This is a genomic window from Vibrio sp. 1F255 (genome assembly GCF_041439145.1).
Taxonomy (GTDB): Bacteria; Pseudomonadota; Gammaproteobacteria; order Enterobacterales; family Vibrionaceae; genus Vibrio; species Vibrio crassostreae_C.
In genome coordinates this window covers 1-57,671 of record NZ_JBGONQ010000004.1, presented here as the reverse complement: position 1 = coordinate 57,671, position 57,671 = coordinate 1, and the positions used below count along the sequence as shown (strand labels likewise).

At 45.5% G+C, this 57,671-nt stretch carries 57 protein-coding genes (1 of these 57 running past the window's edge); 22 read left to right on the top strand and 35 right to left on the bottom strand.

All coding sequences use genetic code 11. The features are described 5' to 3' along the window. The 30 genes from ACED41_RS04260 to ACED41_RS04115 form a co-directional block, all read right to left on the bottom strand. Window positions 1–2,018 carry the 5' portion of a flagellar hook-length control protein FliK gene (locus ACED41_RS04260; protein ID WP_371724533.1) on the bottom strand. 100 nt of this gene lie to the left of the window's left edge, so 2,018 of the gene's 2,118 nt are visible here — the first part of the coding sequence; its start codon is at window positions 2,016–2,018; the stop codon falls past the left edge of the window. 182 nt (window positions 2,019–2,200) lie between these two features. Beyond that, the gene (fliJ, locus tag ACED41_RS04255) at window positions 2,201–2,638 is read right to left on the bottom strand and encodes a flagellar export protein FliJ (RefSeq protein ID WP_017060679.1); all 438 of its coding nucleotides are present in this window, start codon (window positions 2,636–2,638) and stop codon (window positions 2,201–2,203) included. 19 nt (window positions 2,639–2,657) lie between these two features. Continuing rightward, complete coding sequence (fliI, locus tag ACED41_RS04250) at window positions 2,658–3,977, bottom strand: flagellar protein export ATPase FliI (RefSeq protein ID WP_017060680.1); 1,320 nt, start codon at window positions 3,975–3,977, stop codon at window positions 2,658–2,660. Next, window positions 3,977–4,777, bottom strand: coding sequence for a flagellar assembly protein FliH (gene fliH / locus ACED41_RS04245; protein WP_017060681.1), 801 nt, complete (start codon window positions 4,775–4,777; stop codon window positions 3,977–3,979). The genes fliI and fliH overlap by 1 nt, the downstream gene beginning before the upstream one ends. Window positions 4,778–4,901: 124 nt before the next feature. Continuing rightward, a complete protein-coding gene (fliG, locus tag ACED41_RS04240; RefSeq protein WP_017060682.1) occupies window positions 4,902–5,963 on the bottom strand; it encodes a flagellar motor switch protein FliG in 1,062 nt (353 codons plus the stop codon). Continuing rightward, window positions 5,956–7,698 carry a flagellar basal-body MS-ring/collar protein FliF gene (fliF, locus tag ACED41_RS04235; protein WP_371724532.1) on the bottom strand — a complete coding sequence of 581 codons (1,743 nt, stop codon included), beginning with the start codon at window positions 7,696–7,698 and terminating at the stop codon, window positions 5,956–5,958. Before fliF ends, fliG begins: the two co-directional genes overlap by 8 nt. Before the next feature lie 16 nt (window positions 7,699–7,714). Further along, window positions 7,715–8,026 (bottom strand): flagellar hook-basal body complex protein FliE, encoded by a 312-nt coding sequence (gene fliE / locus ACED41_RS04230; protein ID WP_017060684.1) that lies wholly within the window; start codon window positions 8,024–8,026, stop codon window positions 7,715–7,717. Between the two features lie 132 nt (window positions 8,027–8,158). Continuing rightward, the gene (locus tag ACED41_RS04225) at window positions 8,159–9,568 is read right to left on the bottom strand and encodes a sigma-54 dependent transcriptional regulator (protein ID WP_017060685.1); all 1,410 of its coding nucleotides are present in this window, start codon (window positions 9,566–9,568) and stop codon (window positions 8,159–8,161) included. A 33-nt stretch (window positions 9,569–9,601) separates the two neighbouring features. Continuing rightward, on the bottom strand, window positions 9,602–10,642 hold the full coding sequence (locus tag ACED41_RS04220; RefSeq protein WP_017060686.1) for a PAS domain-containing sensor histidine kinase: 1,041 nt from the start codon (window positions 10,640–10,642) through the stop codon (window positions 9,602–9,604). A gap of 184 nt (window positions 10,643–10,826) precedes the next feature. Continuing rightward, entirely contained in the window at window positions 10,827–12,293 is a 1,467-nt protein-coding gene (locus ACED41_RS04215; protein WP_371724531.1) for a sigma-54 dependent transcriptional regulator, read from the bottom strand. Window positions 12,294–12,521: 228 nt separating this feature from the next. Then, window positions 12,522–12,932: a flagellar export chaperone FliS gene (gene fliS, locus ACED41_RS04210; protein WP_004736194.1), complete on the bottom strand. Its 411-nt coding sequence runs from the start codon at window positions 12,930–12,932 to the stop codon at window positions 12,522–12,524. 12 nt (window positions 12,933–12,944) lie between these two features. Continuing rightward, the gene (locus ACED41_RS04205; protein ID WP_017060688.1) at window positions 12,945–13,250 is read right to left on the bottom strand and encodes a flagellar protein FliT; all 306 of its coding nucleotides are present in this window, start codon (window positions 13,248–13,250) and stop codon (window positions 12,945–12,947) included. 3 nt (window positions 13,251–13,253) lie between these two features. Beyond that, the gene (fliD, locus tag ACED41_RS04200; protein WP_371724530.1) at window positions 13,254–15,281 is read right to left on the bottom strand and encodes a flagellar filament capping protein FliD; all 2,028 of its coding nucleotides are present in this window, start codon (window positions 15,279–15,281) and stop codon (window positions 13,254–13,256) included. Between the two features lie 22 nt (window positions 15,282–15,303). Continuing rightward, window positions 15,304–15,729, bottom strand: a complete 426-nt coding sequence (gene flaG / locus ACED41_RS04195; RefSeq protein WP_017066380.1) for a flagellar protein FlaG — start codon at window positions 15,727–15,729, stop codon at window positions 15,304–15,306. A gap of 81 nt (window positions 15,730–15,810) precedes the next feature. Beyond that, window positions 15,811–16,941 (bottom strand): flagellin, encoded by a 1,131-nt coding sequence (locus tag ACED41_RS04190; protein WP_017066381.1) that lies wholly within the window; start codon window positions 16,939–16,941, stop codon window positions 15,811–15,813. Window positions 16,942–17,529: 588 nt separating this feature from the next. Next, window positions 17,530–18,663 (bottom strand): flagellin, encoded by a 1,134-nt coding sequence (locus ACED41_RS04185; RefSeq protein WP_048616124.1) that lies wholly within the window; start codon window positions 18,661–18,663, stop codon window positions 17,530–17,532. 648 nt (window positions 18,664–19,311) lie between these two features. Then, window positions 19,312–20,448, bottom strand: a complete 1,137-nt coding sequence (locus tag ACED41_RS04180) for a flagellin (protein ID WP_017064128.1) — start codon at window positions 20,446–20,448, stop codon at window positions 19,312–19,314. A gap of 418 nt (window positions 20,449–20,866) precedes the next feature. Further along, the gene (flgL, locus tag ACED41_RS04175; RefSeq protein WP_017064129.1) at window positions 20,867–22,057 is read right to left on the bottom strand and encodes a flagellar hook-associated protein FlgL; all 1,191 of its coding nucleotides are present in this window, start codon (window positions 22,055–22,057) and stop codon (window positions 20,867–20,869) included. Between the two features lie 10 nt (window positions 22,058–22,067). Continuing rightward, on the bottom strand, window positions 22,068–23,948 hold the full coding sequence (gene flgK / locus ACED41_RS04170) for a flagellar hook-associated protein FlgK (protein WP_017067655.1): 1,881 nt from the start codon (window positions 23,946–23,948) through the stop codon (window positions 22,068–22,070). Between the two features lie 220 nt (window positions 23,949–24,168). Further along, window positions 24,169–25,086, bottom strand: coding sequence for a flagellar assembly peptidoglycan hydrolase FlgJ (gene flgJ, locus ACED41_RS04165; RefSeq protein WP_017064131.1), 918 nt, complete (start codon window positions 25,084–25,086; stop codon window positions 24,169–24,171). Window positions 25,087–25,096: 10 nt separating this feature from the next. Next, window positions 25,097–26,188 (bottom strand): flagellar basal body P-ring protein FlgI, encoded by a 1,092-nt coding sequence (locus ACED41_RS04160; protein ID WP_017076828.1) that lies wholly within the window; start codon window positions 26,186–26,188, stop codon window positions 25,097–25,099. A 94-nt stretch (window positions 26,189–26,282) separates the two neighbouring features. After that, window positions 26,283–27,059 (bottom strand): flagellar basal body L-ring protein FlgH, encoded by a 777-nt coding sequence (gene flgH, locus ACED41_RS04155; protein ID WP_004736181.1) that lies wholly within the window; start codon window positions 27,057–27,059, stop codon window positions 26,283–26,285. A gap of 88 nt (window positions 27,060–27,147) precedes the next feature. Beyond that, window positions 27,148–27,936, bottom strand: coding sequence for a flagellar basal-body rod protein FlgG (flgG, locus tag ACED41_RS04150; RefSeq protein WP_017062259.1), 789 nt, complete (start codon window positions 27,934–27,936; stop codon window positions 27,148–27,150). A gap of 21 nt (window positions 27,937–27,957) precedes the next feature. Next, window positions 27,958–28,707, bottom strand: coding sequence for a flagellar basal-body rod protein FlgF (flgF, locus tag ACED41_RS04145; RefSeq protein ID WP_017056855.1), 750 nt, complete (start codon window positions 28,705–28,707; stop codon window positions 27,958–27,960). A gap of 251 nt (window positions 28,708–28,958) precedes the next feature. Next, window positions 28,959–30,263: a flagellar hook protein FlgE gene (gene flgE, locus ACED41_RS04140; RefSeq protein WP_017062260.1), complete on the bottom strand. Its 1,305-nt coding sequence runs from the start codon at window positions 30,261–30,263 to the stop codon at window positions 28,959–28,961. A gap of 49 nt (window positions 30,264–30,312) precedes the next feature. Continuing rightward, window positions 30,313–31,026 (bottom strand): flagellar hook assembly protein FlgD, encoded by a 714-nt coding sequence (flgD, locus tag ACED41_RS04135; protein WP_010439286.1) that lies wholly within the window; start codon window positions 31,024–31,026, stop codon window positions 30,313–30,315. 17 nt (window positions 31,027–31,043) lie between these two features. Beyond that, entirely contained in the window at window positions 31,044–31,457 is a 414-nt protein-coding gene (flgC, locus tag ACED41_RS04130) for a flagellar basal body rod protein FlgC (protein WP_004736176.1), read from the bottom strand. Window positions 31,458–31,461: 4 nt separating this feature from the next. Continuing rightward, window positions 31,462–31,857 (bottom strand): flagellar basal body rod protein FlgB, encoded by a 396-nt coding sequence (gene flgB, locus ACED41_RS04125; RefSeq protein ID WP_004736175.1) that lies wholly within the window; start codon window positions 31,855–31,857, stop codon window positions 31,462–31,464. Window positions 31,858–32,112: 255 nt separating this feature from the next. Then, entirely contained in the window at window positions 32,113–32,940 is an 828-nt protein-coding gene (locus ACED41_RS04120; RefSeq protein WP_004736174.1) for a protein-glutamate O-methyltransferase, read from the bottom strand. An 11-nt stretch (window positions 32,941–32,951) separates the two neighbouring features. Beyond that, window positions 32,952–33,878, bottom strand: coding sequence for a chemotaxis protein CheV (locus ACED41_RS04115; RefSeq protein WP_017066180.1), 927 nt, complete (start codon window positions 33,876–33,878; stop codon window positions 32,952–32,954). Between the two features lie 77 nt (window positions 33,879–33,955). On the opposite strand from ACED41_RS04115, the gene flgA reads away from it, so the two are divergent. The 3 genes from flgA to ACED41_RS04100 all read left to right on the top strand — a co-directional run bounded on the left by flgA (window position 33,956) and on the right by ACED41_RS04100 (window position 35,690). Next, window positions 33,956–34,702: a flagellar basal body P-ring formation chaperone FlgA gene (gene flgA, locus ACED41_RS04110; protein ID WP_017064135.1), complete on the top strand. Its 747-nt coding sequence runs from the start codon at window positions 33,956–33,958 to the stop codon at window positions 34,700–34,702. Between the two features lie 178 nt (window positions 34,703–34,880). Beyond that, complete coding sequence (gene flgM, locus ACED41_RS04105; protein ID WP_017062263.1) at window positions 34,881–35,198, top strand: flagellar biosynthesis anti-sigma factor FlgM; 318 nt, start codon at window positions 34,881–34,883, stop codon at window positions 35,196–35,198. 66 nt (window positions 35,199–35,264) lie between these two features. After that, window positions 35,265–35,690, top strand: a complete 426-nt coding sequence (locus tag ACED41_RS04100) for a flagella synthesis protein FlgN (RefSeq protein ID WP_017062264.1) — start codon at window positions 35,265–35,267, stop codon at window positions 35,688–35,690. A 240-nt stretch (window positions 35,691–35,930) separates the two neighbouring features. Here the strand turns inward: ACED41_RS04100 and flgP are convergent, their stop codons facing one another. Together flgP and ACED41_RS04090 are read right to left on the bottom strand one after the other, a co-directional pair. Beyond that, on the bottom strand, window positions 35,931–36,362 hold the full coding sequence (gene flgP / locus ACED41_RS04095) for a flagellar assembly lipoprotein FlgP (RefSeq protein ID WP_016791311.1): 432 nt from the start codon (window positions 36,360–36,362) through the stop codon (window positions 35,931–35,933). Between the two features lie 9 nt (window positions 36,363–36,371). Next, complete coding sequence (locus tag ACED41_RS04090) at window positions 36,372–37,007, bottom strand: FlgO family outer membrane protein (protein ID WP_017064137.1); 636 nt, start codon at window positions 37,005–37,007, stop codon at window positions 36,372–36,374. 192 nt (window positions 37,008–37,199) lie between these two features. On the opposite strand from ACED41_RS04090, the gene ACED41_RS04085 reads away from it, so the two are divergent. Next, window positions 37,200–38,333 carry a flagellar assembly protein FlgT gene (locus tag ACED41_RS04085; protein WP_017064138.1) on the top strand — a complete coding sequence of 378 codons (1,134 nt, stop codon included), beginning with the start codon at window positions 37,200–37,202 and terminating at the stop codon, window positions 38,331–38,333. Between the two features lie 139 nt (window positions 38,334–38,472). Then, window positions 38,473–38,979, top strand: a complete 507-nt coding sequence (locus tag ACED41_RS04080; protein ID WP_017062268.1) for a hypothetical protein — start codon at window positions 38,473–38,475, stop codon at window positions 38,977–38,979. 128 nt (window positions 38,980–39,107) lie between these two features. On the opposite strand, the gene ACED41_RS04075 is transcribed toward ACED41_RS04080, so the two are convergent. The 3 genes from ACED41_RS04075 to ACED41_RS04065 are packed head-to-tail and all read right to left on the bottom strand — an operon-like array spanning window position 39,108 to window position 41,864. Then, complete coding sequence (locus ACED41_RS04075) at window positions 39,108–40,349, bottom strand: NAD(P)/FAD-dependent oxidoreductase (protein WP_017062269.1); 1,242 nt, start codon at window positions 40,347–40,349, stop codon at window positions 39,108–39,110. A 23-nt stretch (window positions 40,350–40,372) separates the two neighbouring features. Further along, the gene (locus ACED41_RS04070) at window positions 40,373–41,446 is read right to left on the bottom strand and encodes a methyltransferase (protein WP_017062270.1); all 1,074 of its coding nucleotides are present in this window, start codon (window positions 41,444–41,446) and stop codon (window positions 40,373–40,375) included. Between the two features lie 28 nt (window positions 41,447–41,474). Then, window positions 41,475–41,864, bottom strand: a complete 390-nt coding sequence (locus tag ACED41_RS04065; RefSeq protein WP_017062271.1) for a hypothetical protein — start codon at window positions 41,862–41,864, stop codon at window positions 41,475–41,477. Window positions 41,865–41,936: 72 nt separating this feature from the next. Here ACED41_RS04065 and ACED41_RS04060 point away from each other — a divergent pair, with 72 nt between their 5' ends. The 17 genes from ACED41_RS04060 (at window position 41,937) to ACED41_RS03980 (ending at window position 57,585) form a co-directional block, all read left to right on the top strand. Next, window positions 41,937–42,686 (top strand): beta-ketoacyl synthase chain length factor, encoded by a 750-nt coding sequence (locus ACED41_RS04060; protein WP_170962821.1) that lies wholly within the window; start codon window positions 41,937–41,939, stop codon window positions 42,684–42,686. Next, window positions 42,683–43,453: a 1-acyl-sn-glycerol-3-phosphate acyltransferase gene (locus ACED41_RS04055; RefSeq protein ID WP_017064140.1), complete on the top strand. Its 771-nt coding sequence runs from the start codon at window positions 42,683–42,685 to the stop codon at window positions 43,451–43,453. The genes ACED41_RS04060 and ACED41_RS04055 overlap by 4 nt, the downstream gene beginning before the upstream one ends. Window positions 43,454–43,558: 105 nt before the next feature. After that, window positions 43,559–43,819, top strand: a complete 261-nt coding sequence (locus ACED41_RS04050) for a phosphopantetheine-binding protein (protein WP_004736154.1) — start codon at window positions 43,559–43,561, stop codon at window positions 43,817–43,819. A 10-nt stretch (window positions 43,820–43,829) separates the two neighbouring features. Beyond that, entirely contained in the window at window positions 43,830–44,087 is a 258-nt protein-coding gene (locus tag ACED41_RS04045) for an acyl carrier protein (protein WP_004739745.1), read from the top strand. Further along, window positions 44,087–44,644, top strand: coding sequence for a septation protein IspZ (locus ACED41_RS04040; RefSeq protein ID WP_017062274.1), 558 nt, complete (start codon window positions 44,087–44,089; stop codon window positions 44,642–44,644). The genes ACED41_RS04045 and ACED41_RS04040 overlap by 1 nt, the downstream gene beginning before the upstream one ends. Before the next feature lie 6 nt (window positions 44,645–44,650). Continuing rightward, window positions 44,651–46,039: an AMP-binding protein gene (locus tag ACED41_RS04035; protein ID WP_017064141.1), complete on the top strand. Its 1,389-nt coding sequence runs from the start codon at window positions 44,651–44,653 to the stop codon at window positions 46,037–46,039. 88 nt (window positions 46,040–46,127) lie between these two features. Further along, the gene (locus tag ACED41_RS04030) at window positions 46,128–46,490 is read left to right on the top strand and encodes a 3-hydroxyacyl-ACP dehydratase (protein ID WP_017062276.1); all 363 of its coding nucleotides are present in this window, start codon (window positions 46,128–46,130) and stop codon (window positions 46,488–46,490) included. Next, window positions 46,483–48,282: a glycosyltransferase gene (locus tag ACED41_RS04025; protein ID WP_017062277.1), complete on the top strand. Its 1,800-nt coding sequence runs from the start codon at window positions 46,483–46,485 to the stop codon at window positions 48,280–48,282. The genes ACED41_RS04030 and ACED41_RS04025 overlap by 8 nt, the downstream gene beginning before the upstream one ends. Then, the gene (gene hutH, locus ACED41_RS04020) at window positions 48,260–49,807 is read left to right on the top strand and encodes a histidine ammonia-lyase (RefSeq protein WP_017062278.1); all 1,548 of its coding nucleotides are present in this window, start codon (window positions 48,260–48,262) and stop codon (window positions 49,805–49,807) included. Before ACED41_RS04025 ends, hutH begins: the two co-directional genes overlap by 23 nt. Window positions 49,808–49,846: 39 nt before the next feature. Continuing rightward, window positions 49,847–50,350 carry a thioesterase family protein gene (locus ACED41_RS04015; RefSeq protein WP_017062279.1) on the top strand — a complete coding sequence of 168 codons (504 nt, stop codon included), beginning with the start codon at window positions 49,847–49,849 and terminating at the stop codon, window positions 50,348–50,350. Then, a complete protein-coding gene (locus tag ACED41_RS04010; RefSeq protein ID WP_017064143.1) occupies window positions 50,337–51,017 on the top strand; it encodes an outer membrane lipoprotein carrier protein LolA in 681 nt (226 codons plus the stop codon). The genes ACED41_RS04015 and ACED41_RS04010 overlap by 14 nt, the downstream gene beginning before the upstream one ends. Further along, a complete protein-coding gene (locus ACED41_RS04005) occupies window positions 50,989–53,361 on the top strand; it encodes an MMPL family transporter (protein WP_371724529.1) in 2,373 nt (790 codons plus the stop codon). The genes ACED41_RS04010 and ACED41_RS04005 overlap by 29 nt, the downstream gene beginning before the upstream one ends. After that, complete coding sequence (locus ACED41_RS04000) at window positions 53,358–53,981, top strand: DUF3261 domain-containing protein (RefSeq protein WP_029235193.1); 624 nt, start codon at window positions 53,358–53,360, stop codon at window positions 53,979–53,981. The genes ACED41_RS04005 and ACED41_RS04000 overlap by 4 nt, the downstream gene beginning before the upstream one ends. 5 nt (window positions 53,982–53,986) lie before the next feature. Continuing rightward, on the top strand, window positions 53,987–55,186 hold the full coding sequence (locus ACED41_RS03995; protein WP_017062283.1) for a beta-ketoacyl-[acyl-carrier-protein] synthase family protein: 1,200 nt from the start codon (window positions 53,987–53,989) through the stop codon (window positions 55,184–55,186). Then, on the top strand, window positions 55,179–55,643 hold the full coding sequence (locus tag ACED41_RS03990) for a hotdog family protein (RefSeq protein ID WP_017062284.1): 465 nt from the start codon (window positions 55,179–55,181) through the stop codon (window positions 55,641–55,643). Before ACED41_RS03995 ends, ACED41_RS03990 begins: the two co-directional genes overlap by 8 nt. Further along, window positions 55,640–56,365: a 3-ketoacyl-ACP reductase FabG2 gene (locus tag ACED41_RS03985; RefSeq protein WP_017062285.1), complete on the top strand. Its 726-nt coding sequence runs from the start codon at window positions 55,640–55,642 to the stop codon at window positions 56,363–56,365. Before ACED41_RS03990 ends, ACED41_RS03985 begins: the two co-directional genes overlap by 4 nt. Further along, entirely contained in the window at window positions 56,362–57,585 is a 1,224-nt protein-coding gene (locus ACED41_RS03980; RefSeq protein ID WP_017062286.1) for a beta-ketoacyl-ACP synthase, read from the top strand. The genes ACED41_RS03985 and ACED41_RS03980 overlap by 4 nt, the downstream gene beginning before the upstream one ends. Window positions 57,586–57,671 lie beyond the last annotated feature (86 nt).

Sequence of the window (57,671 nt, the reverse complement as noted above, 5' to 3'; positions counted from 1 at the left end):
TTAGCGCCGGATTGTTGCTCACCATTGTTGTATCTATCTTGTCCCTGACCGGAGTTCTGTTGTTGAACAGACGAATCGGCAAGCTGCAGACCTTGCTGAGCAAGCATCTCTCTCAAGCGAGGTAAGGTTTGTTCAATCACATCTCTCGCTTGCTGATTACTCACCGTAAAGTGCACGTTTGCCACGTCATTATTCATGGTCATGCGGATTTTCATTTGGCCCAATTCTGGTGGGTCGAGACGAATGTCCAAGTTCTTAAGGTTCTTAGACATCATCATTTGTACTTTTTCAGCCACTTGCTCATTGGCTAGCTCTTTGGTGAGCTGTAAGGGCGCTTGTTGAGCAGCTTGAATTTCAGCTCGCGTAGGTGCTGAACCCACCGTTGCCGTACCTTGTGCACCAGCCGCAGAAGCGATCTGCTGAGCAAAGGTCGAATCTTTAGAATCTTCTTTAGCACCCGCTTTACCCAAACCAGACAGTGCTGCTGCACCGGCGCCCGCTTTAAGAAGCGTATCAGTCGAGCCTGCTTTTGTGGCAGCTGGCGTTGCATTCATCGCCATTCCTTGCGCGGTTAAAGCTGGATCCAACGTTGCTTGCTGCTGAGGTGAAGCCACATTAGCTTGTTGAGCTGCGGCCTGTTGGGCTGCATGTGCATTATTGGCGTGCAGCATTGCCGCCTTGTCCGTAAGAGCATTGTTTGCTGATTGAGAAGCGGCCTGCGCTGACACTTGTTGTGTAGCCGTCGCTACAGCTGCTGTTGATGCTGCCGCAGCTAAGGCTTTAGTTTCGCTTGAATCCGTATTATCCCAATCGATAGCAGTGGGTTCACCAGACGCACTGTTCGCAGCCGGAGCTTGACTTAGCAAAGCTGTTACTTGTTGTTGAACGTTAGCGAGCTGTTGATTCAACAGGTCTAGGTTAGAGGTCGCTTTAGCCAAAGCGGCTTGCTCATCAACCGTCAACTTAGCGCCACTTTGTTGCTTATCAAGCAAGCTATCGACAACAGACTGCTCTGATTCGATTTGTCCATTCAATTGGTTTAGCGCTTTGGTATGGGCATCTACTTGCTTTGCCAGTTTAATATCCACGGCTGACAATGCTTGGCTCTGCTCGGCAGCAACCGCACTAGCTGCATTCTTTTGGCTCAGCTCTCGGCTCATACTGGCTTCAATTTGTTCTGGAGTGACGCCTTTATCCATCAACTGTCGAATTTCAGTATCAGTTAGCTGAGAAACACCCTTACCTCCGGTAAGTACAGCGATTTCAGAATCGACTTCAAGGCTCTTCTCCTGATTTGCAGCCTTAGCTTGTTGTGTCGCCTTATCCGTAACGGAAACTCCTGCAACAGAAGCACCGGTGATATTACCTTGGGCTTGTTCTACCTGACCTTGCTGAGGCAAGCCTTTGCCGTTTGGCGCTTGATTTAGGGTTTTGTTTGCCTCATCCAATTGACCAAGCAATTTATTGCCTTCGCTCATCGCTGCATTGGCTTGCGATGCCTGCGTAGCACCATCTACCGCTGATGGACCCTGAGTTTGGGATTGAGCAATATGTTCTTTAGATTCGTTAGTCGTATCCTGCGCATCTTTACCATCTGCCTTATCTGCAACAGTCTTATCAGCGACAGTGCTATCAGTGCCCGAATTGGCTTTGAGCTGAGCCTCAGATCCAGACGCAGCCTCTGCTGATGTTTTATCAGCAGCTTTCTCGCCTTCTACTTCTGAGCTTTGCGCTTCGCTCACTTCGTCAGTAGCCTTTGATTCAGCGGAATCACCTTTGTTCGCTTCGGCTGACGCTTCACCTTCGGTAGATGTCTGTTTAGTATCAGGTTTCGCAGTGCTTTCTGTGTCTTTTGCTGCGACTTTACTGTCACTTTCTTCAAAGCCGAGCGCTTCTTTAAAGGACTCAAAGAAACCTTTAGAGTCGCCGGTTTCTTCTACCTTGGAAGAGGCAGAACCGGTGTCCAACAACGATGACATTTTGTTGGTCGCTGAATTTGAGGAAAGACTAACATTCATATATACAAGCTCTATCTACTAGCTTTGCTGCCATGAATCAGGCAACAAAAAGAAAGTCGGATGCTTTTCATGCCTTTGGTGGGCATAACGCGCAATTTTATATAAAACGGAGCAAGAAACATGCCTATAAGTTCGGTTTTCACAATATAGAGAACAGCACTGACGTCATTCGTGGCTTAGGATCACATCTTCTTTCGGCTGTATAACAGAGTCGAAAATTCATCCATTTGCTTTTGTTCTCTTCGATCTTGCAGCTTTGCTTTCTCTTTCTGCTTTTTCTCCATCAACCACTCGTAGGATTTACGTTTTTTGCGTAACTCCATCCAGTAGCTTTGGCAGTTGTCGACTTGATTTTTAAAGTGGTGCTCGGCTTCTCTCTGTTTGGATAATGTTTCATCCAACTGAGTTAAGAAGCGGTTCAAGTGACCATATTGGCTCGCCGTTAAGCCTGCCTTGCCGCGGTCAACGAGCTGCTGACAGTAATCCAGTCGATACTTTTCAATCTGCGCAACCTGCTCATAGTAGCCTTGCAGCTCAGAGTTCGCTTTGTTGAGCGCAAGTACCGCTTGGTTCTCTTGATCTTTGGCTTGATCGAGCAAAAATTCTAATGCGTTATCCATGACTAACCTTATTCACCCGTTAGCCACCCAATACATGTTTCAACATGTTGACGCACATGTCGTATGGGACGGTCTCTTTCATCTTCTGCTGCAAGTACTCATCCAGTTTTGGTTTCAACGTGAAGGCACTATCGATTGCTGGATCCGTTCCTGGCTTGTAAGCACCAATCGACACCAAATCTTGGTTTTTACGGCAGATAGACAGCACTTGCCTTACCGCTTTCGACATCAAGACATGTTCTTCAGTGGTGATTTGCGGCATAACACGACTGACGGATTTCTCAACGTCAATCGCTGGGTAGTGACCGGCATCGGCCATCTCACGAGATAACACAACGTGACCATCGAGAATTGCTCGCGACGCATCCGCAATCGGATCTTGTAAGTCATCGCCTTCGGTTAACACGGTAAAGAAAGCCGTGATAGAACCTTGTTCATCATTGCCGTTACCTGCTCGTTCCACCAGCGCAGGAAGCTTAGCGAAGACTGATGGCGGATAGCCCTTGGTTGCTGGCGGCTCACCCACAGACAGAGCAATTTCACGCTGAGCTTGAGCAAAACGGGTCAATGAATCCATGAGTAGCAGAACATCTAAGCCTTGGTCGCGGAAGTACTCGGCGACAGCCAACGCGGTTTGACAGCCTTTTAAGCGCATCAATGGTGATGAGTCGGCAGGAGCGGCAACAACAACCGAACGCTTACGGCCATCTTCACCAAGAATCTCTTCAATAAATTCTTTAACTTCTCGTCCACGCTCACCGATTAGGCCTACGACCACTACTTGCGCAGTTGTGCCTCGAGTCATCATGCCCAGAGTTACGGATTTACCGACACCAGAGCCAGCAAACAGACCGATACGTTGCCCTTTACCCACGGTTAGCAAACCATTAATGGCTTTCAAGCCGACATCGAGTGGTTCAGAAATCGGTTTACGAGCTAACGGGTTGATTGGCTCCGCATTAAATGAAGCGCGTTGCTCTGTATAGATTGGACCTAAACCGTCGAGTGGATTACCTACGCCGTCGATCACTCGACCGAGCAGTTCCATTCCAACAGGGATACCACTTTCGGTAGTCATTGGCGTGACGCGAGCGCCAGGTAAGATCCCGGTGATTTGCTCACTCGGCATCAAAAATAGGTTATCGCCAGAGAAACCGACGACTTCGGCTTCCATCTGACCAGACATGGTTTCGACTAAACACAAACTGCCGATTGGCGCTTTACAGCCGGTCGCTTCAAGCGTTAAGCCAACAACGCGTACTAATTTACCAGAGGCAATTGGTCGCGATTTTAGCCCCTCGACTTTGTACTGACTGAGACGATTCGCTAACTCAAGCATTACTCATGACCTTGGTGACGATTTGCGCCGCAGAAATTTTGAATAACGTTCTTTACACGATCTTCCATGCGGTAGTTAACGCTCGACTCACCCGCTTCAATTTGTACATCACCACGGTTGAGTGCAGGCTCTGCGACCAGCGTCCAATTACGGCAGTCCAATTCAGTCTCGCCATACGCAGAGCGAATGATCGCCACATCTTCCGGATTGAGTTTCAATGTGATTGCGTGACCAGAAATCGGCAACGACTCTACCGATTCTTTAACGGTATCTAATATGATTTGTGGGTTGGTTTGCACTTCAACATGAACCACTTCTTTGACCATGGTAAGCACCATGTCGACCAATTGCTTCTCCACCTGAGCGTTCATCAACTCTAATGGTTGAGCGAACTGGTTTGCCAGCCCCATGAAGACGGCCACCTGCTGTTGAATGTACTCTTGACCCGCGGTTACGCCTTCAAGCTTGCCGGCTTCGTTGCCTTCTTCGTGACCGGCAGCAAAACCTTCTTCTTTGCCTTTTTCATAGCCTTGCTTAAAGCCCGCCTCTTGGCCTTGATGCAGCCCTTCCTGATAAGCGCCTTGTTTAATCAGCTCGATTTGCTCTTCAGTCAGAACCAGCTCTTCATCTTCAATGGCTTCTTCAACCGTTGGCATCCAACTAGGGTCGTAGTTAAAAGCGGTTTCTTTGGCTTGTTTGCTCACGTCAGAGGTGTAGTCAGGCAGCCCCCATTTCTGAGGTTGGGCAACCGTATTATCTTCTTCAGGGCGAAGGAAGCCGCGTTTTCTATCACCTGACATATCAGTACCTATCTATGAGTGGCTTAACTGTATTGTGAATTCAAGCAGTTAAACTGAGTTAATCTGTGGTTCGAGATTGGATAAAGAAAAGCCCCAACAGTGTGGGGCTTTTGAGATTTCTGTATTAAAGGAACTCGTCGGCGCCACCAGACAGCATAATTTCGCCACTGTCTGCCATCTTCCTCGCGATACCCAAAATCTCTTTCTGAGCCGCTTCAACATCAGAGACTTTGACTGGCGGCATCGCCTCAATATCGTCTCTCATCATATCGGCAGCACGTTTAGACATGTTCTTGAAGATCTTCTCACGTAGACCTTCATCTGCACCTTTAAGTGCTTTCTGTAGAATATCTTGTGGAACATCACGTAGTAGTCGTTGAACACCTTGGTCATCAACTTCAATAAGGTTTTCAAAGACAAACATCAGATCTTGAATCTGTGTTGCCATGTCTTCGTCTTGGTCACGGATTTGATCCATCAAGACGCCTTCCACGTTGTTATCCATGTAGTTCATGATCTCAGCCGCGGCTTTCAGGCCACCAATTTTGGCAGCTTGAGCACCCGCTTGACCCGCGAACTGTTTCTCCATGATTTCATTCAGTTCAGCAAGCGCCGAAGGTTGAACTTCTTCAAGGTTGGCAATACGCATCATCAGATCCAGACGAACTCGCTCTGGGAACTGAGACAGGATCTCAGCCGATTGATCGGCATCGAGGTACGACAACACAATAGTTTGAATTTGAGGGTGCTCGTTGATGATAATGCTCGCCACCTGACGAGGATCCATCCACTTAAGCGAATCCAAACCTTTCGAACCTGTGCCGAGAAGGATTTGGTCAACAAGGTTATTCGCCTTGTCTTCACCCAGAGCAGCAACTAACGCATTACGCATGAAGTCTTCGCTGCCCATACCAATGTTGGTGTACTTCTGAATATCATCTAAGAAAGCACGGTGCACAGCGCCTACTTTCTCTTGGGATAGGTCTGTAGCTCGCGCCATCGCACTACCCACACGCTGAACCTGCTTTGGCTCTAGGTGACGAATAATACCAGCAGCATCTTCTTCATTTAAACTGAGCAACAAGATCGCAGCGCGCTCATCGCCTGAGATAGAGCCGATATCCACGCTAGAGACATCAAGCACTTCACCGCCTTCAGTTTGTTGTGGAACTATTTCGTTAGCCATCTACCATCCAATTCTTAACTACTTGAGCTGCTAGCTCTGGTTCATTCGCTACAAGTGCACGTACTGCTTTCAGCACGTCCTCGTCTTTATGAAGGTTTGGTAAGTCGATACTTGAACCAAATTCAAACAGCTCACCACCTTCAATATCACCACCAATTAAGCTGGTTTCGCCGTCGGCACCAATTGGCATGCCATCAGGTCCGTACATCTGTTCATCGTTGTCTGCTGCTGGGTTAAGCAGTTTCTTCATTGCAGGGCGAACAAGTACCAACACCACCACAATGATAACCAAGGCACTTGCAAACCAACGAACCCAATCATTGAAGTTTGGATGCTCCCAGATTGGCACATCAGCAACAACATCTGTTACTTGAGGTGCAAACTGCATGCTTAATACGTTGAGCAAATCACCACGAGTTTCATCAAAGCCCACCGTACCAATCAGTACTTGGCGAATCGCATTGATTTCGCTCGCCGGGATTGGCGTATGAACCACTTCACCCGTATCTGGGTTCAAGGATTGGCGGTCTTTGATCGCAACAGAAACCGTCTGACGATTAACCGTGCCGCTCTGTTTACGTTCATGACTGATGGTTGTGTCTAGCTCAAAGTTTCGAGTCGCTTCTTTGTGAACAGAGCCTTGACCTGTCATCGCGCCGTCTTTCATCTGAGCCACATCTTGTGGAATTGAGGCATCCGCTGGAGGCTGGTTACTCAACGCACCCGGAATACCCGCCACCGTATTTCCATTGTTGTAATCTTCTAAAGTGTATTCACTTCGAGTCGCCGGTGTATTCGGATCAAAACGTTTTCTGGTTTGCTCCACAGCACTGAAATCGAGCTGGATATCAACCTGAGCGGTGTAGTTACCAAACCCAAGAATAGGAATCAGGATGGAGTCAATTTTTTCACGCAGCGCTTGTTCTTGATTGCGCTCTAACTCGTGTTCTTTACGACGCGCCGCTGACATAGGGTCTTGAGAGCCTGAGCTCAACAATCGGCCATGCTGATCGGTCACCGTAATACGTGAGGTTTTCATTCCCGGAACGGCACTTGCCACCATATCCACAACAGAATCAACTTCTTGCTGCTTGAGGTTAGTACCTGTTTTTAGAGTTAGGAATACAGAAGCAGAGGCTTCTTGATTATGACGTACAAAAACACTCTGCTTCGGCAGGGCCAATAAAACCTGAGCTTTACGCACCTGTTTCATCTGCTCAATGGCTTTGGCAAGTTGTCTTTCGCGGCTTAATTTAAGGCGTTCTTGTTCTAAACGTTGTGATACACCAAAACCCATGTCTTGCATGAGGATGTCATCACCCGCGTTTCGCTCTTGATTCAAACCCGCTCGTACCATATTAAGCTTTAATGAGTTGTACTCACTCGCCGGTACTGAGATGGTATTGCCTTCAAGCGTGTAATCGATCTTTTGCAGATCTAAGTAATCAAGAACGGGGATCAATTCTTCTGTTTCGTAAGCCCCTAATGGACGCATTTCTGGCTCTTTTACCCAGAAAAACAGCATCACAATCAGCGCTACACAGATAGAGATAGAAAGGACTAAGACGACCTGACGAAGTAAATCAAGATCACCGACAGCCATATCGAACTTCGATGAACTGCGTTCACCTAGATCGGGATTTTGCCCTTCTCCGTCTAGCTCAGAGCCTGCAATAAGTGCATGGTTGTTGCTATCGCTTACGGTTAAATCTGTTGTTTGACTATTATCTGCCACTATTTAACTACCCAACTTATACCGGCATATTCATCAGCTCTTTGTACGATTCGACCAATTTATTTCTAATTTGGATCGTCGCCTCAAAAGCCACACTAGATTTATTACGAGCAATCATCACGTCCGATAGGGATACGCTTTGGTCGCCACTATCAAAACGAGCTTGAAGATCACCTGAGGTCTTTTGTAATGAGTTCACATTATTGATGGCATTAGTCAGCATGTTGCCAAAATCTGCACCGACCGCTTGCCCCGTTGCTGCGGGACGCGCGCTGGCAGCTTCGACCATCATTGCCTGCATTTCGCCTTGTAAACCATCTATTCTCATCTACTACCTCAGGAGTCAAAATTATGACCATCTATTTAGCTATATTATTGACAGAGCAATTAGCGTGCCACACATTTAATTGACTAGATATCGTATTACACTAGTCAGAAAGCTGACACTACTAATCTATCGTCAGTTTGGGATATCTATTCCAGCATCGCGCATTTTAGCCAACTTGTAACGCAGTGTACGAGGGCTAATGCCCAGTTTTTCAGCCATATCTTTGCGTCGGCCATTACATGCAATCAGGGTTTCAAGAATGATCGCATACTCTTGATCTCTAAGCTCATTACCTAACCCTTCGCTGCTAGCCGCGATTTTATTGATTGGGTTTGCTTCGGCAATAGGCTTAATTTCTGGCGCAGCTACGTCACTGCCTTCGACGATTTGTTGTAGGCTGCTTGCGTCTTGCCAATCGACACCTTCAAGAAGGATATGCTCACCAGAGATGTTCTCTTGTTCGCTCAATATTAGCGCACGCTGTACCACATTGTCTAATTCGCGAACATTGCCCGGCCACGGATAATTGACGAGTTTGCTGATCGCTTGTGCTGACATAACGGGTACAGGCATACCAAGTTTGGTGCAGTGGCGCTCAACTAAGTGCTTGGCTAAAGGCTCAATATCGCCTTTACGCTCGCACAATGGAGGCCAAGAAATTGGGAATACATTCAGGCGGTAGTATAAATCCTCACGGAAATTCCCTTCAGAAACATACTGTTTAAGGTCTCGGTTACTGGTCGCTAATACACGAACATCCAATTTGATGCTCTTACGACTACCTAATCGCTCAACTTCGCGCTCTTGCAAAACACGCAGTAGTTTGGCTTGTAGGCTAAGATCCATTTCACTGATCTCATCCAACAGAATTGTACCGCCCTGCGCTTGCTCGAATTTCCCCGGGCAAGCTTGAATAGCGCCAGTAAATGCGCCTTTTTCATAACCAAACAGGGTCGCTTCTAACATGTTGTCTGGGATCGCCGCGCAGTTAATCGCGACAAACGGGCCATCTTTTCGGCTAGAAGCATTGTGAATGTAGCGAGACATCACCTCTTTACCAGAACCACTCGGGCCCAACACCATGACGTTGGCATCGGTTTTCGCAACTTTATCAGCCAGCATCATTAGCTTGATACTTTTTTCATCAGCAACGATAGCGTCGCCGTTGTCATCCGACTTTACAGGCGCATAACGGCTGACCATGTTGAGCAGCACTTCTGGCGCAAATGGCTTTGCCATATAGTCGATAGCGCCCTCTTTCATTGCAGCAACGGCATCTTCGATGTTGGCGTACGCTGTCATTAGCAATACCGGCAAATTTGGCCAATGCTGCTTAATGTTTCTCAATAGTGCCAAGCCACCCATGCCCGCCATCTGCACGTCAGATACGACAATATCAACGGAGTTCGATTTTAATTTGACCAGAGCATCTTCCGCACAATCCGCTTCCAGCCATTCATAGCCAGCAAGCGCGAGTGTGTCGACAAGGGCTTCGCGTAGACCTTCATCATCTTCGACGATTAACACTTTGCTTTGAGCCATAGGATTCTCCAGTGTAAATTCAGTTAAAACTTATTAGTCTTCAGAAGAAGCACTTCTTTCAAGCGGTAGACACATGGTAAAGCATGCGCCGTCGCCTTCTTCTGATATCAATTCCAGTCGGCCTTCATGTGCTCGACATACCATTTGTACAACCGCTAAGCCTAGACCTGTACCTTGTGAACGAGTGGTAAAGAAGGGTTCCATTATTTTACCTTGAAGCTCTTTCGGTACGCCGGGGCCACTGTCTTGCACTGATATCTTAAGCTCGCCATTTACGGGCCTAAAAAACACATCGATCTGCGATTCCTTACCCGCAATTTGAACCGCGTTCAACACTAGGTTGCTTAACGCTGAGGCGATAGCATTGGCGTTGCCGAACATTTGAGTCTGTTCGCCCTCAACTTCTTGGCAATAATCAATCTGGTTAGTTTTCAATGCCGCTTCCACCATAGGGTGAAATTCAGTGATCAATTCAGCCACAGTAAATGGCTTAACGACTTTGTTGTCACCACCTTTGGCAAACAACAGCATGTCGTTCACTTGCTTCTCTAAGTCATGCAATCTATCCATAAGCTTAGATTGAAAACGCGTTTTTGTTGCCGGCGGCAGATTTGGCGCGGCAAGGTTTGATGCATACAGCATCGCACTTGAAAGCGGCGTTCGCACTTGATGGGCAAGCGAGGCCACCATTCTACCTAATGAAGACAAACGCTGAAGATCACTCACGCGAGACTGCAATAGTCGGGTCTCGGTCAGATCGGTAATCAAAATCAGCTGACCCGTGGTAGAGGCTGAAATCGCCAAACGCACTTTTCGCCCGTTCTTCAATGAGATCTCATGACCGTCATCGTCTTTTGGGTCAAAGGCACTTTGAATCACTGAAAACCACTTCTCGCCAACCAACTCAACACCAAGAATACGATGCGCTTCAGGGTTCGCTTCTCTCACTTCGCCGTGTGTATCTAACAAGATAACCCCAGCTGGCATCACGTCGAGTACTTGCTTATAGCGCTCAACCTGCTGTTCAACAGAATCTAGGTGTGATTGATTTTCTGGTTCGTTAGATACGCGCATGTCAAAAATTTGCCTCAAATACTAAAACAGCCTGAGACGTACAACACGAGTCAGGCTATTTGCTATATTTATCACATAGTTAAGCAAGCAACAACTCGACTATGGTTTATCTGTTCACTTAGCTAGAGTTACCAAATAGCTAAAAAGTGTGTGCTAGTTTTTCGTTTTCATCGAAAACTGGACACTATCGCTGCAAGTTATATTTACGCATTTTTTCAACCAGAGTGGTTCTACGCATTCCAAGCATGTCAGCAGCACGAGCAACAATGCCGCCCTGCGCTTCCAACGCTTGATTGATCATATTCACTTCCATATCCGCGAGTAGCTCTTTCAAGTTAACCCCTTCTGGCGGTAACTCTTGAGGCGCATTAGCATTGTCGGCAATATCATCTTGCTGATCAAAACTGAAATCTTCTGAGAATAAGTCAGCAAGTGCATCACGCTCTTGCTCCTCTTCAGATCCAAAGCTATTAAACTCTGGCTGGAACTCAGGGATATCGCTGTATCGATATTTAGTTGGCAGGTGATTCACATCAACCAAGCTGTTTGGATACAAGATAACCATTCGTTCAACCAGGTTCGCTAGTTCACGAACGTTACCTGGCCAGTAATGCTCCATCAAAGAGTTGATAGCACGAGCCGTGAAACAGATAGGCATGCTGCCTTCCGCTTCCATTCGAGTCATCAGCTCTTGAAGCAACAGTGGAATATCTTCTTTACGATCTTGAAGCGCCGGCATTTCAATCGGGAATACATTTAAGCGGTAGTAAAGATCTTCACGGAACGAATCATCGTCGATCATATTTTCAAGGTTGCGGTGGGTTGCCGCAATCACTCTAACATCAGCTTGTATGGTGCTATTGCCACCTACACGCTCAAAGCATCGCTCTTGCAGTACTCGTAGCAGCTTAACTTGCATCGCCATCGGCATATCGCCAATTTCATCAAGAAACAGTGTGCCACCTTCAGCCAATTCAAAACGACCTTTACGTGCGGTAATCGCCCCAGTAAATGCGCCCTTCTCATGACCAAACAGTTCACTTTCAAGCAAATCAGGTGGAATCGCGCCACAGTTTACAGGAACAAAAGGCCCTGAACGACGTTTAGAGTGATAGTGAATGTTACGCGCTACGACTTCTTTGCCTGTACCAGATTCACCAAGAATCAGCACGTTCGCTTCCGTAGAAGAGACTTGTTCAATTAAGTGACGTACTTCTTGAATGCCAGCACTTTGTCCTACTAGGCTGCGAAACAGGGTGTTCTTGCGTGCCGAAGACACAACTTGAACACCTTTGCGGCCTAAGAAGTCTTTACAGTGTCTTAATGCATCACTTAATTGCGGGTAGTTAAGAGGAAGTTCAAGCTCACCAACATAGTTAGTCAACTCGTCAACCGGGTGATTGTTTTTGCCAATCACCAGTAAAGGGATGTGATTGGCGTGAACAAGCTTCTCATTCAGTAATGCGTTGAAGCCTTTACCTTTAATGGTACCAATAATGCAGCCGGCCCACTGTAGTGACCAGTCAACTTTACGTGCTTGTTCAGAGCTGATTACTTCGCAGCTCTCTCCTACAAACTCTAATATTGTGCTTAAATTGTGACGATCTTGAGCGTTATCGTCGACGACAAGCAGTTTTGCCAAACCTTGCATAAGTAGGAATTATTGCCTTTATTTTGGTGCGATGCGGAAAAACGGTGAGCAACGTAGTCTATAAAACAGTGAGATGTATCAATGATTATGGTCTACGTGGACAAATTTAGGAAATCAGCAACGAAAAAAGCCATTAGGCTATCTAATGGCTTCTATTTTATTTGATTAAAAAAATAAGGCAACCAACCAATCAAGGGATATGAGATTGGTTAAAACTGCAATTTTTCTTTAAATACCTACGTCAGCGGACGTCAAGTTGTGATATTCGTTCGGAATTTGGTCCCAAGCGCTCTTAATTTCGCGAATAATATCGATAACATCATCAATAGGCTGTGGGTCATTTTTGTGATTTGCCGCAGAAATTTGCGTGATCATGAACTCATAAAGTTGATCTAGGTTTTTCGCAATATCGCCACCATCGTCCATAGATAGGCAACTACGTAGGCTAATAATGATATCTAGAGCCTTACCAAGTCGCTCACCTTTCACTGGGATGTTGCCTGCTTGCATTGCCGCTTTGCCTTGAATCAAACGCTCGATAGCACCGGCCATTAGCATTTGTACAATCTTATGCGGTGAGGCAGCCGTTAGCTGACTATCCACTGATACCTTTTTATATGCCTGTAAAGAACCGCGCATAGTAAACCTCTTCTATAAAAACTTTTTGTATTGTTGAACTGATTTAGCGCCGTGACGGTATTTATGTAGGGTCTTACCTACTCGACTCGTCTCAGACTGCATCAATTCGACTAATTTTCTGGTTCTGGTAATGGCTTCAAACCATTCAGAACTTTGCTTAACGTCGGGATGTGAGTCGATTATTTGAAGCACGTTTTGCAATAACTGTTCTCTGTTATCGACAAGCTGCGTTATTTCTTCAGCATTAATTTCACTAAATTCCAGTTTAGAGATAATTAGTTGATCGAGTTCACAAAGCTCTTGTAGCTGGCTATTCATCTATTAGCCCAACGCATTCATCATACTGCCCAGCTGAGATTGCATCTTACTGGTCGCATCTTGCATGGCTGTGAACTTAGAGTGGGTACGGCTCTCTAGGCTGTCCATGCGGCGGTCGAGCGCGCTTTGGTCATCAACCAAACGGTAGTTTTGCTCGACCAAGCTCTTTTCTCTAGTACGGATTGAACCCGTGATACCTGTGATACCTTGAATCGCGTCTTCGACTTTTTTAGCGAAACCGTTGTTGCCACCGAAGAACTCACCCAACTTATCAAAGTTATTGTTGAGTTGACGGTCAAGCATATCGTAGTTGATTTCTAGCGAGCCTTGTCTTGTGGTGGTGATACCGAATTCAGTCAAAGACTTTAGATTGTCTGGCGCACCTTCGATACTTGATGAGAACACCCCTTTCAATCGGGAGTCGGCGTTACGCACTGTACTGTCACCAGAGAGCGGGCCTTTTTGACCAGTCGTTGGATCAACACCCGCGAGGTCTTTCGACACTTGATAGAACTGGTTATAAGAGCTCACAAAGGATTCGATATCTTGGCGAACACTGTTACGGTCGTACTCCACACCAATTTCTGCCGGCGGCTTATCTTTTGGCGTTTTTCCTTTCACCGTAATATCAATACCTTCAATGGCATCTTCAATCACATTGTTATTACTAGAGAGTTGAGCAACACCATCTAGGACAACCATAGAATCTTGGCCAGCCTGAACTTCAGTCATTCCACTATAGGTATCAAAAGATTGCTGTGCTTGTTCAAGATCTGCTTGCGCTTTATCGACCTTCTCTAAGAGCTCGCGCTCTTCGGGTTCTAATTTGGCACGCTCAATTTTCTTGGCTTGCTCTGCGGTGAGTTCGCCTTTTTGAACTTTCTCAGCCAACTCCGCTTTTTCTTGTGAAATCTTCTCTTCGATACGCGCTTGCTCAGCCTCAAGCTTTTGTTGGGCTTCTTTCGGTGTCACGTATGAATCGGTCAGAGTACCTGAGGCAGCATTTGACCACCCCGGCACATCGGGTGCCTTCTCTATCGCTTTTTCATCAAGCTCAAGTTCTGGTGTGTAGTAAGAATCTAAAAGCGTGCCTGACGCGGTTTCAGTCCAGCCAGGGATATTATCTTCAGGCATCACAGACTTTGCCGATTGAGCTGCGTCTAGGGCGGCTTGGCCGTCGGCGGCTGCTTGCTCACCGTAGCTGAGACTTTTAGAGTCTCCGTCAACATCTGAAGTAGAATCGGTTTGGGCTGCTGGGATGATATTGCCATCTTTATCGAGTGTTTCATTCGCATTTGGGTCATCGCTAGCGATCACTTCATCGATGAGTTCAACGGCTTTTCCTGCAGGGGTTAGAGCTAGAATATCTTGAGCAGCAACGCGCGCTTTCTCTAGCGCTTTAACACGTTCTTCAAGCGTTTTGTATTCGAGTTTTTTTAAGGGATTGGCAGCATCTGACTCAACATTAATGCTGATCTGCTGATCTGAACCAGACTGGTTCGAGGCAATAATAAGTCTTGGACCTTCGACATCGTTGATAATAGATGCACGAACGCCTGGGTTGCTATCTGCACCGTTGATACCACGAACAACTTCGATAAGTCTCGATCTGTCGCCAACTTGCACGTCAAAGCTGTCATCACCAAGCGAAACCTGCAGCTTACCTGGGCCAAATTTCATGTCCTCTGACAGTACATCAGAAGCCACTTTATGGCTTTGGGCAAGCTGCAACACATCGATGGCATATTTGCCAGCGATCGCTTCGGTAGTCGCGGTTGCAGAGACAAGCGCTTCATCGGTACTTTCCACTGTTCGCACAGCAAAAGCTTTTTCCTGACGAAAGTTTGTCATCAGGTTTTTCATCGAATCAAGGGATTCTCTGAGTCTTCCATAGGCACTAATGCTGGTATCGATTCGCGTTCGTTCATTGTCGATTCGTTGCTGTTTAGGTACACGCTCCGAATCAACAATTTTGCTGACCATGGAATTGATATCCATGCCAGACGAAATCCCCATTGGGCCAAAACTCATTAAATCACCTCAATAATACGACTTAAACCTTCACCTCAAATATTCGACTATTCGAGTTTTGGGCTGCTAGGCGTCTTAGAATTTCAAGCATTTCTTCATCAGGGATCTGGCGAATAATATCACCGGTTGTGGTCTCATAAATGGTAACCACATCTCTCCCAGATTCTTCATCGACCTTAAAAGCCACACCTTTATTGAGAGAGGAGATAAACTCGTTTACCTTCTCCACCATTTTGACTCGCTCTTCATCATTTAACTCTTGTCTATGTTGAGCTAATTGAATCGCCGCTTCGGTAGCTTCCTCTTTCGATTTCTCTACCTTGTCATAAGATGTTGCTTCTTTTAGTCGCGAAAGACTCGACGCACTACTACCTTCATCGCTTGCAATTTTAATGCCATTAGGTGAGCCATAAGGCTGGATGTTCGATGCGTTGGATGATATTTCCATAACACTCTCCCTCCCTCCTTTATGAGCCATACAGTAAAACTCTACCCAGAGTAGAGTTTACCGCTACTTACCGAGGTAAGTTTAGCCCAATAAGCTTAGAGCTGCTGATGGTGATTGTTTCGCTTGAGCTAGGATAGAAGTACTCGCCTGTTGTAGGATTTGAGACTTCGTCATTGCCGTTGTTTCTTTCGCGTAATCGGTATCTTTGATACGGCTCTTAGACGCATTAACGTTTTCGTTGATGTTGTCTAAGTTGCTGATTGCATGGTCAAAACGGTTTTGGAAAGCACCTAGAGAAGCACGTTGACTATCAACAGATTTTAGAGCACCATCAATGATAGATACTGCTTCGTTTGCACCTGCAACAGAAGTTACGTCGATATCGTTAACGGTAACGTCTTTACCAGCACCGATACCTAGTTCGCCCGCAAGGCTGCCGCCAAACTCAACATCACCTTCAACTTTTTGGCTTGAAGCGAAAAGTTGCAGTTTACCGCCTTCACCCACAGACGCTTTAACGTCTTGGCTTTGACCATTGATGTAAGTTGCTAGCTCTTCGATATCGTTGCCTTCTTTAGCAGAGATAGATAGCTCTTGCGCTTCACCAAACTTATCGTTGTATTTGATTGTTAAATCAGCACCCGCACCTACACGCCAAGAAGCATCTTTGCCTTCTGTAACGCCGTAGCTCTTACCACCCATGTCTTGAGTGTCAGTACGCATGTTGCTCATAGATAGCATTACTGCTTCACCAGAGTCAGCACCGATTTGGAAAGATTGGCTGCCGTAAGTACCGTTAAGAAGCTTGTTACCACCAAAAGAGGTCGTTTCAGCAATACGGTTAAGTTCTGTGTTTAGAGCAGAGACTTCTTCTTGGATCGCAACACGTTCAGATTTGCTGTTCGAACCGTTTGAAGATTGAAGAGAAAGGTCACGCATACGTTGCAGAATGTTGGTTGACTCATTCATTGCACCTTCAGCTGTCTGTGCAATAGAGATACCGTCATTCGCGTTTTTCACAGCCATATCTAGGCCACGACTTTGCGACGTTAAGCGGTTAGAGATTTGTAGGCCTGCAGCATCATCTTTTGCGCTATTGATTTTATAGCCAGAAGACAAACGCTCCATTGATTTTTGAGTACCTTCAGCCGCGCTATTTAGGTAGCGCTGAGCCGTCATTGCAGACACATTTGTGCTTACATTAATCGCCATAGTTGATCTCCTTTAGGCATTTTTTAATGTACTTATGTGACTCTCACCTCACACAAATACATGTCAATTTTGTTTATGCACCAGTGTCTCTCTCACCTTACATTGGTACATATCATTTCTCTCAATCCCTTTAACGGCCCCTTAATTAGAAGCTTTAATAAAAAATGCGCTTTTTTTCATATTCTTTTCAACAACAAAGGAAAGTGTGATCGGGCTTCAATTAATAGGGCGACATTCGCTAAAGTTGCCCCATTATTTAAGTTAATGAGCGTGGTGTTGAATATAAAGTCAGAAGAGATCCCTGATATCTCGTTCTACTCGATTCTGGGGTGACGAAAGACTGCTTCGATGTAGTAAGCGAGGAAACCATCATTTCCCAATTCCCGTCACTCCCTACAGTGAGGAGCGAGCGTGATAGGGAATCTCGCTTTCCAATCAACGACCAACACCAAAACTCCCCCCTTCTCCAAATTGCAGGCAATAAAAAACCCAGCCGAAGCTGGGTCTGTTTAGCGCTCATCTCTCACCACGAGCTAATTTGTGGAAGCCTAACGTTGACGCTTATAGTCAACGTGGCTTTTTAATCGATTAACCTAGTAGGCTAAGTGCCGAGTTCGGAGCTTGCTTCGCTTGAGCAAGAATCGAGCTTGAAGCTTGAGAAAGGATCTGAGACTTAGTCATCTGAGTCGTTTCTTTCGCGAAATCGGTATCTTTAATACGGCTCTTAGATGCGTTAACGTTCTCGTTAATGTTGTCTAAGTTGCTGATAGCGTGGTCGAAACGGTTTTGGAAAGCACCTAGCTCAGCACGGTGGCTATCTACATACTTAAGTGCCGCATCGATAATAGCTACAGACTCTTGTGCGCCGCCAACTGATGTTACGTCGATAGTATCAACCGTTACGTCTTTGCCAGGTTGCATGCCTAGTTCGCCAGCCAGGCTGCCAGAGAATGCCACTTCGCCTTCAACCTTGTTGTTACCAGTAAACATTTGTAGCTTACCGTCTTCAGTTACAGACGCTTTAACAGAGTCTTGTTGACCGTTGATGTACGTTGCTAGCTCTTCGATGTCGTCACCCGCTTTTGCGCTGATGTCGATTTCTTGTGCTTGACCGAAGTTATCAGTGAACGACATTTTTAGGTCGTTAGAGCCTGCTTGAACGTTCCAATCTTTATCTTTCGCGTTCTCAGTTTGGTAGCTCTTACCACCCATCTGAGCGTTATCAGAGCGCATGTCTTTCAGTTGAAGCATTACCGCTTCACCGTTGTCTGCACCGATTTGGAATGATTTAGTACCGTGAGTACCGTTAAGCAACTTGTTGCCACCAAAAGACGTCGTTTCCGCGATACGGTTCAGTTCGTCGTTCAGCGCTGTTACTTCTTCTTGAATCGCTACACGCTCAGATTTTGAGTTTGAGCCGTTTGAAGATTGTAGAGACAAATCACGCATACGTTGCAGGATGTTAGTCGTCTCATTCATTGCACCTTCAGCTGTTTGTGCAATTGAGATACCGTCGTTCGCGTTACGTACAGCAACATCAAGACCACGACTTTGAACGTTCAAACGGTTCGAGATTTGTAGACCCGCAGCGTCATCTTTTGCGCTGTTGATTTTTGAGCCAGAAGCTAGACGCTCCATTGATGTTTGTTGTGCGCTGTTTGCGTTGTTTAGGTAACGTTGCGCTGTCATCGCTGAAACGTTTGTATTTACATTCACTGCCATGGTGATTTCTCCAATTGATTTTCCGGTATAGCGGTTTCCGACGTCTCGGAAAACCAAGTAGTTCTCTCAAAGTTACTTTTAATAACGGCGCGAAAATCAGAAGCTTTAGAAAAACTTTCAAAAAACCACAAAAAAAATATTAATCTAATATTTATCAACAACTTAATTTTCATCATTTTCTAATACAGCGATAGATTTCAATTGGAAAAAGATCTTAATCTGTTCAGAAAGCGTACGAACCGCCGTCTAAATGGCTCAAGGTCGAGAAATGATCAATCGCCAAAGATCTCTGACTTACGCAAATCTTGTGTAATAGATGACATTATTTGTCGTGAAGAAGAACCATCAAATAGAGATTTGGAAAAGGTAGTGCGAGAAAGTTCACAGGAAAATAAATAGCAAAAACAAGAAATACAGAAAGGAAAAAGCCCCTTTTCCTTTGAGAGAACCGGGGCTAGTTGGCGCGTCAGAGCCTGTGTGGAGATCATCGAGAAATGAACACATTTCCGACTTGCCGTTGCATTCTTACTGCAAAAATGGATAGCAGGTGAGAGATGAGAGAGCTAAACATTCAATAGTAAGTATGCTTGCCAGTTTCCCTTGCTGCATGGCTCACGTCTGAACACGAGCAGCAAGTTCAACCAATAACTATTGCAATAATGACATTGCAGAGTTAGGCAACTGTTTTGCTTGAGCAAGTATTGAAGTACCTGCTTGTTGCAGAATTTGTGATTTGGTCATTTGCGTCGTCTCTTTCGCAAAGTCCGTATCTTTGATTCGGCTGTTTGAAGCGTCTACGTTCTCTTGTACGTTTGCCAAGTTATTAATACTGTGGCTTAGACGGTTCTGTTTTGCACCCAAATCAGCACGCTGTGAATCCACGTACTTCATTGCAGAATCAATCACGCTGATCGCGTTCTGTGAACCCGCAACGCTGGTTAAGCTAACATCTTGAACCGAGGTTGCGCGGCCTTCACTCTTAATACCTAGCTCAGACGCTAGACCACCAGAGATAGACATTGGGCCGTCAAGGTCAGGTTCAGCAACGAACAGTTGAATGCGACCATCATCAGTAACCGATGCGTTCACAAGATCAGACTGACCATTAATGTAAGTCGCAAGCTCTTCGATATCATCGCCCGCTTTGGTATTGATATCTAAAACGATGTCTTCACCCGCTTTGGTTTTGAATTCGAACTTAAGATCGCTCGCTGTTGGCGGCACTTCCCAGTTCTTATCTTTCGCGTTTTCTGAATCGAACGTAGTACCACCCATACGGTAGTCATCTGCACGGATACTTGTCAGAGCCATGATCATTGCTTCACCAGAGTTAGAACCGATCTGGAATGAAGCTTCACCGAATGAACCGTTCAGTAGACGACGACCACCAAACGATGTGGTTTCCGCAATACGGTTAAGCTCATCTTGAAGTGCCATTGACTCTTCGTTCAGTGCAGTACGCTCTGCCGGCGAGTTAGTGCCGTTTGATGATTGAATCGCTAGATCACGCATACGTTGTAGTACGTTAGTCGATTCGTTCATCGCGCCTTCTGCTGTTTGAGCAATCGAAATACCGTCGTTGGCATTACGCATTGCCACATCAAGACCACGAGACTGAGCGGTTAGACGGTTCGAGATTTGCAGACCTGCCGCATCATCTTTCGCGCTGTTGATCTTGTGACCAGATGACAAACGCTCCATAGAAGTCGCTAAGTCATTAGATGCTTTATTCAGGTAACGCTGTGCTGTCATAGCAGATACGTTAGTGCTTACATTGATAGCCATTTTGCTCTCCTTATGAGTTCGCAAAGTTTCTGCGAAGCGGCCAGCTTTACTCTCATATGGATAAGCACTGACCGTGTATTACTCGATAAACCCTATACAAGGTTTAAGATCTGTATTAATCATTTATAACCAACACAGATACAAGTTGTATGCCAAGTTTAATATCATATAAATAATTTTTTAATTATCTAAAAATCAGAAGCTTACAAACAACACTGCGCAATTATTATTTTCTACTATTAGAAGATGAAAAACATTCACCTTCCTTATTGCCGTTTTTTGCCGCTATTCTAGAAACATCATGCTTCGTACAAAAAAGCGGCAAACTGTGGCGTCATTCGCACGTATGGCATAGCACATACGGCAAGGAATCAACGCCATGGTGATCGACAAGCCACCATTAAATACCGATTGATCATTAAATATAGTTAAACAAGGTCAGGTCTTTGGTTTTGCCAAACGCTTGTTGAGAAGCTTGTAGTGCTCGAGAGTTTTCATTGAACTCAATGATCGCTTTCGAGTAATCCAAGTCTTCAAAGTTGCTTTTTGCTTTTGCTAAAGACAACTTGAAATCTTCATGTTGTTGCTCTTGAATATCCAAAGTACTCAAGCGTGCACCAACATCGGTTCTTGCCTTGGTCAAATGGATAAACGCAGCGTGGAACTCTTCAGTTACTTGGTGCAGTTTCGCTGTTGCTGATGCATCCGATACCGGGTTTTCAGCCTGCTCAGCAGCCTCTTTGAACGTATCAAAGATAGAGAAAGTCTCTCGTGGTTCTAAGGTGATCGAATCACCTTTAGTGATTTGGCCTTTGATTTGAATATTCAGCCCTTCATAAACAATGCCTGTCGAAGGATCAAAATCTTCTGCCGCAACCACTGCGCCGTCTTTTTCAAGCTGATAAGCGAAATTGCCCGTCTGCATGTCGACAAACGTCACTTTATAAGTAGACCCATCTTCATCGCTGTTGGTCGCACGCCCGAGCAATAACTCAGACGCAGGTTCAAGCTCGTACTGAGGTTCGTAGTCACCGAACGGGTTGTCTATTTCCATAAACATCTTGCTGCCCGGATCATTCATTGCCATTTCAAAGCTGCTTGCCACACGCATCTTGCGTTGGTAGTCATCACCTTGATATGTCACATTCCCTTCGTTATCTCGAAAGAAAGGCTGATTTTTCGGCTTAGTGCCTGCAAACGTGTAGTTACCCGACTCATCTTGAGAGTTGGCTAAATGCAGGAAGTTATTCGCCAGTTCTTGAATTTCACGCTTCTTAGCTAAACGGTCTTCCGGAGAAAGCGCACCGTTGATCATTTCCATCACGGTTCGTTTTGCTTCATCAGCAAAGCCTTCAGTGTTAGAAACCAATACTTCATGATGCTCAAGACGGTTTCTGACTAGAGTAATCGCATCGACATACTGTTTAAGCTGTTCTGACTGCTGACCAATGTTCTGTAAATAGTGCGTCGCTAATGGGTCATCACTTGGCGACTGTAACTTCTTACCCGAAGCAAGTTGTGCTTGGTTGTGATGCACCTTGTTCTCTTGACGGCGCAAGTCGTTTTGTACTGACTGATAATTATGGAAGCTAGAGATACGATTCAACATTTATACCTTCCTATCTCAGAGCCAAAATAGTGTTAAACGTATCGTTGGCTGCTTGCATGATACGTGAAGAAGCCATATACGCTTGCTGAAATTTCATCATGTTTGCCGCTTCTTCATCGAGGTTTACTCCCGAGATAGAAGCAATACGTTCTTGAGCCGACTGTTTTTCTAATGTCGCAATATCACTCAGGCGATTTGCCGTTGAAGACTTCAAGCCCGTATTAGTATTCAAGTTGTGGTAAAGGTCTAAAATCGTAGACTCACCATCATTCAACAGCTTTCCTGTTTGAAGATCTTGTAGCTTACGCAGGTTACCGTTGTCACCTTCTGATGGGACAAGGTTTGCCGTAAACTTATCATTTGCCACCGCACCGGGTGTGAGCTCAAACGTTGTACCGTTGATGGTCACTGGCCCTTGTGGCGGATACGGTTGAGGCTGCATTAAAATGTTACCCTTCGGATCCGTCACAGCAAACTGCTCACCTTTTGGTGAGACAATCACTTCAAACTCACGCAGTTGACCTGCTTCTAGGATTTTAAATCCCGCTGTACCCTTGGCAAACGTGGTCGATGCCTCATAACTTTGCGCAGCAATGTCTTTCGGGTCTTTGGTTTCCATATGAATCTGCGCAGCAAAATTACGCGTTGGACGCAGTAACAGTTTCTCTCCTAGTTCAGGAGGGTTACGTACTTCCACTCGCATGCCATCAAGATAAAAAGCACTACCGCTAGAGTCGGTCGCCATCTTAACGGTCTCACCGTTCGGCTTAGTCACGACATAATCACTGCCATCGTATTTCAGTCCATACTCACCGCCTTTTAAGGCAGAAGTATCATCAATGTATACCGCAACATCGGCTTTCGATTGCCCGCTAGCCGTGACACGAGATTTTGCCACCAGCTCTGAGTTCACGTCGGTAAACAAGTCCTTACCTACGTTGCCGTTAAGATCCAAACCTTGTTCTTGAAGACTATTGACCTCATATGAAAACGCGGTCGCCAAACGACCAAGCTCATCCATGATTGCTGGGATATGTTCGTCACGCATGTCTAGCATGGCGCCGATTTTTCCGTCGATATCACTGCTGGTGATCGGTTTTAAAGACTTACCTTCAACAATCGCTAGGCGGCGCTGATGTGCATCGGGTAAGCCATCAACCATCTTCAGCTGACTCGCTTCACTACCAGAGACCAAGGTATGGCCATTACCAATATGGACATTAAACCCTTCGGCATTTGAGCGTGGTGTCACCGTAACTTTGGTGTAACCAGAAAGCTCATTAATCAACTTTTCATGCTGATCTCGTAGGTCATTATGAGGCCCAGGAGTTCGCATCATTAAACGCTGAACATCACGGATCTCGTACGCAAGTTGGTTAACTCGCTCGATACCCATATCTAATTTTTTATTCGTAGAATCAGACTGTTGACGAACTGTTTCATGAAATTCATTCAAGGTTTTAGTTACAAGCCCTGCTTTCTCTAACACGACCTTACGCGCACCCACATCATTTGGGGTATCGGCGAGAGTCTTAACGGAATCAAACCATTCGTTGAGGTTTTCTGGAATCTTCTTTGAAGCGACCGACGACAACATGCTCGACAGCATATCGAGGTTGGCTTCGGTATCGCCTTTGTTGGCGGCATTGGTTGTCGATAAGTTAAGTTCTTTGACGGCAAACTGATCCCAAGAGCGGCGAACATTTTCCACATGTACCCCCATACCGTAGGATTGCCCACCGTACTGGCGCGGGTCATTCACACCTTGAATCACAGACTGGCGGCTATAGCCCTCTGTGTTAGCGTTAGAAATGTTATGACCTGTGGTGTTGAGCTGTCTCTGAGCCGTAAGAACACTTTGTGCCCCTACATTCAGAAGATCCGACGCCATAATGCCCCCAAAAAACTTAACAAAACCAGAATGAACTGATTAACTACAACCGTATATTACTAAGATAAAAGCAATATATGTGCCAACACAAACAATAGGAAATTAAAAGACGATAATTTATTGAAGTGTAAGGAGATAACTATGGATTACGCGTAAGAACTGAAGGGGCGGAGAAGAAAAGAGCCTGCCAGTAGCAAGCTCTCTATGTTGATTTATGACGCTAGTTCATCTCATCAATCTTGGCTTTAACTCGTAAAACCTTGTCTGCATAGTTAGGGTCAGTTGCGTAACCAGCCTGATGAATACCTTTGATGAAATTCTCTGAATTGCCTTGATGCTGTAGCGCCGTTTCGTATCTTGGATTTTCGTTCAAGAACTTCACGTAATCATTAAAGCTATCTTCGAAATTAGAGTAAGAACGGAAGGAAGCTGACTCTTTAACGGCGGTTTTGCCATGGAACTCAAGAGTTTGAGTCGCGACCTTATCGCCCTTCCAACTTCTATCTGCTTTGATGTTAAATAAGTTATTGCTGTTGCCCAAAGAGTTCTTAACCATTTTAGAACCCCAACCCGTTTCAAGGGCAGCTTGTGCCAATAGAAGAGACGAGTCCACACCAAGCGCACTTGCCGCTTTTTCCGCGTAAGGCTTCATTGAGGTCACAAACGATTCTGGAGAATCAAAGGATACTGGCTGTTTTGCTGCTTGCGCAGGTTGAACGTCTGACGCTCGCTCTTCCGAACGGCCTGAATATTGCGGTCTTTGCAATGAAGCATCAAAGCCTTCACTGCGAACCTTCTCTTCAGACGTATCGCTTGCTTGGCCAGCGCTTAGTTGAGCCACGATCATATCTGCAAGACCTAATGAACCTGAAGCGCTTAACTCACTCGCCATTTGGTCATCTTGCATCTGACGATAGAACTGCTCGTTCTGGCTGTTCAGCATATCCGACTTAAAGCTTGAGTTAGCATCGCGCATTGACTTAAACAACATCGAGGTGAAAATCGATTCAAACTGTTTTGCCGCCGCGGTTAATGCTTCTTTCTCGCTGCCTTCTTCACCGTTTACGGCTTGTTGACGAAGACGGTCTAAACTACCGATGTCGTGAATAAAGCCGATGTCATTGTTATTCTTAATCATGCTTTATTCCTTAGATAATGATCAATTGGCCTTCAATTGCACCCGCTTGTTTCAGTGCTTGAAGGATTGCCATTAAATCAGAAGGTGCAGCGCCCACTTCATTGACTGCGCGTACCAAATCGTCCAGCGTTAGGCCCGGTTCAAATTTGAACATCTTGCCATCGCCTTCCGTGATTTCGATATCAGAATCAGGAACCACTACCGTTTGACCACCAGAGAATGCATTAGGTTGGCTTACGTTGAGATTTTCTTTGATTGCAACCGTCATACCACCATGGGTTACCGCCGCCGCTCTTAGGCGAACGTGCTTACCAACCACAATAGTTCCGGTGCGGGAGTTAACAATAATTTTTGCAGAACCCTCTGCAGGATCAAATTCGATGTTTTCGATTGCCGATAAGAAAGCCACGCGTTGGCTGATTTCTCGAGGAGCGCGAACTTTTACTGACGTCGCGTCAACCGCAGACGCCATTTGTGGACCTAGGAAGTTGTTAACCGCATCAGCCAAACGCTGAGCCGTTGTGAAATCAGATTGAATTAGGTTAAAGGTTATGTAGTCACCACGACCGAATGGGGTCGGGATCTCTTGTTCAACCGTCGCACCGCTAGAGATGATACCGACGTTAGGGTTGTTACCGACAATCTTAGAACCGTCGTTACCTTGTGCACTAAAGCCACTTACTACCAAGTTACCTTGAGCCACAGCATACACTTGACCGTCTAGACCTTTCAGGAAAGTCTGCAGTAAGGTACCACCACGAAGGCTTTTTGCTGATCCGATAGAAGACACCGTTACGTCAACTTCCTGGCCCTGCTTAGAGAATGCCGGGAGTTCAGCGGTAACAATTACCGCGGCGACGTTTTTAGTTTTTGGCTTGGTGCCGGGCGGCAATTGGATGCCAAAGTTTTGCAGCATTGCGTTAAACGTTTGATCGGTAAAGGGAGTTGTCTCACCTGTCCCCGGCAAACCCGTAACCAAACCATAACCGACAAGTTGGTTACTACGAACACCCGCCACTTTTGCCACGTCTTTAATACGCGCAGCATGGGCACTGGTGGCAAGAAATAGCATGCCGAATAGTACGAGTGTGAGTTTTTTCATTGAGTAACCTGTCTGTATTGCTTTAGTTTATAATAACTTAGCGAAATATTTGTGATTGATGAGGGCTGTCAGTATCTCGACGCCCTATCAAGCTCTACAGAGATACATTAAAGAATCGTGCCAAGAATCCAGGCTCTTGCATATCTTTCTGCACGCCCGTACCTGAATACTGAATTCGTGCGTTAGAAACACGGTTTGAAGCGATGGTATTTTCGAAGTCTATATCATCAGGACGGATGGTGCCGCTTAGGCGGATGTACTCATCGCCCGTATTCAGTGTCATCCACTTTTCGCCACGAACGACTAGGTTACCATTGGCTAATACTTCGATAACTTCAACGGTAATGTAACCGCTGATGCTGTTACTTTGGTTGGCTGACGCATCACCCGCAAAGGTGTTGGTGTTGCTCAGATCATAAGAAAAGTTGTACTTGTCGATAGTCAGCTCTTGACCACCAACTGCCAGCGGCTCCATCGATGCATCGTTCGACTTAGACATGTCTGCGTTGGCTTTCTTGGTCGCTCGAGTATTCTCGTCTAACGCCACGGTAATGATGTCACCAATGCCACGAGGTTTTGAGTCGTCATACATGCTGCCAATGTGATTAACATTGAACAGTGAGCCCGTTGCTGCTGCGTAGTGTTCTGGTTTTTCTTTTGGATTGATTGGCGCCCATGCTGGGTCACCGGCAACTGGATCGGTTCGACCACGAAGTGTATCAATAATGCCAGAGCTCTCTTGCGCCGACTTATCACCTTCCACGGCATCAACCACTGTGGTTGCGTTTTCTTCTGCCGGAGTCTCAATAGGATCCAAGACAGAACACCCCGTCATAGACATAAACAGAGCTAAACAAAAAATACGTTTCATGGCGATATACTCTCAGCAGGCAATGGTAAATGGATCAATTAGCAAAAACAGATCTATTAATTAAAAAAGTAAACGGCAAATAAACCAATTACAGCTGTTGGTTAACAAAGCTCATCATCTTGTCTACCGACGAGATAACTTTCGAGTTCATTTCGTAAACACGTTGAGCTTCAATCATATTAACCAGCTCTTCGGTGACGTTGACGTTCGATGTTTCTAGCATCGACTGACGAATATTACCTAAGCCATCAAAGCCAGGAACCCCCTCTTGCGGATCGCCACTAGCACCGGTTGGTAAGTAAAGGTTTTGACCTACTGGCTCTAGACCACCTGGGTTTACAAAGTCAGTAATGGTAATTTGACCAACCACGACGTTGTTTTGCTCGCCACGTAGACGAACCGATACTTCACCGTCGTTACCAACCGTTACCGAGATCGCGTCTTCAGGAATCACAATTTCTGGTTGTAGAGGATAACCTTGGCCCGACGTTACGATCGCGCCTTCACCGTTCAGTGTGAACTGACCATTGCGGCTGTAACCTGTTTCACCGTCTGGCATTTCAACTTGGAAGAAACCGTCGCCTTCAATCATCATGTCTAGGCTGTTAGATGTCGTTTGTGCGTTACCGTGAGTGTGCACTTTTTGAGTCGCGACGACCTTAGAACCGGCACCCAGCATCAAACCACTTGGCAGCTCAGTATTCTGAGACGATTGACCACCCGGTTGATTAATATTCTGGTAGAACAGATCTTCAAATACCGCGCGGCTCTTTTTAAAACCAATGGTTGAGGCGTTGGCAAGGTTGTTCGAAATCGTTGAGATATTGGTTTGTTGGGCGTCTAAACCCGTTTTACTTACCCATAATGCTGGATGCATAGCAATGTCCTTTAAATTCTATTAGCTCATACGAAGCAGTGAATCAGACGACTTGTCCATTTCCTCTGCTGTGCTCATCATTTTGACCTGCATTTCAAACTGACGTTGTAAGTCAATTAGGCTGGTCATTTCACCTACGGCATTTACGTTACTGCCTTCGATAGCACCTTTTAGCAACGTTACCGCTGCATCTGCTTCGTATGCCTGATCTGGGTTTTTCGAACGGAATAGACCATTCGTGTCTTTAAACAAACTTTGGTTGTCTGGACGTACAAGCTTAATACGATCAACCACGGCCAATTCTTCAGCTGGAGCGCCTTGAGGAATGACAGAGATCGTACCGTCTGTACCAATTTCTACTTTGCTGATTGGGATTGGCAGCGTGATTGGTGCATCGTTTTCACCAAGCACTAAGTGACCGCTTGCGTTGGTTAGTAAACCGTTTTGGTCAACCCTTAGGTTACCGTTACGTGTTAAACCTTCACGGCCAGTATTGTCCATCACTGAAATCCAACCATCACCTTGAATGGTAACGTCTAGATCTCGGCCAGTAGTAACCACACTACCCTGAGCGAAATTATGACCCGGACGCTCTGTCATGCTGAAAACACGAGTAGGCATGCCTTCGCCATACGCTTGCATTGAACGTGCCTGTGCTAAATCAGCACGGAAACCCGTTGTACTTACGTTGGCAAGGTTGTTTGCACGTAGCTGCAAAGCTTGCATATTTTGCTTAGCGCCACTCATGGCAAGAAACAGTGCGCGATCCATAATTTTGCTCCAAAAATCATCTTCTGGGGCTAATAAAGCAAACACTGTGCCAATATTTTCAACTGTTATTTATCAATAATTTAAATAGAAAACGAACAAGAAGGGTGATCATCAAAGGATCATTGAGGAAGAATTGTTGCCAGTGGCATTACCGGGCGGCAATAGGGGCGGCAAATAAAAAGACAAACAACAATACCCAATTCAATAACATTGAATTGGGTATTCGCAGATGATTCAAACGCTTTAAACGATTAACGAATCTGAAGAATATTCTGTTGTAGCTGGTTGTGTACTTCTAGAGAACGCGAGTTCGCCTGGAAGTTACGTTGAGCAGAAATCAAATCAACCAGTTCTTGAGTCATATCGATGTTCGACTGCTCTAGTGAGCCGTTGTTGATGCTACCAAATGAACCTTTGTTCGATTCACCCCAGATCTTGTCACCAGAGTCGTTGGTAGAATCCCATTGAGTACCGCCTTTCTTATCCAGACCTTGCTCATTTGGTACACGAACCAAGCCTACACGGCCAAGCATCACGTTTTCACCATTTGAGTAAGTACCTAGAACACTGCCGTACTCATCGAAATCGATTTTTGTTAAGAAACCTGTTGTCGCGCCATCTTCATCAAACTTAGTCAATTCAAACGGAGCGGCAAACTGAGTTGACGAATCTAGACCAAACTTAAGCACTTGAGTTGGATCAGCACCGTTCAAGTCAATTGGGTTCGCGCCAGCACCCAGTGGTTCCGAGTTAATCGGCTGACCATTGTTTAGGCTTGCTAACGTACCGTCATTGTTGAACTTCATTGTGTGACCAACATGACCTTGTGCATTCGTCGCATCACCACCAGTAATGTTGACCGGCTTTTCACCGTTCTCATCTGACATGGTGTAGTACGTTTGCCAAGTGTTTGGTTGAGTCTGATCTTTGAGGTAGTAAGTCGTTAACTTGTAAGACTGACCCATAGAATCGTATACCGTCGAAGACGTTGCACGGTTATAAGTATCAGCATCTTTGAAGTTAAATGCAGCCGGGTCTTTAAGATCACCGTTTGCAGGAAGGTTAACCCCTACTTCAATGTTTTCTGTCTGTTTTGGTTTACCAAACTCAGCAGGAATGTCGAGAGGCTTTGGCGCATAAGAAAGAACTTCCCCCGAGTTTGGATCAACATCGTAACCTAAAAGAAACTCATCATTAGCGGTAACCATGTAGTTGTCTTTGTTTAGGTGAAATGCACCATTACGCGTTAATTCGTTAATCTCTGGCACCATGCGGTCTTTCGATACTGCAAAGAAACCTGTACCACTTACACGTAAGTCCATTGGGTTGTTCGTATAAATACTTGAACCTTCGTGGAACTGTTGCGCCACTTGGCTAGCTTGCGCACCGCCACCTGCCGTCGTTTTTGCGTTAGTGAACAACGAGCTTGAGTAAACATCACCAAACTCGGCACGAGACTCTTTAAAGCCAAATGTGTTCGCGTTCGCAATGTTGTTACTGGTTGTATTCAGGTCTAATTGTGCAGCGGATAGGCCGCTTAAAGCTACATATGACATTCCATTATTCTCCTAATCTATCTAGCTAGCATAGTCACTCAATAAAGAGCTACGCTTTACCAACTTCTAGTACTTCAGCAAGTCGTACTGGCGATGTGAAACCAGCCAGATTGAGTAGTACGTTGCCATCGCCCTTACCAAGAAGCACACTGTTCACGTTCGCATAACTGGAAACTTGGAACTCTGTGTTCTCGCCATCCAGCAAACCCGACGCTTTCACGTTGTATTTACCGGCCGGCAATGGGTTACCGTCTTCGTCTTTTCCGTCCCATTCAACACGTGTATCACCAGATGGTTTAGAGCCGATATCAAATGTGCGAACCAATTGGCCAACTTCGTTCTCAACACGGACCATTACATTGTCCATTGCCTGAGGAAGCTTAACCATTGCCGCCATACCGCCATCACCGGGTTTTACACCTGCCGCACCAGGAACCAATACATCACGCCCAACTAAAGAGGAGGCCTGAAGAGCTTGGTTAGAGGTCATTGATGAATTCAAGCTTTCAAACTGTGTATTCATTTTGCCAATGCCATCTACGGTCGCAAATGAAGCCATTTGCGCAATCATCTGGTCATTGCTAACCGGCTTGAAAGGGTCTTGTTGTGCTAGTTGCTTAGTCAACAAAGATAAGAAGTCTTCTTGTTTAAGATCCTGCTTACCTGTTGTTTCGTCGGGCTTTTTAGCGCCATCTTGAAGACTCTTCAGCTGGTCAACATAGGACAAGCCGCTTTGACCAACATTGTTGTTGATTCCAGCCATGTGCTACCTCCTTATCCTTATTGACCCATCTGCAGCGTACGCAGCAGCATTTGTTTACTCGAGTCAGCAACCTGTACGTTTGTTTGGTACGCACGTGATGCCGAAATCATGTTTGCCATTTCTTCCATAACGTTGACATTAGGCTTGTAGATATAGCCTTCGTTGTTCGCTAATGGGTGATCCGGGTTGTACTCCGCGCTTAGCGGCTTATCGCTTTCCACAATACCTAATACTTTCACAGGCACAGTGTGACCACTGTTGCGTGCTTTATTTAACTCAGCGCCGAACACTGCGTGACGAGCCTTGTAAGTTTCTTCAGCAGAACTACTTACACTGTCCGCGTTCGCAAGGTTGCTCGAGGTCGTATTTAGACGAACAGATTCAGCACTCATCGCAGAACCAGTCACATTGAATACATTGAATAAACTCATCTAATTATTCCCCTTTAATCGCTTTAGTTAAATTCTTGAACTTACTTCCTAAGAAGTCGAGAGAGGCTTGATGCCTAATTTGGTTTTGCATGAAAAGGTTTCTTTCCAAATCCAAATCAACCGTGTTGCCATCTCCTGTATCAGGTTGGGTAGGAATGCGATACTTCGTTTCCCCGTTCACCGTTGTTGAGGCAGAAATGTGCCGACCATCTGTACGGCTAAGACCAATGCTTGCCCCAGAACTTGCCGCTTGCAGTGATTTCTTAAAGTCTAATCCCTTTGCTTTATACCCAGGCGTGTTTGCTTGCGCGATATTGGTGGAAAGCACCTCAGCGTTACGCTCACGTACACCAACTGTGTGCTGGTGAATGCCCAAAGCATTGTCAAAAGAAATAGCCATGTAAACCTCAACTCAAGAACTGACTGTTATGAAATAACCAAAGCAATATATATACCAACTTTTAAAACAAAGCGGTCTATCAATACTTTTACAGGTTACTCGTAGGTAAACTTGCAATATACAAGCCAAAAAATAGAGTAAATTGGAATGTCACTCTGACTTAAAGATATAGCTTAAGCAGGAAAAAGAAAACCCAGCACTTGGCTGGGTTTTGAATTTAAGCAGTAACGTCGCACCTTATACTGGTGCTATTCATTACTTTAATTTGTAGATGATGCCTGGATTACAGCGAACCATTTCAAAACGATCGGTTAAGCCTGTTAACGATTCAGACGCACCCAATAGTAGGTAACCACCAGGGTTGAGGCTGTTTGCCATCTGGTTAAGTACCTTTGACTTCATATCAGGTGAGAAGTAAATCAGCACGTTACGACAAAAAATGATGTCGAACTTGCCTAACAATGCATAGCTGTCCATCAAGTTTTGAGGACGGAAGTTCACCATGCGCTTGACGTTATCTTTCACTTTCATACGACCATCACCCGCATCTTCAAAGAAAGTACGACGGCGCTCTGGAGAAAGTCCGCGTCCCAAAGCTAGGTTGTCGTATGCGCCCGTGCGGCACATATCCAACATACTTGCTGAGATGTCAGTTGCGGTAATCGATACATTTGGCAGCATACCCGGCTTACGAGCTTGAGTTTCAAGAATCGTCATTGCCATTGAGTATGCTTCTTGGCCTGAAGAGCTTGCGGCAGACCAAATCTTAATAGGACGTTTATTTGCCGCTATTTCCGGTAGAAGCTTATCCGCAAGCACAGCAAACGGGTAAGTATCACGGAACCAAAGTGTCTCGTTCGTCGTCATGGCATCGACAGCAGCCACACGCAGCTCACGGTTTCGACCTGTTACTACATCTCTCAACAAATCAGACAAAGAAGCTAACTTAAACTTCGTTACTAATGGGCTTAGACGACTGCGCACTAAATACTGCTTGCTGTCACCTAATACAATGCCACATTGAGATTCTAAGAAACGGCTGAAATCGCGATACTCTTGATCACTTATTGTTATAGCAGTCATTAATGTCTCTTTTAGTTAGTTAACGCAGCTTTTACAGCTGCACCAAGCTCATCTGGGTTGAATTTAGCGATGAAGGAGTTAGCTCCAACACGCTCAACCATGGCTTGGTTAAATACACCACTCAACGATGAGTGTAAAATTACGTATAGATCTTTAAGTTCGGCGTGACGACGAATCTCAGCAGTCAGCGTGTATCCATCCATTTCTGGCATTTCGATATCAGAAATCACCAATGAAATCTGATCGTAAATACTGCCTTCTGATGACATCTGTATCAGCTTCTCGTAGGCTTCTTTACCATCCTTCACCGAGATAACTTCAAAACCAATCGACTCAATAGCACGTTGAACCTGCTTACGAGCAACGGTCGAGTCATCAGCAATCAAGATGCGGCGAACCAGTTCTTTCTCTTGTTCGACTTTCGCAATATCTTCAGCAATCTTGCTGTCCATTGTTTCATCAACAGGAGAAATTTCTGCAAGGATCTTCTCAACATCAAGAATTTCTACCAATTCATTATCAATGTTGGTTACCGCTGTCAGGTAGTTAGCTCTACCTGCGCCATCTGGCGGCGGAAGAATCGATTCCCAGTGCATGTTAATAATGCGCTCAACTGAACTTACCAAGAAACCTTGAATGGTTCGGTTAAACTCAGAGATAACCACAAAACACTTTTCAATATCCGTTGTAGGACGGCCACCAATCGCTAAGCTCAAGTCGATCACAGAGATCGTTTGGCCACGAATGTGTGCTACACCTTTAACCAGTGGGTTCAAGTTTGGCATCTTTGTCAGCTTAGGGCATTGCAGCACTTCTTTTACTTTAAAGACATTAATGCCGTAACGCTGACGCCCCATTAGGCGAAAGGTTAGTAATTCTAATCGGTTTTGACCGACGAGTTGCGTACGCTGATTCACCGAATCAAGAATACCCGTCATGAGCTCATCTCCATATCAAACTTTTTTGTATAAAAAGTGTTAGTCTACTGCAGGCTACGAACCACCAGAGAAACGGAATGACGTATTATAAAACAAATTTGCCACCTCTTTCCATAGCAATGTGTAGAGCTACTTTTAAAACTGTCGCTAAGTTTATCGGCATTTTATCAATATTGTTTAGTTTTTTTGTACAAGCTGCGACCCCAGAACAAATTGAGATGATTCAGTCTGCAGCGGAGCAACATATCCTTGATACAGTTGAGCAGCCACAAGGTGGCGAACTCTTTGTTAATTCAGCAAATGTTGACTCAAGAATCAAAGCGACAGACTGCCCAGTGCCTTTAGAGACCAGCGCTTCAACAACCACCAATACCCGCAGCAGTATTACGGTTTTAGTGCAATGTGTTCCTGATGAGTGGCGAGTTTATGTACCGGTGCGCCTTTCGATGTCGGTGCCTCTTGTCACCACCACTCGCTCACTCGCGAGAGGCGAAATCGTCGGTCAATACGATGTCACCACCGCTATGATTTCTCTTAACAAGTTTCGTCGCCAAGGTTTCACAGCTCCACATCAGGTCATCGGCGCTAAGGTAAAAAAGAACCTAAGACCGGGCGATGTTGTAGAAAGAGGTGATATCTGTGTCGTGTGCCGAAACGAGAAGGTTATCATACAGGCAGTAAAAGGTGGCATGACCATTACCACCAAAGGAACTGCGCTTACCGATGGCTCTATGGGTGATCAAGTAAGAGTGAAAAATGATAAATCACAGCGTATAATTGAAGGGATTGTTACCAGCATGTCTGAAGTCACGGTTTACTTTTAACTCTTTACTTCTAAATTGACGGTATCGTTAGCGATTTCACCCTCAACTCTAACGCCAAATATAACGGCTGCGGTGTTTTGTCCCTTTTCGACTATTGAGCTAAAAATTGCTAAAGTATTCGAACCCTTGGTCGATATTGACTGTACAGGTTCCCATTTTTGAAGAAAAAGGCTTAACTATGGCAGGCATTGATAATATTCGTTCAGGGCAAACCCTAACGACCACTAACCGATCAGCAGTACGCTCTGATTCTAGTTCTGAGGCATCACGCTCTGATGTATCAACTAAATCACCAGCAAGCAAAGATGCGGTTTCACTGAGCCAACAAGGCAAAGCGATTGGTCAGCTCCACCAAGATATGGCAGCACAGCCAAGCTTTGATTCTGTGAAAGTAGCAGCGATCAAAGAAGCAATTGCGAATGGTTCATACACTGTCGATCCAGAGAAACTGGCTGACAACATGATCAAGTTCGAAGATGAATTAAAAGGTCTTTAAGCCAACACTCACTTTTGATTGAAGTGATTGTCTTAAAGCATACGAGGTTATGAATAGGTTTACGTTATGGCGGCACTAGCAGATTTAGTTAATTTTCAACTTCAAAATGCCAAAGCCTTATCTGAATTATTAAGTTCAGAGAAAACCGCTATTACGAGCCGACAATCAAACGATATTGAGCGAATCGCCAAAGAAAAAGTAGTCCTTGTTGAACAATTAAGATCAACCGATCAGCGAATCGCGACCCATACCAATATCTCAGAACTGACCGAGAACCCTGAACTTGCTCAGTTAGTCACTAAGATCCAGTCCATAGTGCACGATTGCCAGCAAGCGAACCTTGTGAATGGCGAAGCCTTAAATCGAGCGCACCTTAGCTTCAAAAAACTCAGCAATATGATGCAGCAAAGTCACGGAAAAATTGGCATGACCTACAATGCCGGTGGTCAAACGCATACTATTTCCACGCTGGGAACCAACGTAAAAGCCTAGTTAAGCTACCTCTTCAACAACACTCCTACTTAAGTCTGTATCTCAGGCTATTTCTGTCGTTGTTCTTTATCAAAATTTCTAATCAGCCTTTGAACACCCTGACAAAATCGATAAACAAAAAAGCGGCAAGTATTTTCATACTTGCCGCTTTTACATCCATATTAGTTATTGGTTGCCGATATGCCATCTGGAAAGCGAGTAGCAACCAATATCACTGAATATTCAATTCGAACACCGAAATTAGAACAGTGTTTGTTGTCTCTTCTCAGGTACTGCCTGAACTTCACCGTAGTTACGTAGCTGATCCATCTTGCGAATATCCAACTGAAGCTCTGTTACGTAGCTATCACCCACAGGGTAACTGCGCACCACTTCTGCGCCACGGATAACACCATCAACCGCACCTGACGTACGCTCTGTACCAAGCCGTTGATCTTCAAGTTCTGCTCGACCGCTTACTCGCATGCCGTAAACCTGTTCAGCAAGCTCACGATAAGCATCGATCTTAGAGGCTCTCATCGCGCGGATACGTCTCTCTTCGTCGTTACGACCTTTCTGCTCACTGATACTCGCATAGCCAACAGCCACTAAGAAATCATCAGGTCTCATGCTCTGCAATGGCTGACAGCCAACAAGCAATAAAGCGGCAACAACAAACATTAACTTCTTCATCTCGAACTCCTAAGGGCGAAGAATAACAGTATAAGGCTGACTGATCGTTGGATCGGAACGAATGATCACGCCATCTTGAGTTCGAATACTGTTGAGAGTATCTAGGTCACGGCCAATACGGTCTGCAGGTAAGAAGCCTTGTGCCGTCGCCACTACAATTCGAGTTTGCATGCCAACAACGCGAGCATTTACTAGTACACCGCCTTCTTGGCGAAGCATGGTGCCTGTCAGTACGTACTGTACGTCTTGTTCTTGAGCTAAGTCTTTCCAATCGCGGCTTAACGCAAAGTCACCTTGATGAGTCACTTGAATAGAACCTGTTGTTTTGAAATCAACAACCTTGAAGCCACGACGCTGAAACTGATGAATGAAACCTTCTGATACCGAGTTTCCTAGCCAGTTCGTTGTGTCCATGTGTTGCAGGTCAACAAACGACGTAATCGCTATCGGAGTTCTTGCTGAGATACTCGTATTCGAAATGATCAGATCTTCGGTCATACTTTCCACGAAGAAATCCATGGTATGACGAGGGCTATCCATCAACATAAACTGACTGCCTGAATATTCAGACTTGCCGTTATAGATTGGCGAATAAGCGCATGAGGTCAACAACATGACACTCATTACTACGAGCCATTTTTTCATTCTCTTATCTCCAGATAGGTTTAGTGCTCCCTGTTCCAATATGTTCTCACCATTATTCTTTTCAATGGATTACAATGTTGGAACAGTCTTTGCTTTTCATTAATGGTTCAGATTAAGAAAAACGCACTTAAGTCAGCTTCAAGCTTATAGTTATTTGTTAAGCAATATTTATACCCAACTGGTAACGAATAGATGAAAAAAATAATTTCTTACTTATTTTCAATAAGTTCACTGATAACCATAAGCTTCAGTGCTCATGCCTCTTGGTATGAAGTTACCGGTACCGCAGCCATCGTATCCTCAGAGGAAACGGCAAGGGTTCATGCTCTGGAAGACGCGGTATATAAAGCGATCCAGTTCTCAGGTGCTGATATTGGTAGTATCTCCAACCTCACGCCGTACCTCGACGCAAACAAGAAAGAGTTTCAATTTACCAATCATGAAGTGCGCTACATCTTGGTAGAGAAAGAGAAAAAACGCAGTGGCAATATAATGATCACCGCAAGGATCGATATCTATCCTTCGGCAAATGCTTGCCATGAGAGCCAATACAAGAAGACATTTTTAGTCGGCAACATTGATGTGACCTCCCCTCAGCAAGCTGTAATGGGCAGAATCTATAACATTGGTGATGATTTTGGCCATGTCGTGGACCGACAGCTGGCGCAAGAGTCTCGCAGCTTTGTTTCCGTTGGCACGACCAATTACGATATCGACAAGCGTCGACCAGAGGTGATCAAGATGATCGCCCAAGACACTGGCGCGCAGTACATCATTGGTGGCGACATTACCGATTTAACCGCGACCATCGAATCCAAGCTTTTGAAAGACGACATCATCAATCGTCAGTTTGCGTTAGAGATGCAAGTCTTCGATGGTAAAACAGGACATCAGGTTTACAACCGTAGCTATCGTGAAGTGGCAAAGTGGCCATTTGCTAAGACCAGTGAAGTGGACACCCGCAGTGCTCGTTTCTGGGCATCAACCTACGGCAGTATGATGCTGCGTGTTAGCCGCAATATTATGTTGGACTTGGAATCTGAAGTGTCATGTAAGATCACGCTTCCAGAGGTGGCAGCGGTATTTGGTAACACGGTGACCATTGATTTAGGTCGAATGCATGGCGTACAACAAGGTGACAAGTTGCAACTGTGGCACACAGGTTCGTTTATCGACCAACGCGGTTTGCCACGCAACAAGGTTTCTCAAAGCGACATCACCCTAACGGTTTCTCGCGTTTACGAAAACGAAGCGGAACTCACGATTGATCAGCCAAGCCTTGCGGGAAGCATTCAAATTGGTGATGTGATGCAGAAAATCATGTAGTTAGCGACACTCTCGTCTCAGAGTTTCTAATAAAGCCTTAGCAAAGATGCTAAGGCTTTATTTTTTTCATGGGTATTAGTTTCGGTTTTGCAGTATTTGGCGTAATCTTATTAATAACATAATCATCACTTAGCAAACTATGAGTCAGAATAATCTAATTGGTGCTACCGGTTACCGCTTTATCTCGAAAGGTAAAACCGCTTTTAAGATCCACATCCATACTCCCGAAGATACGGTGCTGCATCGATCGGTCGGTTTTGTTCGTATGGGTGAAGACAAAGCACTAAAGAAAACCATTAAATTAAGAGATGAACTGGGCAGACAGCTTTGGGGTAAATTTTGGCCCAAAGTCCTCAAAGAGCCCTACCTGATGACGCGCCTGCCTCATAGTCTAGAACCCAAAATTGTATTCAAACCAAATCCAACTCAGAGTGATCCTGAACACCGCGACGAATGCTACATCGCTAAGTGGCGCGTCTTCTCTGAGAATGGTGACTACAAGTACAAAACCAAGGTATGTTCAATCAGAAAGCACGGCCGACTTGCCGCTTATAGCCAAACCAAACGTGCGCTGCTTGATGCTCACAAAGACGTAATTGATCTACTTATATTTATGGGACGATTGAACAGCATCGACTTAAAATAGGCTTAAATCCGATTAAGCTGACCACCCATATTTTTCAGATACAAAAACAGCCGCACATTGCGGCTGTTTTTAATTTATGACGATCCATCGTGACAATTTAGAGTATTGCTACATACAAAATCGATTACCTAGTTTCGGCATATCTCAGCCAGTGTCGCCAATCGGCGCTTAGACTCTTTCACATAAGGGTTGGCTTGATCCCATGCGTAACCCGCCAGAATTGAGCACACCATCTGCTTAATCTTTGGATTTGGATCTTGATAGAAAATCACATCCTGCAAAGTACCTGAGTACCACCCCTCAACATACGTTCTAAAGGTGTTTACACCAACCATCAAAGGAGCGGCATAATCGCGTTCCCAATCTACCTTCTCACCGTTAAGTTGCTTTTCAACACACTCAACCGCAAACTGTGCCGACTTCATCGCAATCGTCACGCCTGACGAGAACACCGGGTCAAGGAACTCGCCGGCATTGCCAAGCAACGCGTACTTATCCGTCGCCAAATGTTTTACATTGGCAGAATAGCCACCAATTTCACCCGCAGGGTTTGGATACTCGGCGCTTGCCAGTATCTCAGCCAAGCCCGGCTCTTCCGCTGCCAGCTGTTTAATTGCAGCAATCTTGTCTTCTGGATAGGACTCAAAGAACTTAGGCTCTCCTACGACACCAAACGAAGAGACACCGTTACTAAACGGGATCAACCAATACCAAACATCAGGGTTGGTTGGATGCACAGAGATAAGAATTTTATTTCGGTCATATTCAAGATCGGTATCCACCTCTGCAATATGATCGTTAATGTGCGTAAAAATAGCTTTGCGTGGAGGGAGCGATGACGGCTCTGCCAAGTTAAGCATTTTTGGTAGCACTCGACCAAAACCACTGCCATCCAGAACGTATTGCGCTTCTATCTGATAACGCTCTCCACCCAGCACTTGTACATCTAAAATGGTGCTGTCGTCGGTGAAATTAATGCCCATTAACTCATGTTGGTAATCAATGCAGACACCCTGCGCCTCAGCCGTATCTGCCAAAACCTTATCAAAGGCACCTCGCTGAACCTGAAACGTAGTTCCAGGGCCAGAAGAGAACTTGTCTTCAAAATTAAACGCCGTATAAACGCCATTTTTGCGAAAGGCAGCGCCATCTTTGTATTGGAAGTTAGCGTTGATCACTGCGTCAGTCATCCCAGCCTGTTCAATCACTTCCATACAAGCTGGTAATAGGCTTTCACCAATAGAAAAGCGAGGGAATACGCTCTTTTCAATCACTCGAACATCGATGCCTTTTTTATGAAGTAAAGACGCAGCAATAGACCCTGATGGCCCAGCTCCGATGATCACCACTTGAGTTGATAGTTTTTTCATTATTTAAGCCATGTTTGTTATTTTTATTGCGCGCCAGCTTTCAATTCTAGAAGCGTGTGACCAAGACCGATATCGTCGGTACGCGTTACCACTTCAAAGCCCGCTTCTTCAACAATCTCTAAGAAATCTTCACTGCGGTAAAAACGACTGTTGCCATTGGCCAAGCAGGTAAAGTAGAGAGACGTCGCGTTTAAGCTATAAGAAGCCGCATCGTATTTCTGTGAATCCCAAAACAGTTCAAGGATATAGACAGTCGCATCTTCTGACATATGAGAGCGAACGCGCTTTAATATGCTCAGAATCTCCATTGGCGAGAAACAATCAAGGAACTGACTCATCCACCAAACATCCGCGCCCGTTGGCAGAGTTTGCTGTTTATCGAGCATATTCGCTGGGAATGGCGTGACTCGCTCTTGATGACCATGCTTTGCCGCGTTTGCCATTGCCATTTCTAGCTGCTGTGGCAAATCAACAATCGTCACCTCAACGTCCGCATCATGGTTGCAGCATTGCATCGCCCACTTACCCGTGTTGCCGCCGATATCCACCAGCGACTTAGGTTTCTTGCTGAAGACTTTTTCAAGTAACACAGGGAACGAGCGATCCGAATAGAAGTGATCAAACTTGAACCAACTCTCTTTTGCTTTTTCTGGCAATTGAGACAAGCCTTGGTAAATGGTTTCCCAATCACCCAACTCTTTCAAGCCTGCAGGTGTGCCTTCTTCAATCGCTTCTGTTAGATGCATCATCGCGGCATAACAAACATCGGCTGTGAAATCCATGTTTGCGTTAGTCATACCATCATGCAGAAGGTAGAAACCAAGGTTAGCCATTTTGTAGTTAGGCTTTTCCCAAGTCACAATATGAGCACTTAACGCCATATCGAGCAGGACTTTCACGCCGTACTCAGAGACACCGGTCGATTCAGAGATAGACTCTGCTGGTAAACCCTCGTTGCCCGCGTCATCTAACGCTTTCAAAATGCCTAAATCACGAAGTGTACGAGCAGTATGAAAAACAATCGGAGCGAAAGACAATTTCTGCGCTTCTGTTTTTGCTTCTAATGCGTTGAATGGATCTAATTTATATTCCGACACGAAAAACCTAACTTTAAATAATAGAGAGTTACTCAGCTGCCATTTGCGCAAGCTTACGTTTAATATCAACGTTTAAGTTATTAACCCAACGGTTGTAATTACGGTGTATTTCACCATCGTCGTACTTCAAATTCTCTGATTCAACGTAAAGAATAGAGTAAAACTTATCACTATAAGGAATTTCAACCACAGCGTGGTGCGAACGAACATACAATTCAGCGCGGATCAAACCAGGCTTTATTTCTGAAACCAACCAGCCTCGATTTTCAGCAGATTCAGAAATAGCTGATTTAACCTGTTTACTTTGAAGATTCAGTGCAACTGGAGTATCCTCAACATTCATTACAGGTTGGACGCGTCCACATCCTGCAAGAACGAATATGAATAACATTGAAACTGCTATTTTTAGTAATTTCATTTAAATTCCTTATCTGTGTTTATTTATAAGCGCGCATAGTATTTAGTTAGACTCAAAGCAAATCAATACTCTATGTCAAATCAATCCCAATTAATGTCGTTTAATATTGAGAAATGGTCTGCAAATTCGGCTGGTCTCAATTCTGTTGCCCAATGGCAAGCGTGGAGCACTAATTTAGATTGGCCACAAGATGGCTCAACTGAATTTAAAGCGATCCCACCGATGATGCGCCGCCGAATGAGCCTACAAAGTAAATTGGCCGTTCAAACTGCATTGACACTCTTAAAAGACAACTCGATTGATTATCTGGTTTTTGCCAGTCGACATGGTGAACTGCACCGAACCGCAACCTTGATCCAGTCGATATTGGAAGGTGATGATGCCTCGCCAATGGCGTTTTCACAGTCGGTGCATAATACAGCTGCAGGGTTAACTACCATCGCAGCGAAAGCACCAATCCCTCTGACCTCTATTGCGGCCGGCCAAGATACTTTCCACAACGCTCTGATCGAAGCTTATCTTTACCTACATCAGTACCCGTCACATCGTGTACTCGTCATTGACTTCGACCAGCCTTTGCCTGAGCTTTACCAAGAATACGAAACACAAGACTATACGGATTATGCTCTGGGCTTAGTGCTCAGCGTTGGCAGTGAATATTCTATTACTAGAACAGTAGAAGCCAACCAAGCACCTTCCGTGTTACCACAAGGGCTACAAACGCTCCAACATATCTTATTGGGCGCAAATAAGTGGGCTATTGCTGGCAAGCACCAAACTTGGTCTTGGGTAAATAACACCGAGACAGGTCCACAATCATGAGCAAAATCGACCAATATTGGCGAGTATTCGCGACAGGGCTGTGCTTTACCATCTTTGGTCTAGGTGGCTTAGTATTAAGCTTCTTAATCTTACCCACTATCGCGCTAACGACTTCCAACACCATTAAAAGAGAGCTTAAAGCACAGCGATTGATTCGTTTCTCATTCAACGCCTTTTGCCAAATCATGAAGTTCACCGGAGCAATCGATTACCGAATTGATGGTGCAGAACTACTGCGTAACGACCGTAACTGCATTATCGTCGCCAACCACCCAAGTTTGATTGACTATGTGCTGATCGCCTCTCAACTTCCTCAATGTGATTGCCTCGTCAAAGCGGCCATTTGGGAAAACCCTTTTATGAAAAGGATTGTCAAAGCGGCAGGTTATATACCGAACCAAGCCCCTGACGATCTTTTAGAGCGCTGTGAAGAACGCTTCTCACGTGGCAATGTCATGCTGATTTTTCCCGAAGGAACTCGCACAACGCCAGGAATTGAACCATCCTTACAGCGTGGGGCGGCACAAATCGCGACTCGAACACAAACCGATTTACGCGTGATTCATATTACGGTTTCTCCGACATTCTTAACGAAAGAGAAAAAATGGTATCAAGTTCCTGCGTCGAAGCCCTTTTTTCATGTCGCGGTGAAAGGTAAAATAGAAGTCGAACCATTTATTGAAGGCTCAAATAATTTAACTTCGGCAGCAAGGCGCCTTAATCATCATCTTGCACAAACAATTTTCCCTTCCGAAGAAAACATTTAGCGTATCAATAACATAACAGGCGATATCGGCATTTCGAAAATACCTCATATAATGTAGAATCGCCCCCTTAAAGCAGCATTCAGATAAAGCATTAAGTAGGCCAAAGTGGAAACATTACACAACGAACTGAAACAACTGATCATCGACGCATTGAACCTTGAAGACATGAGCATTGATGAGATTGAAACGGAAGCTCCACTATTTGGTGATGGACTTGGACTAGACTCTATCGATGCCCTTGAGCTTGGCCTTGCTATCAAGAAAAAGTACAACATTGTTATCGATGCAGATGATTCAAACACTCGACAGCACTTTGCGTCAGTTGAAAATCTAGCGAACTACATCTCTTCTCAAACGAATAACTAGACAGATCTTTATGACACAAGCTAACCAACAAGAAGTATACAACCAGGTTAAAGATGCGCTTATTGAGCTGTTCGAGCTTGACGCTGAAGATATCACCCCTGAAGCTCATCTCTATCTTGATCTAGACCTAGACAGCATTGATGCCGTTGATTTGGTCGTTCACCTACAGAACGTCACAGGTAAGAAGATAAAACCTGAAGAGTTCAAAGCAGTGCGCACCGTTAATGACGTTGTCGAATCTGTGGTTGAACTATTGAAGGACGCCTAATGCGTCCTCTGCTGACTTTACTGTCGGCAATTATACTTTTCACTTATCCAATAGCGGTTTACTTTGGACTCAACAAGTTTGGCTTACAAACCGTTGGTATTGCCTTAGCCGCTATCTTTGCTGTACGCATTTTCACCGGCGGTCAGGCTAAAATCAAAGAGCTAAAACACCTAGCTTGGATCAGTGGAAGTGCCGGTATTGTTCTGCTGGCTTTAGGCTTAGCCTTTAAGCAACACGGCTGGCTAACCTATTATCCCGTTATCGTTAATGTTTGTATGCTGGTTGTATTCGCTTCGAGCCTATGGCAACCACAAACGATTATCGAACGTCTTGCTCGCCTTCAAGAGCCTGAACTTCCGCAAAGTGGCGTTGATTACACACGAAAAGTCACCAAAGTGTGGTGCTTGTTCTTTGTTATCAATGGCTCTATTGCCCTTTACACCTGCTTCCAACCGCTAGAAGTATGGACCCTATACAATGGCTTACTCAGCTATCTGTTTGCAGGGTTACTCTTTGCAGGAGAGTGGGTAGTAAGACAGCGCATTCGTCAGAGTTAAATTGTTATGACCCAAACCGTATCTTACACCTCGTTGTCTGAGCTTCTTAGCCAGGACAGAGCCCCTGAATCTATTGTCTGCTTTGACGACAATAGCGAGATTACGTGGCAAACATTTAACGACGACTTATCTCAACTCGTACAATTTTTGTCTTTATCCCCTTTTCAACGAATCGCGATTTGTACCCAAGACAGCTACCTATTTGCGGTGGCCTTTTTGGCATGTACAGCAGCCAACAAACACATCATCTTACCGGGCAACTACCAGCCATGTGCGCTTGCTGAGTTAAGTAAGCAGTTTGATTGCCTGCTAGTTGATAACTCGATTGGCGAAGTTGAGGTGAATGACGTTCGTAATATCCAAACCTTATTGGATTCAAACACTGAAGCACAAAAACCTCTAACCGAGAATCTTACGACCATTGATTTGGCAACAGTCCCATTAACTCTGTTCACTTCAGGTTCAAGTGGCACGCCAAAAGCGATAGATAAAACGTTAGAGCACCTCGATATTGAGACCGCTCAGTTACACAAGAACTGGGGTGAGTTACTCAAGGGAAACCAAATCCAAAGCACAGTTTCTCATCAACATATCTATGGTTTGCTGTTTAGAATCTTATGGCCACTATGCTCTGGTGTTCCATTTGCTCGACACAACCTTGAATACCCAGAACAGATCTTATCTCACGCAAATCAAAACTGTGTACTGATCAGCAGCCCAGCGCTACTTAAACGATTAAAGCATGAGACCAACAAGGTACAACTTGCAGGAATCTTCTCTTCGGGTGGTCCATTGCCTACCGAGTCGGCTCACCAGTCACGAGATCTGCTTGGTCATTTACCGATTGAAGTCTTTGGTAGCACAGAAACCGGTGGCATCGCATTTCGTCAGCAAGAGAGCGCTCAAACGCCTTGGCAGCTTTTTGCCTGTATTGAGGCTAGTCTCAACAGTGAGAGTTGCATTAAGTTATTGTCGCCGTACATCGATAAGAATAACTGGTATCAAACCTCTGATGAGTGCGAGATGGTCTCGGAGAATCAATTCATATTGAAGGGCCGAACGGACCGAGTGATCAAGATAGAAGAAAAGCGAGTATCACTGGTTGAAGTGGAAAAGCGACTGGAGCAACTGCCTTGGATAAGTGAGTGCGTGGTTATTCCATTTGAGGAGCCTGAGCGATTAATATTAGCCTCTGTTTTGGTATTATCAGATGAAGGCCAAGCCGCTCTATCGACCATGAGCAAAGGTAAATTCTGGTTGATGCTGCGTACAGAACTCAGAAAGTGGTTAGAGCCAATCGCAATCCCGAGAAAATACCGTGTTGTCGATGAGATCCCCCTCAACAGCCAAGGTAAGCGATTAACATCTCACATAGAACAGCTAATAAAATCATAGAAACCGCTGATCGTATTTTACACTGAGATTATCTTTTTATATTTTTGTCAAAGAACCAATATTTGCCCAAGGATTCTAAGCACGCCCTATGGATAAAAGAAAACCAAACATCATTGCTGTAGACACGGTAGAAAATGAATCGACCCTGACACTTCATGTTAGCGGAGATATCACCGACTTTAATGGGCACTTCAAGAGCTTCCCTATTCTACCTGGCGTCACGCAAATTGATTGGGCACTTCACTACGCAGTCCAAGAGTTAGGCGTTCCTGGTTTCTTTAAAGGAATGGAAGTCATTAAGTTCCAAGAGCCTATCCTGCCTGACGCTACAATCCAGCTATCACTCAAATGGGATGCTGACAAAGACAAGCTGAGCTTTAGTTACACATCAAACAACGGTGAACAGACCCACTCTTCAGGCAAAATGAAGCTGGGAGAAAAAAGTGAATAGCGCTCCCGTCGAGGCTACTTCTCAACACCACACAAAAGAAAGCAGCTACAAGGCTTGCTTCCTTATCCCGTGCTTTAACCATGGCGCAACCATGCCGGCTGTGGTGTCGTCACTTCATCATTTTGAGTTACCGATCATCATCGTTGACGATGGCAGTGAACTCACAACAAAACAGTTTCTGTCTCCCCTAGCAGAGAATTCAAACGTAACCTTGGTGACGCTTGAACAGAACCAAGGTAAAGGCGGCGCAGTAAAAGCCGGAATCAAAAAAGCGCAGCAACTAGGCTTTAGCCACGCTATTCAGATAGATGCTGATGGGCAACACGACCTGGAAGCCTTGCCAACATTGATTGAGGCCTCACAAGCTAAGCCACAACGTCTGATATCAGGCCAGCCTATCTACGACGACAGCGTACCCAAAGCAAGGCTCTATGGGCGCTACGCGACACATATCTGGGTATGGATAGAAACCCTTTCTTTATCAATTAAAGACAGCATGTGTGGCTTTAGAGCGTATCCTATCAACCAAACTCAAACTGTGTTGAATAAGTACGATGTTGGTTCGAGAATGGACTTCGATATCGAGATTTTGGTTCGCCTGTATTGGGAAGGTTGCGACATAGACTTCGTTGAAACGCGCGTTATCTATCCCGAGAACGGCATCTCTCATTTCGATGCGTTGTGGGATAACGTCAAAATCAGTTGGATGCATACACGTCTATTCTTCAGCATGCTGCCAAGAGCACCAAAACTGATTGCTCGCCATTTCAAATCCGATTCAGCTGATAATAACCCAAATTTATCGACTGATTCAGAGCCGCAAGCTTCTGAACAACCACACTGGTCCCGCACTCAAGAACGCGGCACAGTATTAGGCATTAAGCTGTTATTAGCCATTTATACCTTGTTAGGTCGCGGTGTGTTCAACCTCATTCTGCGTGGTGTGATGCGTTACTACCACTTGACGGGCCAGCGTGCGCGAAACGCTTCCGAACAATATCTATTCCAATTAAAAGCCTATGCGGAACAGCAAAATATTGAGCTCCCCGGAGAACTAACCAGTTACAACCATCTGCTTTCATTTGGCCATACGATGCTCGACAAGCTCGCGGCATGGAAAGGTGATTTCTCGGCAGATAACCTGACTATTCATGGCCAAGACCAGTTCGAGAGCATGGTGGCAAATAAGCAAGGTGTGCTAATCCTTGGATCTCACCTTGGCAATATTGAGCTGTGCCGAGCTTTAGGTCGCAGACACTCGAACATCAAAATCAACGCCCTGGTTTTTACAGAACACGCCGAACGTTTTAATTCCGTGATGAAAGCGGTTAACCCGCAGTCTGATTTAAATCTGATTCAGGTGACATCGATGGGGCCTGATACCGCTATCTTGTTACAACAGAAACTAGAGCAAGGCGAATGGATCGTGATTGTTGGCGATCGAACTTCCACCAGCAAAGAGAGCCGCTCAGTATGGGCTGAGTTCTTAGGTAAGGAAGCTCCATTCCCTCAAGGTCCATTTATGTTAGCCTCGGTTCTCAAAGCACCCGTATTTTTGCTGTTTGGGTTACGTGACGACTCACAATCTAAGCCGCATTTTAATGTCTATTTCGAGCATTTTAGCAACAAGATCGAGCTACCAAGAAAGACTCGCGAACAATCTTTACAGCAAGTCGTGCAAAAATACGCAAATCGACTTCAGCACTACACACTGCAAGCACCGCTTCAGTGGTACAACTTTTTTAATTTTTGGACATTGAGCAAGCACCATGACGAAAAAGAATCCAAATAGCATCACCTTTGGTGCCGAGCGCCTCACGATTGAGGATGTTGTCGCTATCTCACAAGGCGCAAAAGCCTCGATGAACACAAGTGAAGCATTCACATCTAAGATCGACCGTGGTGTCGCTTTCTTAGAACGCCTATTGAAAGAAGAAGGTGTGATTTACGGTGTAACGACGGGTTACGGTGACTCATGTACGGTTGCGATTCCGCCAAACCTAGTTGACGAGCTACCACTGCATTTAACACGTTTTCACGGCTGTGGTTTAGGTGAAATATTGTCTCACGAACAAGCTCGTGCAGTCCTTGCAACTCGTCTTTGTTCGTTATCACAAGGTGTCTCTGGTGTGACTCACGATCTACTCAACCAGATCGTTACCCTAATCAACCAAGACATCTCACCACGCATTCCTCAAGAAGGATCGGTGGGTGCCAGTGGCGACTTAACACCTCTGTCTTACTTAGCCGCAGCACTGATTGGTGAGCGTGATGTAATCTACAAAGGTGAAGTGCGCCCAACCAGTGACGTCTACAAAGAGTTAGGAATTAGCCCTATCAAACTTAAGCCAAAAGAAGGCTTGGCGTTGATGAATGGTACGTCTGTAATGACGGCATTAGCTTGTATCGCTTACAAGCGTGCGGAATATCTAGCTCAGCTATCAACTAAGATCACCGCTATGGTATCAGTCGGTATGCACGGCAATGACTTCCATTTCGATGAAGCGCTGTTTGCAGTCAAACCTCATCCTGGTCAACAACAAGTTGCTGCATGGCTGCGTGATGATCTGCAAGCGGATCGCCCGCCACGTAACAGTGATCGCCTCCAAGATCGTTACTCTCTGCGCTGTGCTCCACATGTTATCGGCGTGGTTCAAGACTCTCTGCCTTGGCTACGCCAAATGATCGAGAACGAGCTAAACAGTGCCAACGACAACCCAATTATCGATGGTGATAATGAGCGCGTACTGCACGGTGGACACTTCTACGGTGGACACATTGCAATGGCGATGGATACGTTAAAAACTGCAGTTGCGAACCTTGCTGATCTGCTTGACCGTCAAATGGCTCAGCTGATGGACTACAAGTTCAACAACGGTTTGCCATTCAACCTAACGGGTGCTGAAGGCGAACGTAAGCCAATCAACCACGGCTTTAAAGCAGTACAGATTGGCGTTTCAGCTTGGACAGCAGAAGCATTGAAACACACCATGCCAGCAAGCGTATTCTCTCGCTCAACTGAGTGTCACAACCAAGATAAAGTGAGTATGGGCACCATCGCAGCTCGTGACTGTTTACGCGTTCTAGAGCTAACCGAACAAGTGGCAGCAGCGTCACTACTGGCGGGGACACAAGCACTCGAACTTCGTAAGCGCCACAATGAGCTTGATGAGCACCACATGAGTGAGAACCTCAAGCACATTCGCGACGAAGTGCTTAAGGAGTTTGAATTTATCGTAGAAGATCGACCACTTGAAGGCGATCTACGCCACTTCATTGCTCGTATTCAAAGTCAGCACTGGTCACTTTACTCATAAAGTAGCCAACCCTTTACGCAATATTGTTGAGAGCGATTTATGTCTGAAATCCTTCACCCATTACAATCTGAGGTGACGCTTATCACCTCATTCCAAGATGCCGACCCAATGGGCGTGATCTATCACGGCAACTACTTCCGATTCTTTGAAGAAGTTAGGCGCATCATGATGGATAAGATTGAGTACAACTACCATGAGATGAAGGATTCTGGCTACATGTGGCCTATCATCGATACCCGCGTGAAATACATTAAGGCGATACCGTTTAATCACAAGATTAAGGTAACGGCGAAACTCACCGAGTGGGAAAATCGCCTGCGCGTCGATTATGAAATTCATGATGCTCTAACCGGTGCTCGAATGACACGTGCTCACACCATGCAGGTTGCCGTCACCATCGAAGAACAAGAGATGTGCTTTGCCTCACCCAAAGTGTTTACTGACAAAGTCGAACACTGGCACCAATTTGGTTGCTTACCTCTAGCAACTGAACATCAAACACAAACCTCTAACCCACAGCAGGTGAACCATGAATCTGTTTAAACGCAGTCGCAAATACATCAATATCGCGCTAATTGGACTTACTGCGATGATGGCAAGCGGCCTTGTAAGCGCCAAAGAAAACTCTGCTGCTGTCAATTCTATTTCAGAGCTGCAGACGGTGCTCAGCGAAAATAGTATTGTGCGTGGTGAGTTCACTCAAACACGCAATATGGAGATGTTCGCCCAGCCTTTAACGTCACAAGGTACATTTCTGTTAGACAAATCAAGTGGCTTACTCTGGACACAAACCACTCCGTTTCCCGTGAACTTAGTGCTCACCGATAACAAACTGAGCCAAAGGTTTGCCGATCAACCCGCAAAAATCATCACCGACAAAGAAAATCCAATGGCGTTTTATTTCAGCCATATCTTCTTGTCAGTGTTTCATGGGGACACGCAAAAACTTCAGGAACAGTTCGCACTCAATTTTGAGCCCGCAACTAACACCAGCTCTGATGAAAATGTACAAGCATGGACACTGACTCTAAAGCCCAAAAATGCACCGATGAATGCGGTGTTTGAGGCTATCACGCTGCAAGGCAACAGCGATATTGAACGTATTGAGTTGAAAGAGATTCGTGGAGATAGCACAGTGATCGAATTCAGTCAGTTAAGCCATCTACCGGAAGTATTATCAGATGCTGAAGCGAAACAATTCCAACTCTAGTCTTGCCCTTGTTTGGCTTGTTGTTGTAATGCTGTTTAGCGGGTTGTTGACCAAACAATTCGCTTTTTCTTCGTCGGTACCGATTGAAAGCAACATTCTAAAGTTACTGCCCGAAAACCAGCAAGACCCAATGGTAGAGCAAGCCTTTCAGCAGATATCCAGCTCGATGAGCGAGCAAGTGGTATTTATCATAAGCGCTCCCGATATCGAACAAACCATGGTTGCGACCGACGCTTTTGAAAAAGCTCTCAACCAAAGAACTTTTTCAAGTCAGCCAACTCTGTTTAAGCAAGTTCAAGGTAAAATCAACGCCAGCACTCAAAGCCAGTGGAGCGATTTCTATTTTCGTCACCGATCTCAACTGCTGACCCAACAACAAAAAGAGACGCTGACACACTCGCCTGATTCGCGAGCTCAATATGTCATTCAGTCTCTGTACAATCCATTCTCAGGCGTCACTGCAGCAGAGTTATCTCTCGACCCATTCTTGTTATTTCGCGACTACATCAGCGCTATTGGCGTCCAATCAAGTAACTTTGTTCTGAAAGAGGGCTATCTCACGGCCCAGTCGAATGAGCAAACTCATATTTTAGTCACGGCTACTCTGGCGGACTCACCTTATAGCTTGGCGATTCAAGAACAACTTCCAGATCTTGATTCAATTGAGCGCGAGGTCGAAAAACAATTTGGCGTCAAGGTGCAGCATACTGGTGTGGTGTTCTACGCCAATTACGGTACCGAAAGCGCGAAATCAGAAATCAGTACCATTGGTTTGGGCTCATTGGCAGGCGTTATTTTATTGGTGTGGCTGACATTTCGTAGTGCGCTACCACTTGCCTTATCTTTACTCTCAATCAGTACAGGATTATTGGTTGCACTGGCAAGCACTGTCGCTATCTTTGGTAAGGTGCATCTATTCAGCTTGGTGTTTGGCGCTAGCTTGATTGGCGTATCCATCGATTACTCTTTTCACTATCTCACTGACCGTTTGGCCGCAGGAAGCCACTGGCAGAGCGATAAAGGCCTAAAGCATATTTTCATTGCCATCACTCTAGGTTTAATCACCAGCTTAATCGGATACTTAGGGCTACTGGTTGCGCCATTCCCAGGCTTGCAGCAACTGGCTCTGTTTTCGTCGATTGGACTGATCGCAGCTTACGCCAGTGTGGTGTGCTGGTACCCCGTTTTAGCGGTAAAACCAGGCCAAGAGCGCCCTCTTCCCCTGTTGAACCTTTGGCATACTTGGTTAAGCCTTTGGAGCAACCAAAAATTTAGAATTGGCTTACCATTAATAGTGACTGTCGTTAGTTTGATATCACTCAGCCAAATTCGCTACGACGACGATATTCGTCAACTTCAAGCGATGCCAGATCAACTCAAACAGCAAGAGCAAGCCATTACTGATATCTCAGGATTAGGCAGCGGTCAAAATATGCTGCTGGTGACCGCCAAGAGCGACCAAAAACTGCTAAAAAAACTGGCTGAGATCACCACGAGCTTAGATTCTTTGGTCAATAGCCAAGGTATCTCCGGGTATCGCAGCATCAATCAACACTTGTTAAGTAAACAAGAACAGCATGATAACTATCAGTTGGTTGAACAACTCTATAGTCAACAAAGCCATATATTACAAAGCTCTCTCGGTTGGTCTACGTTTCCAGAACTACCAAAATTCGAACCAATCACGGTATCTGGATTTTTGGAGTCTCCAGTCTCAGAGCCTGTTCGACCACTTTGGTTAAAACCTATCGACGGGCAAGCAGCGTCGGTCATTTTGATAAAAGACGTCACTGATGCTGAGCTTTTCTCACAGTGGTTGGAGTCAGATTTTTCTCAGAAGCAAGGTGTGAAACACCTCAATAAAGCGGATGAAATCTCCTCTCTTTTTGCTGAGTACCGCGTCAAGATTACCGAGCTGTTATTGATAGCATTGGCAGCTATTGGCATGCTGTTAGGCTGGCGCTATGGTGTGAAGCAAAGCCTGTTAATGCTGTTGCCTTCATTGATTGCAGGCGTAGCAGGTTTGGCGGTCACGGGCATTTTAGGCTCGACACTGAACCTATTTAACCTGCTTGGTTTGATTCTGATTTTAGGGATTGGCATAGACTACACCCTGTTCTTTGCTGAGCAAAAGAAATCGCTGAGCACCTTATTAGCGATCACCTTGTCAGGTCTCACAACACTACTTTCATTCGGCTTACTGTCGCTGAGCCAGACTCATGCTATTCATAGCTTCGGGGTGACGGTTCTGACAGGGATCTTTGTCGCTTGGCTGCTTTCTCCACTCGCGATCAACAGTAGTAAAAACGTAGAAGGACCAATTACTCGAGAGGCTTTTAGATGATCCAGACATTAAAGGTAACCTTCGCCATACTAGTGGGCATTCTAATGAGTGCCTGCTCGATGGTTTCTCAGCAGCCAAGTGGTGCGAGCGTATCTATCGATCAAGACACCGATCTAGCACTACCACTGCCAGCTGAACTGGGATACTCATTAACAGCCAGTCAGTTGATTAGCGCTACGTGGGAAAATGATACACAGCAGCTTCCGGTTCAAGTCGAAGTCACACCAGGTAAAGTGGTTTTGGCGGGGTTCTCCTCTTGGGGTACTCGCATTCTATCGCTGCAATACCAGAATCAAGTAATTGATACGCAGGTTTTGTCTGGGCTTGGCGCAACTTTGCCACAACCTGAACAGGTGCTATTTAATTTAATGCTTACCTTATGGCCGGCTGAAGCATGGGCTCAGCCTTTACAAAGCATAGGTTGGCACCTAGTCGATACCGACAAAACAAGAACCGTATTTGATGAAAACCAACAGGCAATCATTCAAATTGATTACCAAACAGATCCTGGTACACACAAAACGGCAGGCGACATTGTTTTCAAACATTTGACCCTGGGCTACAACATCACCATACAAACGTTGAACTCAACGATTGTCGACAATCCAAGTAAGAGTTGAACACTATGCCTATTTACATCCAAGACTGTGGTTTCCACTCAGCGCTAGGCTCAGAGATTGCCGATATTCATGGCTGTCTAAAAGACGAGCGTGAATCAAATATGGTCGAAGTGCACGATATGCTGAACGATGGTAAACACACTGTCGTTGGTCAGATCGCGGGTGAACTACCACCGATTCCTTCAGATCTTACGCAATACGCCACTCGCAACAATCAACTGGCGCTGTCGGCTCTTCACCAAATTGAAGATTCTATCGAGCAAGCCAAATCTCAGTTTGGCGCAGATAGAATTGCTGTTGTTATTGGCACCAGCACATCTGGGATCTCCGATGGTGAAGCAGTCTTCAAACAAAAATTGGCAAACGGCGAGTTTCCAGCAGATTACCATTACTCAAAACAAGAGCTTGGTGATACCTCAGAGTTCGTTAGCCAGTATTGCGCATTAACGGGGCCAAACTACGTCATATCTACGGCTTGCTCATCCAGTGGCCGCGTATTTCTGACCGCCCAGCGCTTATTAGATTCAGGTATGGCTGATGCCGTGTTAGTGGGTGGTGTGGATACATTGTGTAAGCTGACACTCAATGGTTTCCACGGTCTTGAAGCACTCTCAACAACACATTGTAAGCCATTTAGTGCAACCCGAGAAGGTATCAACATAGGAGAAGCAGCGGCATTTATGTTGCTCAGCAAAACAAAGTTAGCCGGTGTTAATGCAGCACAAGACACGTCAAACATTGCCTTATTGGGCTGTGGGGACAGCTCTGATGCACACCACATTTCAGCGCCTCACCCTGAAGGCAATGGTGCTGAACAAGCAATGAAAAAAGCGTTACATTCTGCACAGTTAAACGCAGAAGACATTGGTTATATCAATGCACATGGTACAGCAACGCCACTCAATGACTCGATGGAAAGTAAAGCCATTCATCGTATTTTTGCAAACAAGGTTCCCGTCAGTTCTACCAAACCGCTGACCGGGCATACTCTAGGCGCAGCAAGTGCGATTGAGGCTGCAATTGCGTGGCATATTTTGAAATATGACTTACCGCTTCCCTTACAAAAATGTCAGGATAAAGCTGAAGATATTGAGATTGATTTGGTAAACTGTTCACAGAAACTTAAAGCAAAGAACATCTTAAGCAACTCGTTTGCTTTTGGTGGCAACAACATTAGCCTGATTTTTGGTGTAGTAAATGACTGATATCCCTTCTGTAGACCAACTTCTCCCTCACGATGATCCGATGATATTAATCGATCGTGCTATCAGCGTAGAGGCGTTGTCGATCCACTGTCAGGTCGATATTGGTGACCATAATCTGTTCTTTGACGCCGAATCTCAAACGGTACCAGCATATGTTGGAATCGAGTTTATGGCGCAGTCTGTAGCGGCATGGTCTGGATATCACGCACTTAAAAACGGCACCACGCCCCCAATCGGATTCTTACTCGGCTCTCGTCGCTATAAATCACTGTGTGATGAGTTTACTCAAGGTCAGACCCTTGATATCTACGCCGAACAGATGATGGAAGACAGCGGTATGGCTGTGTTTACCGCAAGAGTCGAAGACCGAGGTGAGTTAGTGGCTCAATGCCAACTCAACGTCTACGTGCCGACCGAACAAAAATTACAAGAAATGAAAACTAGGAGCCCATCATGAGCCGTCAGGTTTTAGTCACTGGTGCCAGTAAAGGTATTGGTAAAGCGATCGCTATTCAACTCGCGAAAGACGGGTTTGAAATCGCCGTTCATTACATGGGTGACAAGCAAGGTGCTGAAGAGACGCTAAAGTCGATCACCGAACTGGGTGGCGCTGGACGTCTTATTCAATTTGATATCAGCAAACGAAGCGAGTGTCGCGAAAAGCTTGAGTCTGATATCGCTGAACATGGTGCTTACTATGGTGTAGTGAACAACGCGGGCATTACTCGTGACACTGCATTCCCCGCGATGACGGAAGAAGAGTGGGATGGTGTGATCCATACCAACCTAGATAGCTTCTACAACGTACTTCACCCTTGTGTAATGCCTATGGTTCAAAAGCGTAAAGGTGGCCGTATCGTCACTCTAGCGTCGGTATCCGGCATTATGGGTAACCGTGGTCAAACTAACTATGCTGCAGCAAAAGCGGGGGTGATTGGCGCAACTAAGTCTCTTGCTCTAGAACTCGCAAAACGCAAGATCACGGTAAACTGTGTCGCTCCTGGCTTAATTGACACAGGTATGGTTGACGAGCACGTGAAAGATCATGCACTTCCTCAAGTACCACTGCGCCGTATGGGTGAGCCGGAAGAAGTAGCCGGCCTAGTCAGCTACCTAATGTCTGATATTGCAGGCTACGTAACTCGCCAAGTGATTTCAGTAAATGGAGGCTTAGTATGACCCGCCGCGTTGTTGTAACTGGAATGTCTGGTGTTACTGCTTTTGGTAACGACTGGCAACAGATAGAGCCTAAGCTAAAGGCCTGTGAAAATGCGACTCAATATATGCCAAGCTTCGAGCAATATGATGGTCTCAACACAAAACTTGCCGCGCCTATTGATGACTTCCAACTGCCTAAACACTACAAGCGTAAGCAAGTGCGTGGCATGGGCCGTGTATCACGCCTAGCTACCGTTGCGACTGAGAATGCATTGGAGCAAGCCGGCTTAATTGGTCACGATGTATTGACCAATGGCGAAACTGGTATCGCTTACGGCTCTTCAACTGGCAGTACCGATGCGGTTGGTGCTTTCGGAGTAATGCTGAACGAGAAGTCGACACGAGCAATCACAGCAACCACTTACGTTCAAATGATGCCACACACAGCCGCGGTAAACGTAGGTCTGTTCTTTGGTCTGCGTGGCCGCGTGATTCCCACCAGCAGCGCCTGTACTTCAGGAAGCCAAGCCATTGGTTACGCCTATGAAGCGATCAAGCATGGTTACCAAACCGTAATGGTTGCCGGTGGTGGTGAAGAGTTATGCCCAACTGAGTCTGCCGTTTTCGATACCCTTTTCGCTACCAGTTTAAAAAACGACACACCCAAGAAATCCCCTAGCCCATACGACAGCGAGCGTGATGGCTTGGTTATCGGCGAAGGCGCTGGAACCCTGATCCTTGAAGAGTACGAACATGCTGTTGCTCGTGGCGCAAAGATCTACGCAGAAATCATAGGTTTTGCGAGCAACTGTGATGCGGCTCATGTGACTCAACCTCAGATGGAAACCATGCAAATCTGTATGGAGAAAGCATTGAGAGACGCACAACTTCCAGCTGAGAAGATTGGCTATGTTTCTGCGCACGGTACTGCGACTGAAAAAGGTGATATTGCAGAGAGTAACGCGACAGCGAATATCTTTGGTGAAGTACCAATCAGCTCTCTTAAGAGTTACTTTGGCCATACGCTTGGTGCATGTGGTGCAATTGAAGCGTGGCTCAGCCTAGAGATGATGCATAGCGGTTGGTTCAGCCCAACCCTAAACCTTAAGAATGTCGATGAACAGTGCGGCAAGCTCGATTACATCACGGGCTCAGGTCGCGAATTGGATGTTGAATACTTGATGAGCAACAACTTTGCTTTTGGTGGAATCAACACCTCTATCATCTTCAAGAAAGTCTAAGCTTAGCTACATAAAACGCTAAGTAAATAAAAAGGTTCATCGCGGATTAGCGGGAACTAAAAACAAAAACGGTAGTAAGTGATATG

Coding starts and splice junctions, on each gene's coding strand:
- fliJ (WP_017060679.1), bottom strand. CDS start 2,638: ATGGATAACGCATTAGAATTTTTGCTCGATCAAGCCAAAGATCAAGAG.
- fliI (WP_017060680.1), bottom strand. CDS start 3,977: ATGCTTGAGTTAGCGAATCGTCTCAGTCAGTACAAAGTCGAGGGGCTA.
- fliH (WP_017060681.1), bottom strand. CDS start 4,777: ATGTCAGGTGATAGAAAACGCGGCTTCCTTCGCCCTGAAGAAGATAAT.
- fliG (WP_017060682.1), bottom strand. CDS start 5,963: ATGGCTAACGAAATAGTTCCACAACAAACTGAAGGCGGTGAAGTGCTT.
- fliE (WP_017060684.1), bottom strand. CDS start 8,026: ATGAGAATAGATGGTTTACAAGGCGAAATGCAGGCAATGATGGTCGAA.
- ACED41_RS04225 (WP_017060685.1), bottom strand. CDS start 9,568: ATGGCTCAAAGCAAAGTGTTAATCGTCGAAGATGATGAAGGTCTACGC.
- ACED41_RS04220 (WP_017060686.1), bottom strand. CDS start 10,642: ATGCGCGTATCTAACGAACCAGAAAATCAATCACACCTAGATTCTGTT.
- ACED41_RS04215 (WP_371724531.1), bottom strand. CDS start 12,293: ATGCAAGGTTTGGCAAAACTGCTTGTCGTCGACGATAACGCTCAAGAT.
- fliS (WP_004736194.1), bottom strand. CDS start 12,932: ATGCGCGGTTCTTTACAGGCATATAAAAAGGTATCAGTGGATAGTCAG.
- ACED41_RS04205 (WP_017060688.1), bottom strand. CDS start 13,250: ATGAATAGCCAGCTACAAGAGCTTTGTGAACTCGATCAACTAATTATC.
- fliD (WP_371724530.1), bottom strand. CDS start 15,281: ATGAGTTTTGGCCCAATGGGGATTTCGTCTGGCATGGATATCAATTCC.
- flaG (WP_017066380.1), bottom strand. CDS start 15,729: ATGGAAATATCATCCAACGCATCGAACATCCAGCCTTATGGCTCACCT.
- ACED41_RS04190 (WP_017066381.1), bottom strand. CDS start 16,941: ATGGCGATTAATGTAAGCACAAATGTGTCTGCAATGACGGCTCAGCGC.
- ACED41_RS04185 (WP_048616124.1), bottom strand. CDS start 18,663: ATGGCAGTGAATGTAAATACAAACGTTTCAGCGATGACAGCGCAACGT.
- ACED41_RS04180 (WP_017064128.1), bottom strand. CDS start 20,448: ATGGCTATCAATGTAAGCACTAACGTATCTGCTATGACAGCACAGCGT.
- flgL (WP_017064129.1), bottom strand. CDS start 22,057: ATGTTGAATCGTATCTCTAGCTTCCATAATTATCAGTCAGTACAAAAC.
- flgK (WP_017067655.1), bottom strand. CDS start 23,948: ATGGCGTCGGATCTTCTGAATGTAGGGGCACAAAGTGTTCTTACGGCT.
- flgJ (WP_017064131.1), bottom strand. CDS start 25,086: ATGATTAAGAATAACAATGACATCGGCTTTATTCACGACATCGGTAGT.
- ACED41_RS04160 (WP_017076828.1), bottom strand. CDS start 26,188: ATGAAAAAACTCACACTCGTACTATTCGGCATGCTATTTCTTGCCACC.
- flgH (WP_004736181.1), bottom strand. CDS start 27,059: ATGAAACGTATTTTTTGTTTAGCTCTGTTTATGTCTATGACGGGGTGT.
- flgG (WP_017062259.1), bottom strand. CDS start 27,936: ATGCATCCAGCATTATGGGTAAGTAAAACGGGTTTAGACGCCCAACAA.
- flgF (WP_017056855.1), bottom strand. CDS start 28,707: ATGGATCGCGCACTGTTTCTTGCCATGAGTGGCGCTAAGCAAAATATG.
- flgE (WP_017062260.1), bottom strand. CDS start 30,263: ATGTCATATGTAGCTTTAAGCGGCCTATCCGCTGCACAATTAGACCTG.
- flgD (WP_010439286.1), bottom strand. CDS start 31,026: ATGGCTGGAATCAACAACAATGTTGGTCAAAGCGGCTTGTCCTATGTT.
- flgC (WP_004736176.1), bottom strand. CDS start 31,457: ATGAGTTTATTCAATGTATTCAATGTGACTGGTTCTGCGATGAGTGCT.
- flgB (WP_004736175.1), bottom strand. CDS start 31,857: ATGGCTATTTCTTTTGACAATGCTTTGGGCATTCACCAGCACACAGTT.
- ACED41_RS04120 (WP_004736174.1), bottom strand. CDS start 32,940: ATGACTGCTATAACAATAAGTGATCAAGAGTATCGCGATTTCAGCCGT.
- ACED41_RS04115 (WP_017066180.1), bottom strand. CDS start 33,878: ATGACGGGTATTCTTGATTCGGTGAATCAGCGTACGCAACTCGTCGGT.
- flgA (WP_017064135.1), top strand. CDS start 33,956: ATGACGTATTATAAAACAAATTTGCCACCTCTTTCCATAGCAATGTGT.
- flgM (WP_017062263.1), top strand. CDS start 34,881: ATGGCAGGCATTGATAATATTCGTTCAGGGCAAACCCTAACGACCACT.
- ACED41_RS04100 (WP_017062264.1), top strand. CDS start 35,265: ATGGCGGCACTAGCAGATTTAGTTAATTTTCAACTTCAAAATGCCAAA.
- flgP (WP_016791311.1), bottom strand. CDS start 36,362: ATGAAGAAGTTAATGTTTGTTGTTGCCGCTTTATTGCTTGTTGGCTGT.
- ACED41_RS04090 (WP_017064137.1), bottom strand. CDS start 37,007: ATGAAAAAATGGCTCGTAGTAATGAGTGTCATGTTGTTGACCTCATGC.
- ACED41_RS04085 (WP_017064138.1), top strand. CDS start 37,200: ATGAAAAAAATAATTTCTTACTTATTTTCAATAAGTTCACTGATAACC.
- ACED41_RS04080 (WP_017062268.1), top strand. CDS start 38,473: ATGAGTCAGAATAATCTAATTGGTGCTACCGGTTACCGCTTTATCTCG.
- ACED41_RS04075 (WP_017062269.1), bottom strand. CDS start 40,349: ATGAAAAAACTATCAACTCAAGTGGTGATCATCGGAGCTGGGCCATCA.
- ACED41_RS04065 (WP_017062271.1), bottom strand. CDS start 41,864: ATGAAATTACTAAAAATAGCAGTTTCAATGTTATTCATATTCGTTCTT.
- ACED41_RS04060 (WP_170962821.1), top strand. CDS start 41,937: ATGTCAAATCAATCCCAATTAATGTCGTTTAATATTGAGAAATGGTCT.
- ACED41_RS04055 (WP_017064140.1), top strand. CDS start 42,683: ATGAGCAAAATCGACCAATATTGGCGAGTATTCGCGACAGGGCTGTGC.
- ACED41_RS04045 (WP_004739745.1), top strand. CDS start 43,830: ATGACACAAGCTAACCAACAAGAAGTATACAACCAGGTTAAAGATGCG.
- ACED41_RS04040 (WP_017062274.1), top strand. CDS start 44,087: ATGCGTCCTCTGCTGACTTTACTGTCGGCAATTATACTTTTCACTTAT.
- ACED41_RS04035 (WP_017064141.1), top strand. CDS start 44,651: ATGACCCAAACCGTATCTTACACCTCGTTGTCTGAGCTTCTTAGCCAG.
- ACED41_RS04030 (WP_017062276.1), top strand. CDS start 46,128: ATGGATAAAAGAAAACCAAACATCATTGCTGTAGACACGGTAGAAAAT.
- hutH (WP_017062278.1), top strand. CDS start 48,260: ATGACGAAAAAGAATCCAAATAGCATCACCTTTGGTGCCGAGCGCCTC.
- ACED41_RS04015 (WP_017062279.1), top strand. CDS start 49,847: ATGTCTGAAATCCTTCACCCATTACAATCTGAGGTGACGCTTATCACC.
- ACED41_RS04010 (WP_017064143.1), top strand. CDS start 50,337: ATGAATCTGTTTAAACGCAGTCGCAAATACATCAATATCGCGCTAATT.
- ACED41_RS04005 (WP_371724529.1), top strand. CDS start 50,989: ATGCTGAAGCGAAACAATTCCAACTCTAGTCTTGCCCTTGTTTGGCTT.
- ACED41_RS04000 (WP_029235193.1), top strand. CDS start 53,358: ATGATCCAGACATTAAAGGTAACCTTCGCCATACTAGTGGGCATTCTA.
- ACED41_RS03995 (WP_017062283.1), top strand. CDS start 53,987: ATGCCTATTTACATCCAAGACTGTGGTTTCCACTCAGCGCTAGGCTCA.
- ACED41_RS03990 (WP_017062284.1), top strand. CDS start 55,179: ATGACTGATATCCCTTCTGTAGACCAACTTCTCCCTCACGATGATCCG.
- ACED41_RS03985 (WP_017062285.1), top strand. CDS start 55,640: ATGAGCCGTCAGGTTTTAGTCACTGGTGCCAGTAAAGGTATTGGTAAA.
- ACED41_RS03980 (WP_017062286.1), top strand. CDS start 56,362: ATGACCCGCCGCGTTGTTGTAACTGGAATGTCTGGTGTTACTGCTTTT.